Below are 57,671 nucleotides of genomic sequence, written 5' to 3' on the forward strand. Positions count from 1 at the left end.
ATTCACTCGCATGTAAATGGCATGCCAATAGCCAAAATGCTCTGGAAGCCCCCGCCACTTGCAGCCATGCTCGGCCATATACAACACGGCGTTAATCACCTGTATGTTCGGTATTTTTACATTTCCCCTCTGTATTGGCAGGAGATGTTCAATAATTTTGAATTGTGCTTTCGTGATTTCCATAGGCGCACATTCTATCAAAATTAGTGTGAACAGGCCCTAAGTAGGGCCTATATGGCGTAATACCTCTTCTCAACGCCGGATGAGTAACGCCTGCAACCTAGAAGTAAGTAACCTGTCAGGAAAGTAAACTCTGCATGGAAAGCGATGCAACCGCAAAATAGCCCATCGAACAGCTAAGCTCGTCAGCCACAAAGATGTCGAAGAGCGTTGTGCTCAGGATCAAACGCCTGCGGCCTGGCACTGTGGAGAAACATCGAACCTTCGTGGGAGGACTGGCGGAAACCCTCGCCGAGGTCGACGTCGACCAAGCCAGGTCTACTCTCAAGAGTATGTTCGGGCCGGTACAGGCCAGGCAGGCAGGGGAAAAGGTGCTTCTGGAAATCAAACACGGCGGCCTGGAGGCCGCCGTGCTGTGCGCCGCAGGTGCTCCTACGGACGGTAATGTGGTAGCGGGGGCAGGATTTGAACCTACGACCTTCGGGTTATGAGCCCGACGAGCTACCAGGCTGCTCCACCCCGCATCCGTAACTCGGTGAGATGTGTCACCTCAACCAAGGCCGTGCATTATAGGGGGCGACAGGCCCGGGGTCAACCCCTGCCAAACGATTAATTATTCTAGGTTTTTCAACGGCTTGGCTTAGATTCTTGATGGCAGGGTAAGATCAATCCGACACGCAATATCCCGGCATTTCAGACAGGAAGCCAGGCAGTCGATCGGGAGAAGGACATCAGCACCAGACAAAATAAGGCTAACCCGCTTGACGGGAGTGGGCGCGATACTCCAAAATCGTCGGGAGAAAAAAAAGAGAGTGCGTTTTATAGTTGATCTCCGCACTCTTAATAAGTGACGATGATGAGAGATAATGCAAGCCGGCTTGCGCCGCCTTACACACGTTAATATTGCAGCTACCGTGCCAACCTTAAGTTGGCACGATTACTTTTTAAAAAAACTAAGTTTTTCAACAGCTTGCAAGAAAAGACCTTAATTCCCGGGCAGTTTCTCGACCCGGCATGGGCAAAAGGTTATGCGCCAAAGAAAGTCAAAGTGGCGCTGACCGCACCAAATTGCAGCTCTGACTACCCTGCTCCACCCAGTCTATACACCCGTCTCAGTCCCGGGATCTGTAACGGTATTGTTGCTGTTGCTGTTGCTGTTGCTGTTGCTGTTGCTGTTGCTGTTGCTGTTGCTGTTGCTGTTGCTGTTGCTGTTGCTGTTGCTGTTGCTGTTGCACAGTATTTTTGCCGCTTTGGCTCCGGATACCCAGCAGTTCCTCCTCCAACACCGCCAGGCGACGCCTGGCCTTATCGGTAGATTCACGACCATCCAGTTCGACCAGCACTTTGCGCGCGGCCTCGAGTTGGGATTCCGCCAGGGCGTAGGTCTTCAAACCGATAAGACAACGCGCACGTTTCATATAAATCTCTGCCACTTCTACGCTATTGGCACCAAACAGAGATACCGCCAGCTTCGAGGCGTCTGCATAATGGGCCATGGCGTACTTGAAATTCTTCTTTGCAAAAGCGGCATCACCGCGCTTCAACACTGTATAGAAGGTTTTCAGCTCTTCGGACTCGCCGGTAATACCCGACAGCGTGAGGCGAAACGGCGGCTGACCAGTAACCTGCAAACTAAAATCCACTTCATAAGGCGTTCTGGTTCCCGTAACAGATTCTGCCGCGAGCCTGAATTCGGTGCTGCCCGTCGGTATCAATTCGATAGCCTGGTACCCGCGAGCTCCATGCTGGTACACCACAGTCTGATCAGCCCCGGTCAGCCTGAAGCGTTTGACCGCCGGAGAAAGAGTAATCGACCTGATCGAAAAATCGGTGACCAGCGACTGGTTGTCTATCGTCAAACAACATTCCGTCAGTGAAAAAGTAAAAGGTCCCACCGTCTGCCGTTGGCCCGCCTGCAGTTCTACATGCGCGCCGGCTGGAATGGCGGGTGTCTTCGTGCCGAACTCAATCAGGCTGTCAAAGCCGAGACGCGCACCGGCCAGCGCCAGACTCAAGCGCTGTGCATTATCGGCTCTCTCGGCAACACTCAATAGAGCCTTCTCAACCTCCTCTGTGTCCGCTCCCATATCCGCCAGGGCCTGCGAGGCCGCGCGGCTGACCGACTCGTCGGTGTCGCGTAAGAGACGCAGCAATACCGCCACGGCTTCGCTGTCGTGCCGATAGCCAATGCGCCCCAACGCCCAGGCAACGGCACTGCGAATAGCGGCATCTTCGCTGGACGCCTGGCTCAGCAGGTACCCCAAGGCCGGTGCGGCGCTTGACTCGCCGACTTCAGGGTAATTCACCAACCGCCCCATCCGGCCGATGGCATAAATGCTGTTAAAGTTGGACTGCTCAACGGCCGCTGCAACAATCGCGTCGCCGCCGAACGCGGCTTGAGCAGTCGCCAGTGACCCCAGGAATTTCGGCAGCTCGCCCCGGGCACTGTATTCGTCAAACGAGCCCGAGACGTCTTCCCGCAGCGTTGCAAAAACGGTCTCAAAAGCGTCTTCCGCCAACCCTTCGTCAACCAATGCAATACTTTTTAAGACATCGTTTTCCGTATAAGTAATAGTGCGTCCATCCGCAGAAAAAGCGGCATCGCCATAAACAAACCTACCGTCGACTCCCAGCAGGCACCGTTCTCCGAACAAGCGGCCACTGCTGCGCCAAAGACAGATTTCACGGGTGCTGACCGATGCCAGCAACTGACCGCCCAGCGCAAATACGACTTTCGAAAGCGCAGCCGAATGCCGCAGCGGCATCTCCGTCAAAGCGCCCATTTCGATATCCCACAAACGCACCTTTTGATCAGCGCCACCGGAGGCGAGCATGCGACCGTCGGGCGCAAAGGCGACACTGGTTACCGCAGCGCCGTGGTTGCCCAAAACAAGGCTTTCCAGGGTATCCACCGACAGTATTTCTATCGATCCATCCTCGCCACCCAAGCCAACCCATTGACCGTCGGGGGAGATATCAGCACTGACCGGGTATGGCACCGCCTGCCCGAGCCGCACCGGCTCTCGCTGCAGTCCGGGGATGATGTCAACCGTGCCGGCGGTGTCCAGAAACCACAGCAACGCGGCCCGATCCGCGCCGACACTCACCAACAACCCGCCGTCCTGGGAATACGCCAAGTGGGTTACAGGGCCCTGGTGATATGTGTGCGACTGCACGGCGGCAGCTCCCAACGCCCATAGGTGCAGGGAATTATCCTCCCCCCCTAACGCCAAGGCGCGACTGTCGGGAGAAAAAGACAGCGCCCGCGCTTGCCGTACCGGTGCAGTGATGGCAACCCGGTCTCCGGCGGGGGTGAGTAGGCGCAGCGGTTCGTCGCTCGCAAAACTTTCAGTTACAGGACTGTATTCGGATGTAGACAGGCGCTGGGGATCATCGATCTGGCGTGCAGCGGCGACAGCCAGCAGTCGTCCATCGGGTGCCAGTGCAAATGTCGCCACCTCGCGGTCGAGTTCCCGTCGGAGGTCCAAAAATTGTCTGTAATCCTGCAGCGTAAGCGCACCCCAACCGACCCCGAACGCCAGGGTGCCAAGCGCCAACGGCTTGAGCGGGAACTTTCGGTTTATCGGTGCACCCAGCCAGGATTTGATGCGCCGGTCGACACCCAGGCCCGTGCTGGTAAGCTTGCGGCCGGCCATAAAACCGACAAAAATTTTATCCAGATCTCCACCGCCGCCGGAGCGTGACGCGAAGTAGTCGTCAAACATTCGCCGCCACTGCCGGTCGGACAATCCCGTGGCAATATCCAACTCAAAGCCGGCCTCTGGATCGAGCAGTGCCGTTTGCAGCAGGCGCTGCAATGCCTGCCGGCAAGCGACCTGCTGGGCAGGATCGAGTTGCGCCAGAAAAACCAGCCGCAAATACTGCGGCAGCCGGCCGCGTCGAAACCAGGGCAGGCGCAACAGGGTCGCCGCCTGTATCACATCGGGCGGTTCCGACAGCCCCTGGGCCCGGGCGAGTTCGGCACCGAGAAATAGTGTCAGGTGCCAGTTGAGTTCCGGGTAAATACTGCAGGCAGCCCACCACTGGAAAGTGAATTCATCGAGATACTGCCGGAGATCGGTAACCAGTTGATCGGGATCGATCTTGGATTCTTCATCGAACCATAGGTCCTCATCATCCCCCAGCCCGGCGGGCAGACTGGGCAGCGAGGTCAGCCAACCCGGCAGGCCCGGCCGCCAGTCGCCGTCCTGCGGGTCGAGTGCAAGACTTTCGGAAAAAAACCTGATCCCGGTATCGGTGGCCGGCACCACCAACCAGCCGAGTCGCCACAGGGCCCGCTCGCGCGCGCCCCACTCGCCAAACGCGCGGGGCGTCAGCAATACCCGCTGTGGCCAAAGTTGCAATGGCTGCAACCAGGGCTGCAATTGAAAACTGAGCGGATCGACAAACTGGCTCGCATCGCCCATCACCACCAGCCGGTGGTTGGGGTGAGCCCCGAGTAGTTGTTTCAATTGCCAGTGCTGCTCCGCCGCATCGGGGCCGCGCCCGTAACAGTCGCGGGGATCGCGGTAAAAATGGTAGATATCCAGGTGCACACCCTGGTCCTGCAATTGATGGGTAAAGCTGTCGCTGAGCGACGCCCACTGGTCATCGACACTGTGGCGATCGATCAAAAACAGGTACTCCGGCACCCGGCCCCGGGTGCCGTAAACCGGTGTCCACAAACCCATTTTCGCAATCGTGGCCTGCAGTGTGGCATCGATGTCGAGGTCCCGCGAGGGCAATTGTACCTGCCGTCGCAGTTTCTGGGCCGCACGCGCGAAGCGGGCACCCCGAAACAGGTAATCGCGGTCGAGAGCCACCTTCAACCGCGACAGCGTCGGATGCTTGTCAGCCCTGAAACGATCCAGCCAGAACCTCCGCCTGCCGTGCCGGATATACAGCCAGCGCCCAAATAAAATCAAGGGCATAAACACAGTGATGAGCTTTAACCACGACGCCTTGTATTCCCGATCCGCCAGGGTGCGCTCAATCAGGTCAGCCTGCTGGCGGCCAACCTTCTCCTGCCAGGTCAGGCGGTCGCGTCGCAATCTCTCATCGATTTGGACCGCCACCCGCCTGATATCGGGCGATTCCACGGTTTCCGACAACCCGGCCACAGGTGGCGGTGGCACCGGTTCAGCCTGCCCCGCTGCAGGGTCAACCGGTTCTTTGGCCATAGGGGCAGAGGCAAACAGACTGCCCAGCAAGGGTCTGACCACATCCTCAAACATCGCCACTCCCAACACAAAACACAGACCGGCAACCAGCAAAATACCGGGTAATCTGCGCACTTTAGCAGCCACGTTAGCACGGGTACGTAACACCTCGCCCTTTGTCGCAGGCGCCTTGCTACCGGTTTTATCGGCGCCGGCTTTCGGTGCGCCCGCCCCGTGCCACTGCGCAAACAACCGGTAGAACTCTGCCTGCTCGGCGGGGTCGCTGGTAAAAATCGGCGCCAGCAGAAACTTCAGGCGGGCCGGGTCCTGGGGATAACTGCCCTGCTCAAGCAGGTGTAAACGCAAGCGCTCGGCATCCAGCAAATTTTCCGGGCCGATATTGAAACCACTGTCACGCAAGGTGAAAAACAGTCGGTTTAAATCCAGGTGGGCGGCCATCGTCAGCCGTCGAAGCTAAGCTGCGGCAAGAGTTTGCGGGCCTTGGACTGGTCATTTTGCAGCTTGAACAGCGCCGTGACACAGGGATCTATCCAATCGGTCTTGCGCCGCAAGTGATCGTCGACCCGGTAGCCCCTGTCCATCAGAACCAGCAGCCAGTTGAGCAGCTCCGAAGTGCCGGGCTTGCGCTCAAATCCGTTGCGCGGCAACTGGATCTGTTCCATCACCTTCAACGCATCGGTCAGCAGGGGACTGGTGGAATCGAACGCTTCAAGGCGCAGGCTGACAATCTCGCGCAGCTCCTGTTCAGAGGGGGCGGGCATATGAAAATAAGTGCAGCGACGCAGGAAAGGCGCCGGCAGGGACTTTTCCGAGTTACTGGTAATCACCACTACCGGCGCATAGGCCGGTTCGGCCTGCAACTCCAGATTGCCCAGTTCCGGCACTTTAAAGTACATGCCCTCGATTTCATTGAGAATGTCATTGGGCACATCCCGCGGCGCCTTGTCGATCTCGTCGATCAACACCAGTGAACGCCGCTGGCCCGGATGCTGAAAATCACCGGGCGTGGCAGCTTGGTAATGCCCCGGGGCGTTGGCGAACAGGATCGCCTTGCCGAGCGCCTGATACTCTATGTAATCCACGGCGCCGCGACGCTGCCCGAGTGCGGCACCCTGTGTCGCCCCACCCATTTGCGCGGCCTGAAAGCGCCCGACCGTGTCGTACTGATAGAAAAGATCCCGCGCCACGGTGGTGGACTTGGTTTCGAACTTCAGCGGCGCCCCCAGGTTGAGTTCGTAGGCGAGATAATAAGCCAACTGGGTTTTGCCGGTGCCCGGTTCCCCGGTGACCAGCAATGGCTGGCCCAGGGTCAGCGCGACGTTGACCGCATCCACCAGTTCAGGACGCACGCGATATTTTTCCGGCGCGGTCAGCGCACCGCGCCGGGAGACCGGAAGCCCCACGCCCAGGTCCGTGCGTTTTTTCTCGGGGTTTCCCGTAAAGTACGGATAAGAGACATGGTCCATGGTCTGCTCCACTGTCCGATTACTGTTCTACTCACTGCAAAAGCGACACACCTGCAGTCGTCAGGTGTAATAAGCGCGATTCAGCGCCGCCTTCAAAGCCTCGCAAATGGCGCCGAGGCGTTTACCGCCCGGCTGTTCGTCGAATATTGTCTGAATATTGCGACGCAGGTCTTCCGTATCCATATTGGGTACTTTGTCCTGGACGTGGTTGTATATCCACGCGTCCGCATCGTCCCAGAAGATTTCTGACAAATCGTCCAGCACGACCAGGGTATCCCGGTATGCATTATCGCGGCGCAGTTGATCGACAAAAGACCGCATGGCTTTGGTGGTCGGGTGAGAGGCGTCGTCCGGATAGACCAGGCAGATAATGGCACTGAGAAAATAGTCGCTTTCAATCGCCGGCGCCCGGTGCCAGTAATCAATCCAGTCGCTCAATATCTGCCGGCTGGTGCCGCTCCAGCAGCTCTCGGTGACACGATAGCGAAAGCTGTAAGGCGTACCCAGCTTATAAAACTGGTTGATAATGTCATAGGTCGCGGGCGCCGCGGCGTTGCCGCGGTTCTTTCCCACCGGGAACAGGCGCTTGAACCAGCCCGTATCCGCCGGTGTGCCCACCTTGGCAATGGGCAGGCTGCAAATGGCTTTGTGGGCATGATAGATCAGGTCATCGAGTTGGTAAAAGTCCGGCTGCCAGGCCAGCTTTTCAAACCGGTGGGAGCTGGTGCGGACAATTTTTTCCTGATTGAGTGCCACTGTCATCTCGTCGGGCACCAGGGCATCGTGATAACGACGTAAAAAATACTCGTGACGGTCGATATCGAAACCGGGGATAACACAGACCAGCGGCCGTTGATTAGCGCGACCCAGCCGCTGTTGCACGGCTTTGCACAACGCACTGCTAGGGTGAGTGCGGTCGATCAGACTGCGCAACGCCCTGACCGTCTCCCCGTCCAGCTCCGGCCGCGGGCCGCCGGCGTAGTTGACGGTGACATGATCGCCCACAATCATATCGCGTCCGACAGAACCGATTGTTTCAATATTTGTCACGATACTTTATTTGTCACGATACTTTATTTGTCACGATACTTTATTTGTCACGATACTTTATTTGTCACGATACTCTATTTGCCACGATACTCTATTTGTCACTATCCTTTCCGCGCTTGTTCAGTCGCCGCTCTAAATGACCAGGGCCGCCACCCAGGCGCCGATCGCCGCCACCGACTTGGCAAAGCCGAGCCCGTTACTGGCCAGCGTCTCGAGGGACTCAAATGCGCTCGAGGCCTTTTCGATACTGTCGTTTAGGCCGGCAGCATCGTTGTTATCCGCTGCCTCGGCGGCTTGCGACATAAAGCGTTGAATAAGCTGGTGTTGTTCGGCGAGCGCCTGTTGAAACTGCACCAGTTGCTGTTCCAACTCGGCGATCTTTTTCTGGGCGGTCTGCTTATCGTCGGCCGTTTGGATCTGGCACTCGCGATAGTGATAGCTGGTGGTGGCGGCATCCCCGTGGACAACGCTCACCTCATTTCCCACGACCACATCGCCGCCCACACTGCCTATCGACCCGATACTGGGTCCGTTCTTATCTGTTGGCATGCCCGCTCTCCGTGTTTTAGGCAATTTTATTATGAGGCTATCGAGCCCGTGAATGCCGGATAGTTTACCTCATCAACAATTAAACGCCATATCACCGTTCGATGGAGTGCCATAGTTGGTTTCTTTGCGGTGAAATAATCACCCTCAAGAGATGATTCTGGCGACACTCCCGCCATCGGGCACTGCGCGGTAATTGCGCAATCCCGGACACGTTTATCACTCCAGGCCTGCCTATACTGGCTCCGAGGACATCGGCTCAAAAGAGGCGGTGCCAACTTATCGACCCACTTCTCCGATAAACACATCCAGGCACTCGAGGCACGAGATGGCATTTTCCGGCGCGTTGCGCCTGTCAGAAATACTGCGCAAGTTCCGTTGGTCTATCAGCATTACCTGGCTGCTTGTGCTGTTGGAAAACATGCTGCTGGCATTGGTACCGCTGCTGATTGGCTTGGCCATCGACGGGCTGCTGGCCGACCGACTGGAGGAGCTTTGGCTGGTGGCGGGGGCACTGGCGGTATTGACCCTGGTGGGTGTTATGCGGCGCGTTTACGACACGCGGATCTACAGCGCTATCCGTATCGCCGTCTGTGCCACCCTGGACCGACGCCATCGACGGCAGCCGGTCTCGACCAGAAATGCGCGCCTGGCTATGGTGCGCGAGTTGGTGGACTTTCTGGAAGAAGAACTGCCCGAAATATTGACCGCCGTCGTGCAAATACTGGTTGCACTGGTAGTATTAAGTCTGTTTTCGATTCACCTGGGTGCTGCCGCCATGGCATTTACTGTTGGCATTGTTGCCACCTACGGTTTTTTCCAGCGGCGTTTTTTCCGCTTGAACGCCGCCCTCAACGGACAGGTGGAACGCCAGGTCGATATTTTGTCCCGCCCCGGCGCCACGGGCCTGCGCCAGCACCTGCGCGCATTAAAAAGTTGCGAAGTGCGGCTATCAGATGCCGAAGCTTTCGTATACGGCCTGATATTTTTACTGGCAATTGGTTTTATCGTCTACAACCTCTGGTTTAGTGCCCAGCTCCCCACCATCACTACCGGCAAGATCTTCGCCATTATCAGCTACTCCTGGGAATATATTGAAGCGGCAATTGTATTACCGATTGCGTTGCAGCAATGGGCCCGCCTGCACGAAATCACCGAGCGAATAAATCGCCGGGAACCGGCGGCAGGCGGAGCAGTATCCCAGTGAAGCGCATCGACCTTAAAACCGCAGTCAAACAACACAAGTGGTTTATCGCCGCCATTGTGGTATTCAGCGGCACGGTGACGTGGCTATCTTTCTATGAGGCCGAGGCACCGCTGCCGGCCGGCGACAACGCTGCACTATTACCGGTGACTGTCGTTGCCCTGGAACCGGAAGCCAAAACCTTATCGATCACTACCACCGGCATCACCGAAGCCCGCTGGCCGACCAGTGTCGTCGCGGCGGTGGGCGGTCGGGTGGAGATGCTGGCCACAGAGGCGGAACCCGGCAACCTCGTATCCCGCGACCAAACGCTGCTGCAACTGCGCTCGACCGACTACCGTGCCGCAGTGGATGCCGCCGCCAGCCGCCTCGCCGATGCCAGGCTGACGCTGGCCCGCGAACAGCACGAGCAAACCGTTACCCTGAAAACCGGCGGCCGCCTGACCACGCCTTTTGCCCGTCGCGAACTCCAGGTGGCGGCGGCTAAAGCGGAAGTCAACGCTGCCGAAAGCGCCCTGGCCGATGCCCGCCAGCGATTGTCGGACACCCATGTAAAAGCGCCGTTTACCGCCATTGTCCTCGAGCGTCACGTGACCCCGGGGCAATGGGTGCAAACCGGCGAGCCGTTGTTGCGGATTGCCGCCAGCGAATCCCTCGATGTGCGGGTGGAATTACCCGCTCGGCTCTGGCAACGCTTGGGTAATGTGAGTTCGCGCACACAAGCGGAAGTCATCACGCCCACCGGTGGGCGCTGGCCGGCCGGCGTGCGTTACTTGAGCCCGACACGGGAGCGCGAAACGCGCCAGCGCAGCCTGATCTTAAAAGTCGCCACGCCCTATCAAGGGGAACATCCCCTGCTGCCGGACCAGCAGGTTGATGTCGTGTTTAGCGGACCGGCTCAAGCGGATGTCTTCGCAGCGCCCGCCTCAGTCCTGACAACAGACGGACAAGTTTGGACCGTGGACGCCAATGGCCAATTGGTATTAGAAGATATCGAAATTTTACACGAGGGTATAAACCGGGTTCTGATCCGCTTTGAATCGCGCCGGCAGCAGCCGCGTCGCCTGGTGCGCTACCCCCTCGGATCAATGCTGGAGGGACAGCAGGTGGCGCCCGAACCGGAACCGCTGCGGAGCCACCCGTCATGACATGGCTGACCCGTTGGTTTCTGGACAATCCCGTCGCCGCTAATCTATTGATGGTGCTGATCCTTGTCGGCGGCACCTTGTCGCTCGGCACATTGCGGGTGGAAAGCTTCCCCCAGACACCGCCCACGCAACTGGTGATTTCGGTGGTCTACCCCGGCGGCACTGCCCGCCAAGTGGACGACAGCATCACCCAACGCATCGAGGACGCCATCAGCTCTGTGGCCGGCGTCCACCGCATCACCAGCGAGTCCCGCCCCGGACTGGCCACCATCCGGGTCAAAAAAACCACCGGCACCGACCTGGATCGCCTGATGGAAGACGTGCGCAACCGGGTCGACAGTATCGTGGGGTTTCCCGCCCAGGCGGAACGGCCACAGATTTACCGCGACGAGTTTACCAATCTCGCAGCGTTCGTACTGGTGGCCGGTGATATGGATGCGGATGTGCTCCAGCGCGCGGCGACCCGGGTTGAGCGGGCCTTGAAAAGCAATCCGGCAATTTCCCAGGTCACCAACCTGGGTAAACGCCAGCCGCAACTGTTGATAGAACCGCATCCTGAAACCTTGAAGCGCTATGGTCTGGGCTTGGAAAACCTGGCCGATCAAGTCGGCGCCTGGTCGCTGGAATACCGCAGCGGCGAATTGAAAACCGCCCACGGCAAGCTGGTGTTGAAAGGCGACGGCTACGCCGACAACCTGCTGCAGTTGCAACGCCTGCCGGTGGTCACTACCGGCGCCGGCACTGTCACCCTCGGCGATGTTGCCCACATCCGTCGCACCTATGAGGAAGACGATGCCCGGGTTCGCTACCAGGGTCAGGCCGCCATCGCCCTGTTGGTGTCCACCAGTACCCGGGACAACCTCTTTCATGTCAGCGCCGCGGTGCAGGAAGAACTGGCTGCTATCAAAACCGCGTTGCCGGTCGGCGTCAGCCTGGATGTCATGGCCGATATGTCGCCCTATATCAAAGAACAGCTCGATCTGCTGAGCACCAATGCCTGGCAAGGTTTGTTGATTGTGTTGGTATTGCTGGGGCTGTTTCTCGACGTCAGGCTCGCATTCTGGGTGGCACTGGGCATCCCCGTTTCCATCGCCGGCGCCCTGTGGTTGATGGATATGCCCGGCATCGCCCAGAGCATCAACGATATCACCCTGTTCGGTATGATCCTGGTGCTGGGCATCCTGGTAGACGATGCCGTGGTAGTCGGGGAAAGTATTCACGCCGCCCGCCAGCGCCTCGCCGACCCCAGGGCGGCGGCACAGGCCGGCGTGGAGTCGGTGGCGGTTGCCACGGTGTTTGGCGTGCTCACCACCATCGCCGCCTTTTCACCCATGCTGTGGATCGACAACGAACTGGCGCGGGTGCTGGCAGGCTTTTCGATGGTCGTGATTCTGGCCTTGATATTTTCCCTTATCGAAAGCAAATTTATTTTACCCTCCCATCTGTGCTTATCCGCGCCGGAGGCCGGCAAAAGGCACCGCCTGACCAAGGCGACCGCCTACCTGCAAGCGAAGTGCAGTGCTGCGCTGGAAACATTCTCCCGGGGCGCTTACCTGCCGCTGCTGAAATTTTCCCTCGGTCACCGCGGTGCCATATTATTGCTGTTCACCACAGTGTTAATCCTCGCTTATGGCTTGTTGCTCAACGGGCAGATCCGCAGCACTTTTTTCCCGGAGATTCCGGGCCGCTACGTCACTGCCACCGTGACCATGAATCAGGACGCGCCGCTGACGCTGACGCTGCGCAACGCCGGTCAACTGGAGGCGGCCCTTAGTGACATCAATCGCGGGTTACAACGCCGGTATAAAATGGAGGCGCCGCCGGTGGCACGCCAGTTGGTGTTCGTGGACGGTGCCGCCGAGATCGAGTTGACCGCAGAGCTGAGTGCGGAAGCCCTGCGCAAATTGCCCGGAAAAACTTTTCTACAGGCATGGCAAGCAGCGACTGGCGCGCTGGAGGGGAGTTACGCCAGCCGTTACTCCGCCGCTGACGATGTTGCCGGCGGCACCTTGCTGGCGGTGTCAGCCCCGGAACGCGAACTGGCCAGGCGAGCAACAGCGGCCCTAAAAAAAGCGTTATCGGCGTTGCCCGGTGTCAATGATGTCTACGACGATGGCCAGGGCGGCCAGCGACAACTGGAACTCGCCATCAACGCCCGCGGGCGGCAACTGGGCCTGGACAAGTACCAACTCGCCACCCTGGTCGGCGGCGCCTACGGCGGTCTCGAGGTCAACCGGCTGCTGGCCCGGGGCGAGGATACCAAGGTGTTGGTGCGGTTTGCCGAGCGGCAGCGCCGCACCCTGGAGCAGTTGATGTCGACACCGGTATCGCTGGGCAACGGCAACTTCGTGCCTCTCGGCGAAGTCGTGGACAGTCGCTTCTCGCGGCAACCGGAGACCGTATACCGGCGCAATCGCAGCGAGGTGGTAAACGTCTACTGGCGGCAGGACCGCGGGCTGATGTCGCCGGAAGCAATCTGGGCAACGCTGCAACAGGAGGCGGTGCCGGCCCTGGAGCGGCGATATCCCGGCGTCAGTATCAGCGCCCTGGGTGAATTTGAGGAAATCACCGAGGTGCAGGCAGGGTTCAAAAAGGCCATGTTACTGACATTGTTGCTTATCTATGCGTTGTTGGCCATTCCGCTGAAGTCCTACTGGCAGCCGTTGATTATCATGTCGGTGATTCCCTTTGGTTTTGCCGGCGCGATCTTTGGACACGGACTTATGGGGCTGCCGGTCAGTATTCTCTCGCTGTTTGGGATGATGGCCATGACCGGCGTGGTAATCAATGACTCGCTGGTGCTGATAACGCGTTTCAATCAATTGTTTCGCGACGGCATGCCGTTGCGGGAGGCACTGATCGAAGCGGGCCGCAGTCGGCTGCGGGCTATCTTCCTGACCACCGCCACCACCGCGTTCGGTTTGTTGCCCCTGCTCAGTGAAACCTCTGAACAGGCACAGTATCTGAAACCGGCGGCGGTGTCGCTGGTGTTCGGCGAACTGTTTGCAACACCCATCACCTTGTTGCTGATCCCGGTGCTGCTGCACTTTGGCCACCTTCGCCGCGATAGTGTACAGCCGGTCAGTGAACTAAAATTAACGGTGTAGCTGCTGCGCCCTAAACCGCTATTACTATGACCATTGAGACAGACACCCCCGTCAGCCTGGTGCCCGAAGACCACCTGTTATCGATGCTGCCACCGTTTTGGAAACAGCGGTTTGAACGGGCCCTGACTTTTTTAATGGACACACTGGAGCGAACACCGCCGCCGTCCTGGCATGAAGTCGCTAAGCACTGTGCGGTATCGCCCTACCATTTCCACCGCATGTTCCGCATTGTCTTTGGGGAGACCCCGGCCCAATACTGCCGGCGCATCCGCCTGCGACTGGCCGTCACTTTGCTGTTTAACGAGCCCGACTTGTCGATCACCGACATTGCCCATGCCTGTGGCTTTTCCGCCTCCCAGGCACTCGCCAAGGCCCTGCGCCGGCAGTTAGGTTTATCCGCCAAGGCCATTCGTGCCATGCGCAGCAGCGGCGACACCAGCGACATCGAGGAATTATTGCTGCGGCTCGGGCACCCCGCCCCCCATCGCAAAGGCAGTGTGGAACGGGACTTAGCCGATAAACTCAGCTTTCATGTGCAAGGCTTCCCGCAACGGGAGCTGCAGGTCACATCGGTGTCACCGCCAAGCGACGGCAATATCATCGCCGCTACACGAGGCAAAGCCGGCGGCCGCTCGCAGGACCTGGTTCTGGTGATGGCGCTTGAAGACTACGACAAGCCTTTTGCCCAACAGACCGTGCGCGCCGGCTATTATGCGCCAGACGCCGCCGGCGCCAACTACCGTCTGCCGGCCGGCCCCTATCTTTGCTGCCGGGTGGCTCTGAGCAGTGAATCGGGTTATATCGCAGCCTGGGATGCGCTGTACGCGCATATGATAAAACACGATCTGGAGCCGGACGATGACGGCCACACACTTGAGATCGTTCACAACCCGGCCAGCTTGTCGGTGGAATCAGATGAAATGGCGGAAATGAGTTTGAGCGTGCGGCTGAAACCTCAACCCGCCAACTGCAAACTTGATCCTACAATCAAAAGCGGGGGCCAGTAACAGCACCAACCGGGCCCTTAATTCAGCGGCTGGAACTCTGAAAAAACCGTCTTGGCCATGGGTATATCCGCTAAAGGTACATAGTCACAGGCCTCGTCGTATTCCCGCCACAAATCGGCAACCACCGGATTGTCATGGGCTTTTTGCATGGCTTCGGCAGATTTCCACTCAAAAACCTCGATAATCGTGCCATCGCCGGCTTGCATGACGACGGGTCGCCTGTCAGTCACAAAACCCTCCGCACGCAGGACTGTTACGTGTTTTTCCGTCAGTGCCGCGAGCACGGCTTCTTTCCCCGGCTTGGGCCGGTACCCCACGATTACGATCTTCCCCATGGCCAGTTTCCTCCGCCAGCTATAGATTGCTTGCCGTTTTTTAAACGCATAACAACTATAAATGGCAACTATAAAAGGTCAGCTCTTTATACTGAATTCACTTCTCCAACCACACGTTTACCACAAAGATCATCATAACGGCTTTATGCGCACTGTAAAATACTCTTCTGTTGTCGCCCAGCAAGCCACAATACCACCCGGACAAGGCGGGGCGAGACGGTCAGAAACACAGCCGGAAAAAGAAGCGCCGACTGCCGCCGGCGCTTGATAATGGACGGACTATCTAACGAAAACCAGCCATCGTATTGCGGCGCAGAACATGCACGCGCTCGTTGTCGGAAAAGCTGGAGTTACCCAGGGCTCCGCCGTTAAACGTTTGATCATCGGTGGAGAAAAACCCGATGCGGGGCTGGGGATTGCTGCTCACCGCCATCACCGTGCGGAAATTGCGGCCCGAATTGACGAAGCCGTGCCCAAACGCAAACGGTGTGGTGGTGGGGTCGTTGTCGTGCCTGGCACCAAAAAGATGGCCGATTTCATGGACAAACGTAAAATTGGTACAGATATAACGGGTTACAAAAAACCCGTTGCTCTGCCCACCGCCAATGGCATTTACCCGGCCACACAAGCCATCACCGCTGTTGTCGGTGATATGTCCTACCAGATCGGCGCCGGTGGAGTTGCGCAGGGAGCCTGCAAACTGATCGAGATAACCGTCATTAGGGGCCCTGATGGCAATGGTGTTGGCGGTAACACTGGATAACTCGGTTCTACCGGAGCTGTATTTTCCCGCATCCTGCAAGACGATCGGCACCCCGTTGTTGGCGTAGACATCATTGGCCTGGGCCAGGAAGAAGTTCATACGTGCCACCATATTGCTGGTGCCAAATCGACTGAGCGCATTGCTGGAGGTCACCTGCAATAGCCGGATAACCGTGGGCGCGACCATATTTACCTCACCGACCGATATCTTGGCCGTATCCATTAGAGTGGGTAGTTCCAGAGCAGGCGTATCGTCCTGCACACCCAACTGACTGAAATCGCGCTCCACCAGAAGGTGCTTGCCCGCCTCTGTCGTCATAATCTCAAAGGTGCGCCCGTCAATATTGATTTGACCGAACACATTGTTTTCACTTCTGACAAACACCGCTCTGTTGACCTGTTTGTTACGCCCTTTGGATAGGGCTCCGACGTCTACTTTGCCGGTCCATGCCTGGTATTCGGGATTGATCCAGTAACTCCTGGACTGCTCGATCGAGTAAGTCCGCCCGGGCCCGAAAGCAACCAGGAGGGCTGACGTGGCACCGTCCAATAGCGCCGCATTCAACGCGATGGCATCGGTGGACACCACACTCGCATCCTGTGCCAGCGAAGCCACCAGGGTATCGGCGGCCAGAGCCTGTTTGGCAGTACTCCCCTGCAGGCTGAATAACTGCGCAGCAACTGTCGCCACAGGTTTACCCCGATCCAGGGATTGAGGTTGTGCCAGTGCTGATTGGGAAATAACTGATTGAGAGAGGAGTAGTCCCGCTAGCACGGAAACTATTCCCAAAGTGGGCGTTTTCATGTTGAACATCCTTTAAGGCAAATGCCAGAATTGAATAAGATGGATTTTTGTTGTGGCCGCAATGCGATGTTTTAGTAATACGCGGCTTTTAGATTTATAGGAGCTGCCTTTGGCTAACGCAAATCTACCTGGAATCTTGGATGACTATATAGTTAATATAGGCATGGTCTTTTTTATCAAAGCTGACACGACAACCCGCAAAGAGGAGACAAATGAAAAAACTCCTGACACATTAGATAGATGTTGCGGAACAAAAACTCTAAATGAAGTCAGCACTAGCCTTTCACCGATCTTAACCAGCCCTGACTTTGCCCCGCTTTTGCATTTGGCGCGATAGTAAGCGCCGCCAACCTGCAGCGATACAATCCGGCCGACCTGCGTTGACATCAAATAACAGACTTGCTCGCAAAAACCCTAAGCATATTGCTACTACGCGCCCTCTTTGGCAGGACAACGCGATACAGGGGCGCAGTCAATTCAAGCTTTACAATAATGTGACTTTTACTTAGATACTCCGACTTGTGAAAAATAACACATACATTGAGTGAGTATTCACACTGATACTTCTGGCCTGGTATGTCTACTATCTAGGTGCAATGGATTAGCTACAATGGTGCAGTCATGTATTACCTATCAGACAATGATGTTGATCCCCCCAGCGCCCCGGGGCTGTTCGAGGGCCCGGTATTTATCCGCTATCTGGCATGTTTAATCCTGTTGTTTTTGACCTTGCCTGCTTATGCAAAGAGTGATCTGCATGCCCTAGAAAACCACTTTGCAAACAGCTACGGTCTAGATAGAGCAAAAACTGCCGCGAAAATTGCCCTGACGCTTCGACAAGCAGATGCGGACCGGGCTTTACACTATGCGCAAGTCGCGCTTGAGCAGCTGAAAACCACGTCGCACGTCGCCACGGAGGCCAATGTAATTAATACTATCGCGGTGGCTCACCTTCAAAAACGGGAATACGACGCCACCATTAACTACGCTAAACAGGCTTTACAGTTGGCCGAACAGTTCAATCTTCCGCTGGAAGAGGCCAGGACCCTAAACACGCTCGGTGCGCTGAACTGGTACCGCGGCGACCTCGATAGAGCCAAAGATTTGTTCGAAGCGTCACTGGCCCTACGCAAGCAACACAAGGTTTATGCAGAACTATCTCCCGCCCTTAACAACCTCGGCGTAATAGAAGAAATACAAGGACGCTATAACAAAGCCATTGAGTTTTACTTGCAGGCCATAGACTACGCGGAACAAATCGGTAGCGATGAGCAGTTAGCCCGCCCGATCACAAATCTCGGTGTACTCAACCAAATGTTAAGGAACTTCGATAAGGCCTTACTGTTCTATCAGCGCAGTTTAGTTTTAAAGCTAAAGGCAGGAAATTTGGTTGGAGCCGCGATCGCACATAACAATATTAGCGAAATTCAAATAGAAAAAGGGGAATATCAAGAGGCTATCAACTCCCTACAATCCGGATTAAATCTGCTTGATAAAATCGAAGCACCACAGGAAGAAGCGCTGCTGCTAGTCAACAGCGGCAGTGCTTATCTACGCCTTAACGACCCGGACAAAGCGTTTGAATTCTTTGCTCAAACCCGAGACCTGGCCAGTCGATTCAGTGCCAGTGAAATTGATATCTACCTGGCCCAAGGTTATGCTCGGGCCTACCTGCAAAAAGGCCAGCTGGACCAGGCCCTGGAAAATGCGCAAAACTTCCTGACCCTCGCGCAAGAAAAACAAGATCGCAAAAGCATCAAGAAGGCACAACACTTGCATTACCGAATATATAAGGAAAAGCAACTCTATGCCCGGGCGCTATCAGCACATGAAGAATTCCATCGCCTGCATGACGAACTGGCAAATAAAGAGAGCACTAACTATGTCGCAAGACTGCAGGCAGAATTCGAGACGGAAAAGAAGGAAAAAGAACTGGCGGTCTTACAGAGACAAAATGCCCTGCAGGAAATCAACATAAAGCGTCAGGAATTTATCCGCAACCTTGTTGCAGTTTTGAGCGTCTGTAGTTTACTTGTTGGTTTCTTTGTCTACCGTATGCGCACGATACGGGTAAAGGCCGCCGTGTTAGAGAGAAAGGTCGCAGAACGCACCCGGGACATTCAGCAAAAGAACTCTGCTATCGCTGAGCTATTAATACAAAAGGAACAACTCCTGGATAAAAAGAATCTATTGTTCTCCACCGTTTCGCATGAACTCAGAACACCTCTGACCCTGATTACAGGGCCCCTAAAACAGCTAATAAAAAGCACACACAGCAAGCAAACCAAATCGGTTCTCAACAGCATTCATCGAAACGCAGCACGCCTGTGCCGTATGGTAGACCAACTACTGGACCTGGCTCGACTAGATATACAAGCAGAATCTATCGGAGAGCCAGTTGATGTTGGCGCAGCTATAGAATTTTTAGTAGCCAGTATGGAGGCACTCTTTCAAGGACATCAAATCACCCGAAGCATAAAGACTGAAAAAGACATCTGGATAGAAATGGCACCGGAAGCCCTGGAAAAAGTGATTGTTAATTTGGTATCCAATGCTATTAAATACACCTCTAGCGGAGGCAAAATAAGCGTTACCGCAGAAGCAAGAAATGACACCATCGTTATCTCTATTAGCGATACGGGTATCGGCATTGCACAAGACCAGCATCAAAGAATTTTTGAACGTTTCACCCGGTTGGAGAACCCGCTGAGCAAACCCGTGCCCGGTGCCGGCATTGGGCTTGCTTTAGTTAAGGAATTGACAGAACGCTATCACGGAAAGATAGAGTTGACCAGCGAAGTCAACCAGGGCAGCACATTTACACTTATTTTTCCCGCAACTACACCAACCGCAGCCACCAGGCAGAAATATCTACGCTCCACCGCTTGCGAAAATGAACTCGCTGTACAATTACCAGTGACACATGCACCTTTGGAGGTGCCTGATTTCACAGCCGACACCTCTGCAAGGCCGACACCTCCACCGGCAAGAGCCAGCACGGTCCTGATAGTGGAAGACAATGACGAAGTGCGTACTTTTATCGGCAATCATCTCAATAGTTACTACCACTGTCTTTACGCTGAAGATGGAAAACAGGGAGTGAGCCTGGCGATCAAAGAGGTTCCGGATCTGATCATCAGTGATTTGATGATGCCTCATGTTAGTGGCTTAGAACTTGCTGCAACCTTAAAAGAGGAACAGTTAACGTCTCATATACCTGTCATTATATTGACGGCAAAGGGTGACTCTGAGACAAGATATACTGCATGGCGAAAAAATGTTGATGAATACATCGAAAAACCCTTTGATGCCGATGAGTTGATACTGCGCTGTGAGAATATTCTAAGTATACGCCGACTCCTTACACAGCGGTTCCGCCCGGAAGAGTTGGTTATAGAAGATCCAGAAAATAGAAGCAAAGAGAAGATGGACATTGCACCCGTCTGCTTTAGTCCGCGGGATAGGGAGTTTTTGGACAAGCTTTACTGCTACCTGGAGAAAAACCATTTCGAAAGCGGACTGAATGCAAGTCTTATCAGCAAGGCTCTCAACATAACAGAAAAGCAATTACAGAGAAAAATAAAGGCTCTTACCAATGAAACAATTCCAGCCTGTGTGCGAAACTTTCGTCTTAAAAAGGGTGCGGAGAAGTTAACGGCGGGGGCGAGCATAACCAGCGTTGCCTATGATGTCGGATTTTCATCTCCAAGCTACTTTAGCACAGCGTTTGCGGCGCGTTACGGGTGCTCTCCCAGCGACTATCAACTTGAGAAACGGAAGTTAACTAAAGAAACTGTCAAAAAGGCGAAAGCCGGCGCAAGCGCCGGCTGATCATTTCGCAATTTTATCTATTTTTCTTTCTCGGGCTGCAGATCGCTATTTATAAGTTCAATAGTCAGACCACCGAGCACTTCCGCACCTTTTTTACCCTCGATAAGTTGCACAACACCTATATCGCCAACCGCCTCTTTCGATTGCGAATACACATGCAAGGTAACCAGCCTTTCAGCCCCGGCTTCCATGCGGAATGGTTTTTGCCAGTCAAACCCTTCAGCTTGCAATCCCACCAATTCCTGCAAGCGTGGGTCCACAATCAACTCTAACCAGGTCTCGATAACACGCCGGGTGGGGTTGCGTACAAAGAAGCGGAAGCTGCCGCCCTCTGCTACAGAAGTGTCCAGATTATGATAATTTCTGTGCGTAACATTGTTGTCGTTGGGTGTTAAGGTGTCAGCCAGGAAAATACCTGTCGAAAGTGAGTCGACAGGGTCATTGTCGGCATTTGTCACCGCCAGCAAGCAATAGTGGTTCGCCAGCGCCGGATCATAGCTTGGTGCGTCAAAGTCAAAGCGCGCAATTCCCGCAGCATCCGCGGCTGTACCTGCAACACTTGCACCCGAGTAAGGTATCTGGTCGATCTCACAGTAGTCCAACCCGGTTCCATTACAGGTCATTGAAGTCCAGGGATTCGCCGCCAGAGCAGAGTCATTGGGATATTGCGTCCAGAAATCTGCATTAAGTGCGGGCAAAGCTGTACCGAATTGCGTCCACATTAATTTGACGCTGATATTCTCCGCCGTCGTGTAGCCCCGATTGCGCACTCTCACGTAAGCGCGGTTGACATCGCCCGGCGCCAGACTCGGCTTTTCATCGATAAAGGCATCGAATGTCGCCGCAGTGGGTGGCACTTGATAGGGCGGCGCATCCACTTTGATATCTTCACTTCGCCAATGACCGATAAAGCTGCGCGGTGAATCGAACTTCACATTGCTTTTTTGCTGGCCCAGATAACCTGTCGTATTTCCCCAATCCAGCCGGTTATCGCGTACAAATATATCGACGCCACTGCGCCCGTCGCCGCTGGAACTGACAACGCGAACGGCTTCATAAGCATTGGTTCGCCCATAGGCATGAGTGGTGCTGAAGCCAGTGTCGGTATCGTAGGTCGCGGTATCGGGTACAATTTTGTCGGCAGTATCCTGGATAAGGTTTTCAACCTGGGTTGGATTTAAAGCGTTATCCGCAGACAGGATCAAACCGGCAATCCCCGCTGTGAACGGACTTGCCGAAGAGGTGCCGCCGAAACAATGCGTGTAGTCCCTGTCAGCGGGGTCCGCCTGCGCGCAGGGCATTGGGGGGGGATTGTTAAGATTGTAGCCGGCATTGCCGGTGCGGTCCGTTGTCGTGATATTCTTTGTCCCCATAAACGGCGCCGAATACCCACGATGGCTCGGTGTCAGAATATCCACACAATTGCCCCATGCGGACTCGGTCACTTTCTGGTCTAAATTGGTTGAGCTGGAAACGGCGACCACGCTGTTCAATGAGGGATAGGATGAAACACACCAGCCGCTCGAGTTACCGTTACCAGCGGCAAAAAAGATCGTTACACCACTGGCATTAGCGTTATTAATAGCGGCTGCAACACCCGCAGAGACAGAGCCGAACGGCGAACCATGCCCCCAACTGTTATTCATAATATCGACATCCATCATGGCGACATAGTCAAACGCCGCAATGCGAGCCGAATCGGGGAAGCCGCCATAGGTGCGACGCAGTGGCATCCACCGGCATTGCGGACAGGCACCGGCAACGCCTCTGGAGTTGTTGGCGCGCGCAATGGCAACACCACTCACCGCGGTACCATGGCTTTCTGTACCCTGCGCACTCGGGTTATTATCGCCGCTGCCAAAATCCCAGCCGTTAACATCATCGATAAAGCCGTTACCGTCATCATCGACACCATTGCCTGCAATTTCACCCGGGTTGACATAAAGGTTCGCTTGCAGATCCTCATGATTTATATCGGAGCCATCATCAAAAACGGCGATAACAATACTGCTCGAACCCAGACCAAAGTCCCAGGCCCAGGAGGTATCTGCGTCCGCATCAACCAAACCGCCGAGCTGGCCGGTATTGCGATGGTGCCATTGCTCGCCGAAAAAGGGGTCAATAGGTGTGGTCTCGAAAGGGATCTCGACCTTCCAATAATTTGGGTGCGCATACTCCACCACTCCTGTCTTCATATATTGCTCTATCAATGCCATAACCCCTTCCCTGCCCGCCGGAATTGAGACGATATATTGGTTGGGCATTATTTTAAGCGGGGCACGTTCGATCTTTACGTCAAGTTCCTGGTTGAGCTTTCTGATCTCTTCTGCAGACATTTCCTTGTTGAACGCTACAATGACCTGCATGGGAATAAGAACAGGGTTGCTCCTTACGCCGTCATATCCAAGTAAGCCCACTTCGCGCACAACTTTTTGCCGCTGAAACTGATTCTTTATCTCTTCGGCTATCTGTTCCAGCTCCTCCCGCTCGCGATTACCTCTGCTATACAAGCTATACATGTTTTCGTTTTTTGATTCCACAGAAAATCCGTATTGCTGCGCTATCTCATCCATTGCGCCACGATCGCCCTCCTCACCGGTGACTACAGCCAGAGCATTAGGCGTCACGCGACTCCCTTCATTTGCATAACTTATATGAACAGTGAAAAGTAGAAATGAAAGACATAGCAATATATATTTATTCATAATATTTTGCTCCATAGCTTCGCTAATTTAATTCCAATACACTCGCCGGGAAAGATATCGTTTACCTAACGGCTGACCTAAAGCACCTGTTTTCTTGCACCAGCCACTACTGCTTTACAACCTGACCAATTTCTTTTTCAAGGAAATACATTTGCTTGGCAAATCCTTCCAGATCAAACTGCGAGTTCAGCGTTTCCAAAGCCTCGTTGTATTGCTGAATCCGGTACTCGTCCACAAGACTTTTTACTTTCTCAAAATTTCGGGGATAGATAAGCTCGATAAGATCTTCCCGCAAGTAAGGGCAGGATTCGCAGCCTGGGTCCGGCAGGGGAATCTTGACTTCAGGAACAGCGAAGACACGTGGATCGATATAAAGTGAAATGCACGGTATTTCACTGACGACCGAATAAGTAGGCGGGCTATACAACGATTTCACGAGGCCTCTCTGGCTCTCGCAATCTGAATAAGTTGGCCCGGAAAAAGTTACGTCGAAGTCATTGACTCCGTTGGTGAAGGTTACGGAACCGTGCCAACCGAACATTTGCGCGTAAGCAGAGTGCGCACCAATAAATAGAAACGCAACAATAGCTAAGAATTTTATTTTCACAATTATTTCCTCATTAAATACAATCTTATTCCGCGGATTTATGCACGTTTTGTCAGCGCTAAATCTGGTGATAGCGAAAACAGGTACATTCACGACGAATTGTATTTTTTAGGAGGAAGGCCGCATCCAATATTAGGACAACTTCATTTACTATTCGGACAAATTGGTCGCGTGGATCCCTAAATAGCGATATCTCGACCAGGCTCCGTGTCTCCTTCAAGCTGTTGCACACGCATTTCCCATGCCTCTTGATAGGAAGAGGAATTGTTGTATGCAGATGGTGCACCAAAGGCTGAGTTATCAATAAGGTGCAATATATTGTCTTGCACGTGTTGCTTTCCTTGCCATTTAATGGCGAAGGAGACCCCGGCAATACCGTCATCTATCTTATGTGGCTTCTGGAGCAGCAATAGCATAGTGACTGTTGCATCATAATCCGTAGGCTTGTCGCGGTTTTCGTCATTCGGAGCAGACTCGGAGAAATTGCCATCCAGATCACCGTCCAGGAAGCCACTCAAACGAAAACCGCCATAGGGACCCAGTTCGGGATCAAAAATAGCACCGTAGTTAGAGAATGTACTGATGAATTTAAAACGATAACTACTATTTTTTGATTCAAAGTAAAAGTGTGAAAAGCGCGGCGGAAAGTGAGGCATCATCTCAACCGCTGGTTCGGCCTCCCACTGGCTATCCAGCTCTTGGTTGCCATCCCGCGGCCAGAAATCGATAGCCGGTATTTTTCTGTTTTCTTCTTTAGGAATAAACACCGCGAAGCCTGCACCAGCATGGCCATCCAAACTAATATGAAAAGCATGAGTTGGCGGCACACCGAAATTCGGCGTAACACTGTCAAACGGCGGTGCTTCGGTTTTTGTAGAGAATTTTTTGTTGTCGTATTCAGGTAACGGGTCATTAATATCATAAAACTCAGCTTTTACATGAATAAGTGGAATGCCGCTACGCCACATCTGATCCACACCAATACGGTCAATCGCGTGAATATCATCCGCTTCGATGGAGATAGGCTTGCCTTTGCCGGCGGATGTCATAAGGTTACCGCTCATATCCTCCCAATGACTCGCACTGCAATAGGTTAGCGGCCAGCCACAGTGAATTGGATCAAAGTAGGCCAAACCGGAACCAAACGGGGCATAATTGAGTTTTTCATCATAAAACATGGCGTAACCGGGAAGGGTCTGACGCTTGTCGAAAGTAAGGGAGGGGGCCATGATTCCGCCGGCAAATCGGAAAACATCAAGTAACATAGGGTTTAAACGCACACCGGGATTCATCCATTGCACATCGACAATACTGGTAAACCCCAGCGCATGCCCGATTTCATGCATGGCGATACCGACAAAATCGTATTTGTCGCTTTCAACACGGTTTTGATCGTAAAAAAAGCGACCTGCATGCCTTAAATTAAAGCTGATATGGGCATCGGCGTGATTTGCCAGGGCTGCACCGAAATGCGGATCGTTAGCAGGTGTGATACCCAGGGCTTTGGCGTTTGCCAGGCTCAAACTGATGTCGTTCATAGGTGCACCTGTGTGGAGCACAGGTATCGCCATCGGCAGGGAGGACAGTAAACTGCGTTCTGTTGCATCAGCTTCCGCCAGTAAACTGTCCCGCACCATCACTGCCGGCGCAGTGGTTCGGCCGACCTGCACCGAAGCGAGTATGGAATCGGAAACAAAGAATTCCTCTTTTTGCCAGTCGACATTGATTTTTATTGTAATCGGGTCGCTAAAGTAGCTGCTCCACATAATACCCGCTTGTTCTATTGCATCCATTTCTACATTAGAAAGAGGAATAACACCCTTGTTAATGAACTCGAACTCAAGCGCATGAGGGAGATCGGCATAGAATAGGAAGCAGAGAACGGCTAATTGACAAGAAGCCTGTTTAAAAAATGACTGGATTGATAACCGGGCTGGCACGAAAATACACATTATTCCTTTCCTCACTCACTCCATTTAAAGCTGATGCAAACCAGTATTGTAGGGTCAGGCGGGGATTAAGCATTTAAATTTTGGACAAAGCTGTTTAATTTTTGGAACCGGCCTGGAAAAATGCGCAAGGAGGCACCGTATGGCAATACGGAAACAGAATTTCCAGTCGGTCGTGTTCGATAGATCAGGAAAAAGAGTCAGGGCCGACAGGCCGCATTGTCCCAGAAGCGAACGTTGTTAGAGGCAACTCTTCCGGTGGTGGGGTCGGGGGTAGTGGATAACCCTGCTTCACCGGGCTCTATAAGTCAGTTCTTGTTCTGGCAGACAGCCAGTCGGTAATTTTTCTTAATACAATCGGATCGATTGTCGTATTAATCCAAACATACTCTTCGACTTTCCCGGACTCCGAGGGCTGAAACAAGTGATTCAGGTTTTGAAATACAATCACCTCCGATTCAGGATTGGAAAGGGCGCTCTCCACAACGGGCGCATTTTCGACGGCTGAAACCTGCAGGTCTCTATCACCGAAGAGCGCCAGAACAGGCTTTTTGAATTGTCTGAGAGCCGGAAGCGGGTTGTAGTTCGCATAATACCGGGCCCAGTCAGAACCCCATACCTCCATATTTGCCTTTATTTCCGTTCGTGTGGCACCGTGCGATTTCAGTCGTGCTTCAATATGGCTTCTCGCATCTGATGTCGAGACGCTTGTCTTTAATATTTTTGTAATATCTTTAAACAAATCCTGTCCATGCTCTATGTCTTTTTGGGGCTTTCCCTGAGCACGAGTTACATCTGCTATTTGGGTCAATATGACATCTGGCAGCAACGGCAGGGCTGCACCCGCAAGAAGCACCATAAATGCTGCCGGAACGAGCTCTGCTGCAGCTGGGGCTATATAGCCGCCCTCTGAATGGGCAACAAAACCAATTTTTTCCTGATTGACTTCGGGGAGACCTTGAAGAAAGTGGTAAGCTGCTGCGGCATCCTTTGCGAAATCCTCCATTGTCGGTTTCCACATACCATCACTTACGAACTCTCCGGTACTATCGCCCACGCCTCTGTCATCATAGCGAAGTACGGCAAATCCACTACGGGTGAGATGATCTGACAGAACCAAGAAAGGTTTATGACCGACAGCCGTCTCATCACGATCCTGAGGGCCTGAACCTGTGATCATTATGGTCGCGGGGAATGGCCCTTCCCCATGAGGTACAGTTAACTCCCCTGCCAGAATCACATCGGTCCCCCCTCCCTTAAACTGAACGGGTTTGATGCGATACGGCCTCTTTTTTGGATTCTGCGGCCTTGGCAATAAGCCAAGCGAACTGGCACATAGAGCCACTAGCATGACTATGCCTGTAAAAAAAGAAAACTTTTTCAATACTTTCCTCTACTTTTATACTAAGCTACCTGCCAACTGCAATGACTCAGTCCGACTGCGAAACAAGGTCGCTAAAGAAGTTCTTCACCAGAACTTCTGACTCCCTCACATCCATATTGTTTTGTTTCGCCACTTTTTTTGCAATTTTGGCGATGGAAGTCTTGCCATCGACCTCGCCGGTCAATTGGGCATAGACCCGATGGGTAATGGTGAAATTACGAAAATACTGGTTTTTTGGAACAGCCTGCTGGATATCGAGAATCCAGCCGGGCATCGTCTGTGGGTTGTGCAGGGGTTTTACTGCGGCGACTTTCTGTGCCCGCCAGGTCCACACGTGCTCCATTCGATAGCCCGCATTATAGGGGGATTTTAAATAGGGTATCTCATGGGTTTTCAGTTCCAGAATGTTAAAACCCTGCGCCTCGGCAAGCTGTTTTACCTCTTCAATGCCGTAGCAGTGCAAATCACGTTTTTGATTAAACACCAGACTGCCAAAGTTAATCCACTGCCCCCCCAACGGCAAATACTGGTTCAGCTGCTGTACAAAGCGCCCGAATGCCAGCGGTTGAATATCAACAAGCCACGGCGTGATCACCGTATTAAAAGCTTCCGGTTTAAATGCCGGTTTGGTTGCATCACTGAACAGCAGGTGCAATCCCTGCGGCCATTGCAGGCCTTCGATCAGGTGCTCTACCGCGACAAACTCGCTGGCCCGCGGCTGTAAAGGGAATTCGTCGATACGGAGCTGTTTGCCGTCTAACAAATGCTTGAAACACATCATCAACAGTGGATTGATATCGGTGGCAACGGTAATATCCGGCTTTAATTCGCAGTGTAAATCCAATGCCAAACGACCCGCACCGGCCCCCAGCACCAGCATGTTTCCGAGGCTCTGCTGCAGGAGATGGGCCAGTACAAGGTCTTGGGTCAAGGCGTTTTCCTGCTCTCCCCACACCCAGTCGCGATACAGATTGGCCTCGTAGCTAAGCAGATTTTGGGTGCTTGGCGCCCGGTCTCTCAGCGCATCGTATACGGGTTTGCGGGTGACGCGGGCACTAACCACCGGCCGCAATAATTCACTGACACATCGCACAAAGCGTTTTTTCGCGGCCAAAAGGCGCTCCAGCCGGTCCAGTGTTGCGCCTTGGGCTTTTTTACACTCCGCCTCCAGGGCCTTGACTTCGCTTAACAACACCTGATTAAAGTGATTGAGCTTGGCTCCCCAATCCAGCAGAGAATGCTCGGCATTGGGCAAAACCCAGGGAATGTCATTGATCACAGGATAGCGCTGCGTAGCATCGTCCACCTGAAGCTGCCCGTCTACCAATTGCAGTGGTCTGCCACTAAGTGGACAAGCTAAAAGCTCACACAGTGATGCGGTCAAATTCATATACTTTTCCACCCCACTTAAAATGATAGATTTACCCTAAGCAGCACTCTTTCTTCTGTCACAGTATTTACAACACATGCAGAAGCGGAAAAGGTGTTGAAACAACTGTTCAGAACTTGGCTTTACTAGCCGTAGTATGTGGCGCTCCCCGGACCGACAGGCAGACCGAGAAGAAACACCCAAACATAAAATAATATCGTCCAGCCAAAAAGAAAGACAATGCTGTAAGGCAACATAGTGGCTATCAAGGTGCCGATACCAAGGTCTTTTTTGTAGCGCGATGCAATGGCCAAAATCAAGCCGAAATAACTCATCATCGGTGTAATGAGATTGGTTACTGAATCGCCGATACGATAGGCCGCTTGAATCACTTCGGGTGCAAAGCCAATAAGCATCAGCATGGGTACAAAAATGGGGGCTGTTACTGCCCATTGGGCCGATGCGCTGCCCAGCGACAAGTTGACGACACCGCACATGATAATAAAGAAAACAAAGACTTCGGGGCCATCCAGGCCCAGGGTTTGCAGCAGGCTCGCGCCTTTTACGGCCAGGACGGTACCCAGGTTGGTCCATTTGAAAAAGGCAACAAACTGAGCGGCAAAAAAGACCAGCGTAATGTACAACCCCATAGTGCCCATGCTTTTTGACATGGCATTGATTACGTCTCTGTCATTCCTCATAGTGCCGGCGGCGCGGCCGTAGACAAAACCGGTTATGCCAAAGGTGACAAAAATAAAGGCAACTATGCCTTTTAAGAAAGGAGACCCCGCCACGGCGCCCGTTTCGGGATGGCGCAAAATGCCGTTTTCGGGCACGACAGTGGCGGCCAGCAGCAGGCAAACGGTCGCAAAGGCAATACCAGCTATTTTGAGCGCTTTTATTTCCCGCGCAGAGGGCGGCACCATTTCACGCGTATCCAGCTCTACCGAGGCTTCGCTGGGGTCATAGGTGCCGAGCCTGGGCTCCACGATTTTCTCAGTCACAAAAGCGCCCATTGCTGCGACGACAAAGGTGCTGACAACCATGAAGTACCAATTGACCTCCGGCCCCACCACATAATCGGGGTCAATCATATGGGCGGCGGGTTCAGTAATGCCCGCCAGCAGCGGGTCGACGGTGCCGAGCAACAAGTTGGCGCTGTAGCCGCCCGATACACCGGCAAAGGCCGCCGCCAGACCCGCCAGCGGATGCCTGCCGAGCGAGTGAAAAATCATTGCCGCCAGGGGAATCAGCACCACATAGCCCAGCTCTGCGGCCGTATTCGAGACGATGCCGGCAAATACAATGGTGACTGTTACCATCCGCTTTGAGGCGTTCAACACCATGGCGCGCATGGCGGTGGCCAACAGCCCTGAATGCTCTGCCACGGCTACGCCCAGCAGCGCTACCAGCACCGTACCCAGTGGCGCAAAGCCGGTGAAATTAGTAACCAGGCCGGTGACAATGCGCTGCAGGCCCTCGGCGTTGAGCAGTGAAATCACTTCGATCATGCCATCGGGGTCCCTGCCCTTCGCGTCGAGCGGTCGCGGATCGGCCACGGCGATATCGAAGTAACCCAAAATTCCGCTGAGCAGGACAATAAAGGCGGCTAAACCGGCAAATAGCGTAATCGGATGGGGGAGTAAGTTGCCCAGCCACTCGACTGTGGCCAGAAAGCGGTTGAACCAGCCGGTATTCTGGCCGTCCTTGGATTCTTTATTCGTGTCTTCTATTAACAAGTCTGCCTCCCCTATGGCACATGGATTATCTATTTTCGAGCCATGGTAACGAATTTGCCAGCTGAGCGTTAGCCTTCTCCACAAATCCGCATAAACCTTATTCATTGTTCGAAATTTTCGAGGTCTCGGGGATGAATTCCCGGAGGACAGTCCACAGTGACCCTCAGTCAAGGGGATTTCCACAATCCATTAATCTGCCGGAGAGGTTTTCCACAAGTGATCCGGCTTCCCACTGAATATGGCTTAGCACGTTAACCCAATCCAATATCCAACTCTTCTGCCGAGATTTGTAATACACTAATGCTGATCTAGGATCACGGTGACCAGCCGTCCCTCCAAAAATCATTTAGGTAACGGAGATTGTAAGAGCGCTATTTGCATGCGGTACGGTAATTTTCCCACAGCGGATCTAGAGCCTTTCTATCTCAAGAAGCAAACAGAGAACCAATGAAAGTCCAATTGTTGAGTGATCTGCACATAGAATTCGAAAGCTATATATATCCAGATCATGATAGCGATGTTGTTGTTCTGGCTGGCGATATTCACGCCAAAGACCGAGGAGTTAAATGGGCTGTTCAGAATATACCCCATAAACCCGTAATATATGTCTTAGGTAACCATGAGTACTACGGTAAAGCCTACCCAAAACTGGCTTTGCAGCTAAAAGAGCTTGCGGCAGGCACGAACATTCATGTTTTAGAAATGGATGTCGTTACTATAGATGGTGGTAATTTTCTGGGCTGTGCACTATGGACCAACTTTGAACTTTTTGGCGATCCAAGATTCGCAGGCTATCAATGCCAGCAAAGAATGAACGACTACAAAAAAATAAAAATACTGCCCGGCTATTCCAAAATTCGTTCCGTTGACACTGCAGTGGCTCATCGGCAATCTTTACAGTGGCTAGAAAAGGAATTTCAATCACGGGCGGGACAAACGAATGTGGTCATTACACACCACGATCCGTCCATAGTGTCCGTACCTGTAGGCTTGCGAGAAGACATAACAAGCGCGGCTTATGTGTCAAACATTGACAGTTTTATTGAACAATATCAACCTGATTATTGGTTACATGGACATCTTCATAACAGCTCAGACTATATGATAGGCAGATGCAGGGTTATGTGTAACCCAAAGGGATACCCTGGAGAGGAAAATATACAGTATGACCCGCTGCTCAGTTTCACTGTGTAGTGCACCTTTACAAATAGGTTTTGGCGCTACTCACTAAAAGCTCCGTCCGTGGGCAGACCTACCCTTGGTATTTTTAGTCAAGTTCGGTAAAGCTTCTATGTAAAAATACAGATACATAAAAGGTCCGGACTACGAGCCTTTGGAGACGTTTTAAATCAATCTGGAATTCTTCGAAATCAAAAGTGGTGGCCAAGACCGGAATTGAAAGCGGCTCATAAGGGATCTGTTAGTTCGCTAACTCTCGGTCTAAAAGACAAAAAGTGATACAGCAACCAAATTTTGAACGAATAGGATATGGAATTCATTGTTGCGCGATGATCTTGTCCACCACCAGCTGTTCGATGATTTTCATGTCACTCGCTGCCTGAGCCTTGACCGCCGCCTGCAAGCTGGCCACCAGGTAGTACTTATTCACACCGGCCTCTTTGATACAAAACGCCTGAATATCAAGTGCCGGAATGTCGTGACCTTGCATAACCGCCAGCGCCTGTACCAACGATTGATTGTCGTTCCAGTGAAAGAAGGCCGAAAGGCGATCCTTAACAATGTCACGGGCATGCACAATCGGTATGTTGCCAAACTCGTGTGCAATCACGGTGGTTTCAGTAATTAGTTCATCGCCGGTGGTCAGCGGAGCGCTCGGGAATTCCACGGTAATGGGGGTGGTCGTATTCTCAAAAACCCGCCCCTTTTTGTGAAAGCCGAGTTTGGCCATCGCCGCGTGCAGAGTCTTGGGTTTGGCGTAGGAGACATCAACCATGTCAATGTCTTTTGTCAGGTAGCAGTTTTGCGAATAGATCTCCACGGCCAGCCCGCCTACCACAACCACCTCGATGCCGTGATCGGCCAGATGGCTGACTATCTCTGCGGCCAGAGCAACAATCTCAACACCCGCGTAATTGCTCACGACTTAGTTTCCCGCACCAGGTTCACGGCTTTGCCGGCCTTGCGCGGGCGTCGCCTGTCCATTGCCAACTCGCGGGCGAGATCGGTTGGGTAGCTTGCCAGCGCCTGTTTCAGCAGCTCTTTCAAGGGTGCAATGAACGGGTACCGCGGGTTGAGTCGAAACTGGCGCATCCCGCCCAGCGGCTGACTGGCGACGACGCCGTCGTCCTCCAAGCGCTGCAGTTGCTTTTGCACCGGAGTGAGCGCAATGCCGTAAAAATCGGCAATGCCCTTGCCGTAACCGCGCTCGCGCACGAGTAAGTAGAGTAAAATCTTCTCCTGGCTTTCGGCCCGAAGAATGCCTTTGAGGACAAACATGGTAACTACCTTGTGGGAAAGGTTAACTATATATTAGTTTTAATTACCTATAATATAGTTTACGCTCTGGAGTGACAAGAGCTGAGTTGAGCCATGCCCATACACCCACACATAGACACGCTTCCATATTTACTGGCAAATTGCCATATCTATCAACGCGAGATAAAAATATAAGCGTTATTGTTCACAAGTGTCTTTGTATCACGCTTTGTCTGCTTAACTTAGTGTCGGTCAGTGCATGGGACTAAAGAACCTTCAGGGGCTGGCTAATCGCACCGGATGACAAAAGCTTAAAATAGAAGAAAAAAACACTATAAGAAAATACAGAAACAAGAAAGGCCCGAACTACGAGCCTTTTAAGACGTTTTAAATCAACCTGGAATTCTTCGAAATCAAATATGGTGCCCAAGGCCGGACTTGAACCGGCACGGCTTGCGCCACTACCCCCTCAAGATAGCGTGTCTACCAATTCCACCACTTGGGCTAAAGCTGTCATCAACACTACTGCGGCAACTCGCTCGGTTCAGGTTCTTCGTCAACTACCGGCAGATCACCGGTGGTGTCTTCCTGCGTCTGATCGGGGTCAACCAGCGGTAGATCGGAGTCCGGAACCGCGGGGGCCTCCTCGCGCGACTCCTGCAACACCGGAATACCGGCGCCGGCCGCCACGTCCGCATTCTGTTTGGCCACGACGGCCAGGCCGAAACTGGTAGCGAAAAACAACGTTGCCAATACCGCCGTGCTGCGGGTAAAAAAGTTGCCGCTGCCCTGGCTGCCAAATACGGTCTGCGAAGCGCCGGCGCCAAAGGAGGCGCCCATTTCAGCACCCTTGCCCTGTTGCAACAAGATCAGGCCGATAATGGCCACCGCGGTCAATACGTGTACGACTAATATAAACTGTTCCATAAACGCCAGTCTGTTCTATAGCTGGTTTGCCTGCCACACCCGACAGTTACTCGGCCGCCCGGCAGATCTCGATAAATTCTTCGGCTTTCAACGACGCGCCGCCAACCAGTGCACCGTCAATATCCGTCTCGGCAAACAGGTCCGCCGCATTCGCCCCCTTGACGCTGCCGCCGTAGAGGATTCGCACCCCCAGGCCCTGCTCGCCCAACTGGTCGCGAATAAACGCGTGTACCTCCTGCGCCTGTTTAGGCGTGGCCGTGCGACCGGTACCTATGGCCCAGACAGGTTCATAGGCGATGACCGCCTGGCTGAAAGCGTCGCGGCCACAGGCCTCGATCACCACTTTCAGCTGCTCTCCGATCACCACCAGGGCGTCGCCGGCATCGCGCTGCGCCAGGGTCTCGCCGACGCAGAGAATCGGCACAATATCCGCTTTTTGCGCAGCGGCAAACTTCTGCGCCACCAAGGCGTCGGTCTCACCGTGATACTCGCGCCGCTCGGAGTGGCCGACAATCACATAGTGACAGTCCATCTCCGCCAGCATGGCAGCGGACACTTCCCCGGTGTAGGCTCCGCTGTCGTGAGGGCTGACATCCTGGGCGCCCACCCAGATGTTGGAGCCGGTCAGGCAGTCGGCAAGCTGTTGCAGATAGACAGAGGGACTACACACCCCCACTTCCGCTTGGTGAACCCCCTGCCAGCGACTCAGCAGCGCGCCCAGCAGCTCGGCATTGCGGCTGCGGGAGCCGTTCATTTTCCAGTTGCCAACAATCAGCGGACGACGCATGGTTTAAGCCTATTCACCGTTAATCTGCTCACCGTGAACCTGTTCACGGTAAAACCATTCACAGGCGATACAACCAGCCAGTCCCAAAGTTACATTGCCGACATTACTGGCCGGAGCTAATGGACCGCCGCCAAAGCGGGCGCCAATGGTAGCGGAGATGCCGGCGTTAAGCAACCGCCTTTTCCACCGCCGCAGCCAGCTCGCCGGCCAGCGTTTTGACCAGCGGCAGGTCTTCTCCCTCGACCATTACACGCACCACAGGCTCGGTGCCCGAAGGCCGCAACAGCACCCTGCCGCTGCCATCCAGACGCTGCTCCGCCTGCCCCACCGCCGCCTGGATAGCCTCGTTTTGGTCAAGGTTGATCCGCTGCGCCATTTTCACATTGATCATGACCTGGGGCAGTTTGGTCATCCCCTGTTTGGCCTCAAACAGGTTTACTCCCTGGGTCACGAGAGCCAACATGACCTGGAGAGCTGCCACAATACCGTCGCCGGTGGTGGTCACATCGCTGCAGACGATATGGCCGGAGGATTCGCCGCCCAACCGCCAGCCCTGCTGGCGCATGGTTTCCAGCACATAGCGGTCGCCCACCTTGGCGCGCGCAAAGGGAATCTCAAGTTCCTTGAGCGCCAGCTCAAAGCCGAAGTTGGTCATCAGGGTACCAACCACGCCGTCACAACCCTTGCTGTATTGTTTTTGATGAGAGGCAATAATAAACAGCAGTTCATCGCCGTCCACCAACTCACCTTTGTGATCGACAAATGCCACCCGGTCACCATCACCGTCAAAGGCAATGCCGAGATCGGCGCCGGACTCCACCACCTTGGCCTGCAGGGCCTCGGGTTTGGTGGAACCGCAGTCGCGATTGATATTCAAACCGTCCGGTTCGACGCCGATGGGGATTACCCGCGCACCGAGTTCGCGGAAAATATTCGGCGCCAGATGATAGGTGGCGCCATTGGCGCAATCGAGCACAATTTTCAGCCCCTGCAGGTTGAACCCCCAGGGCAGTGTGCCCTTGCAGAACTCGATATAGCGACCGCGGGCATCCTCGATGCGCTTGGCCTTGCCCAAGCGGTCGGCCATCACCATGGGCTGTTCCAGTTGCGCCTCAATAGCCAGTTCCACATCGTCCGCCAGTTTGCTGCCGTTGGAGTTAAAAAATTTGATGCCGTTGTCGTGATAGGCATTGTGGGAGGCACTGATCACGATCCCGGCCTGGGCCTGGAAAGTGCGGGACAAGTAAGCAATGGCAGGGGTGGAGATAGGACCGAGCAGACCGACGTCGACACCGGCATTGATCAGGCCCGCCTGCAGCGACGATTCGAACATATAGCCGGAAATACGCGTATCCTTGCCGATCAAAATCATATTCGGACCATCGAAGCGTTCGGCCAGAACCCTGCCCGCAGCCCAGCCCAGGTGCAACATGAAATCCGGTGTAATCGGCGCTTCACCCACGCGCCCGCGTATACCATCGGTGCCAAAATATTTACGTGCCATTAGTCAGTCCCATTGTTTGCCTCAAGTTATTCCCGTCGCCGGCGGCCTGCCGGCAGGAGTATATTTGTGTCAATCGCGACGAAATCACCGGCCATAATTGACTAGGCGGTGGCGACGGCGCGATACAGTTTTAACACATCTGCCGTGGCGGCGACATCGTGAACCCGCACAATATGTGCACCCTTTTGCACGGCCATCAGCATCAGCGCCAGACTCCCCGGCAGCCGATCTGCCAGGTCTCGCCCCAAGACTTTGCCGATCAAGGATTTGCGCGACAGGCCCACCAGCAATGGCTGCGCCATGGCAGCCAGTTTATCGAGCCCCTTGAGCAGGGCGAGGTTGTGCGCCACGGTTTTGCCGAAACCAAAGCCCGGGTCCAGCAGTATTCGTTGCCGGGGCAATCCCTGGCGCTCGCAGTCGGCCAGACGCCGGGCCAGAAATCCCGCGACATCGGTCACCACATCATCGTAGCGAGGTTCGTCCTGCATCGAACCCGGCTCGCCCTGCATATGCATCAGACACACCGGCAGGCCGGTTTTGACCGCTGCCGCGAGGGCACCCTCGCGGCGCAGCGCGCGCACATCGTTGATCAGGCCGGCACCGGCCGCCGCCGCCGCCGTCATCACCGCCGGCGAACTGGTGTCCACCGACACAATCACATCCATCTCGCGCCTGATGGCCTCCACCACCGGCACCACTCGCTGCAGTTCCTCTTCCTGCGAGACGGCGGCGGCACCGGGGCGGGTTGACTCGCCGCCCACATCGATTATCGCCGCCCCCTCCAGCACCATTTGCTGCGCTTTTTGCAGCGCCAATGACAGAGACAGACGGTCGCGCTCAAACAGGCTGCCGCCATCAGAAAACGAGTCCGGTGTGGTATTCAAGACGCCCATGATAGTGGGCTGGGACAAATCGAGGGTTTGGTCGGCGCAGCTCAGATACATCATTATAATTATGGCAGACAAAAATAAACGGGACCGGTATCAGAACCGGCCCCGTCCGTGTGCGGTGAATCAGTGCTCTTTGGCCGGCCCGCCGATGGGCCCGGCGCGTTTATCATCGTTCGCATCTTTGTTTTTGAGATGACGGTTAAAGTCGTCGTCCTGCCAGTCGTGGGGCGGGCGCACTTTACGGCGGTTCATCAGGTCGTCCACCTGCTCGGAATCAATGGTTTCGTACTCCATCAGCGCATCTTTCATCGATTCGAGAATATCGCGGTTCTCGTTGAGGATCTTGTCGGCGGTCTGGTAGCACTCATCGGTAATGCGCCTGACCTCCTCGTCGATCATCTTGGCAGTGGCACTGGAATAATTTTTGGTGGCCATACCCGGATAAGCACCTTCGTCCTCGCCGTAGTTGAGCGGGCCCAGCTTGTCGGACAATCCCCATTTGGTCACCATGTTGCGGGCCAGTGAAGTGGCTGCCTCAATATCACCCTGGGCGCCGGTGGACACGGCGTCGCTGCCACCCACCAAATCCTCTGCGATGCGACCGCCATAAGCCGAGGCGATACGCCCGAGCAGATAACGGCGGCTGGAGCTGTACTTGTCGTCCTCAGGCAGGTACTGGGTCACACCCAGGGCCCGCCCGCGGGGGATAATGGTTACCTTGTGTACGGGATCATGCTCGGGCATCAGGTAGCCGACAATCGCGTGCCCGGCTTCGTGATAGGCTGTCATCTCTTTGTCTTTTTCCGACATCACCATGGATTTGCGCTCGGCACCCATCATGATCTTGTCGCGGGCCTTCTCAAACTCCTCCATGGTGACGGTGCGCTTGTTGGCGCGCGCCGCAAACAACGCCGCCTCGTTGACGATATTGGCCAGATCGGCGCCGGAAAAGCCCGGCGTACCGCGGGCGATCACCGATGCCTTGACGCTTTCGTCCAGCGGCACCTTGCGCATATGCACCTTCAGGATCTGTTCGCGACCGCGAATATCCGGCAGTCCCACATACACCTGGCGATCGAAACGACCGGGGCGCATCAGGGCGCGGTCCAGCACGTCCGGGCGGTTAGTGGCAGCGATAACAATCACCCCCTCGTTGCCCTCGAAACCGTCCATCTCCACCAGCAACTGGTTCAGGGTCTGCTCGCGCTCGTCATGCCCGCCGCCATGGCCGCCGCCGCGGTGGCGACCCACGGCGTCGATTTCATCGATAAAGATAATACAGGGGGCCTGCTTCTTGGCCTGATCGAACATGTCGCGCACCCGTGAAGCACCGACACCGACAAACATTTCCACGAAATCGGAACCGGAAATGGAGAAAAACGGCACCTTGGCCTCGCCGGCAATCGCCTTGGCGAGCAGGGTCTTACCGGTACCGGGCTGCCCTGCCATCAGCACCCCGCGGGGAATCTGGCCACCGAGGCGCTGGAACTTGGAGGGATCACGCAGGTATTCCACCAGTTCCTGCACTTCTTCCTTGGCTTCGTCCACCCCGGCCACATCGGCAAAGGTGGTTTTGATCTGGTCCTCGCCGAGCAGGCGCGCCTTGCTCTTACCGAAGCTCATGGGGCCGCCGCGGCCGCCGGCGCCGCCCTGCATCTGGCGCATAAAGAACATAAATACGGCGATAATCAGCAGAATCGGGAAGCTGGCCACCAACAGTTGCTGCCAGATACTGGGCTGCTCGGGCTTGCGGCCTTTGACTTCCACCTCGTGGGCCAGCAAATCGTCCATTAACTTGTCATCGGCCAGCAGCGGTCGCACTACCTCAAACCGCGAGTTGTCGTCGTGGCGCTCACCCTCGATGATGACCCCGTCGATGGTGACGGATTTGACCCGGTCCGAACGCACTTCCTCGATGAAGTCGGAGTAGCTGAGCGTCTCCCGCGCGGCCTGGGGACTGAAGTTCTGGAATACGGTGAGTAGGACTGCGGCGATAATCAGCCACAACACCAAATTTTTCGCCATATCATTCAAAGGGTTACCCTCATAATCACAACTTAAACGGCAGCCTTGGGGCGCCGCCGCGCACACCTTCGCTACCTTTATACGTTCAGTGGGGCAAAACCGGTCAATTTAAACCCCAAAAACGTCGGCGGATCTGTAAAGTAAAGTATAGACACCGCCCGCCAAATACTGGTTGCCTGTGGTCACACTAGACCATTTGTGGTACCGATTTGCAAGCGACCAGGAACGAGTTTTCGCCGGCGGAAAACACCTGCAACAGTCCCCGGGCGGCCCTCAACCGCGGAACCCGCTGGCCACCACGTAAACTTCACGGGAGCGGGGCCGGGAGGCGCCGGGTTTGCGGGTGACTACCCGGGTGAAACTGCCGCGCAGATCGCGAAACAACGCGTCAAAACCCTCGCCCTGGAACACTTTCGCCACCCACTTGCCATCGGACTTCAATACCTGGCGCGCCAGGTCCAGGGCCAGTTCCACCAGGTACATGGACTTGGGCTGATCGATATCCGCCACACCACTCAAGTTGGGGGCCATATCGGAAATTACAAGGTCCGCGCGGCCGCCCTCCATCAGTGACAGTAAGCGCTCCAGTACAGCCGGCTCGGTAAAATCACCCTGCACAAATTCCACCCCCGCCAGGGCGTCCATGGGCAGGATATCAGAGGCCAGTACCCGGCCTTTCTCACCCACCAGTGCGGCCGCCACCTGCGACCAGCCGCCCGGCGCCGCTCCCAGGTCAACCACGGTCATACCGGGCTTGAACAGGGGGTCTTTGGCATGCAGTTCGAGCAGCTTGTAGCTGGCGCGGGAGCGATAACCATCCTTCTGTGACTGTTTGACATAGGGGTCATTGAAATGTTCGCGCAGCCAGCGGTGACTGCTTTTCGATTTGGCCATAATAAATTCGCCACTGCTCTGGCTAAACTGCCGGATAGGAGTAAAATGGCGCTCCTTCTGCAAACCCAGCCAACCGTTACAGTGAGCCTCGCCATGCCCTTAAGCGCCGATCAACGCAAACAGTACCGCGCCCTGGGCCACAACCTCAAGCCCGTGGTCACTATCGCCGGCAAGGGTTTGAGCGACAGCGTGCGCGACGAACTCAACCGCGCCCTCGACGACCACGAGCTGATCAAGGTAAAGCTGGCCATTACTGACCGAGACCTGCGCAAAACCGTCATTCAGGACCTGCTCGCCGCCAGCGGCGCGGAGCTGGTGCAGGAAATCGGTAAGATTGCGCTGATCTTTCGCGCCGCCAGACAGCCGAAAAGGAAGCTGTCGAATATTTCCCATTAGTGCCGGATGTAGCGCGGGAAAGCAGTCCTCGAAGAGGCCCCCTTTGAAATTCGAGACCGAAAACCAGCGCCTTAGATGTGCTTCACGGCGTCAATTTCGTATTCCACCTCGCCGCCGGGCGTTTTCACCACCACGGCATCACCCACCATCTTACCAATCAGGGCGCGGGCAATCGGGGAGTTGACGGATATTTTATTGGACTTCACATCAGCCTCGTCGTCACCGACGATCTGGTAGGTCACGGTTGCGTCCGTCTCGACATTGACGATATCGACGGTGGCCCCAAATATGACCTTCTCGCTGGCGGGGATTCGGGAGATGTCGATAATCTGGGCGTGAGACAGTTTGCCCTCAATATCCTGAATCCGGCCTTCACAAAAACCCTGCTGCTCGCGCGCGGCATGGTACTCGGCATTTTCTTTCAAGTCGCCGTGTTCGCGCGCCTCGGCGATCGCCTGCACGATGCGGGGGCGTTCGACTTTCTTCAGGTGTTCCAGTTCCTCGCGCAGCTTTTCCGCGCCCGCCACTGTCATTGGAAATTTATTCACGTGTTCGCTCTCCCTTGTAGGTCCCGCAGCCGGCCGTGCAGCTCCTGTAAGCGGCGCACCCGCTTGTGCTGCCCGAACCGCACAGCCACACAGATTGCGCGGGCGGCGGCCAGGGTGGTGGTGTAGTAGACACGGTGGCTTTCGGCACTGCGACGAATGGACGCGGAGTCCCGTATGGCCTGTTTACCCTCCGTGGTATTGATAATCAAATCGATCTCGTCGTTTTTGATCATATCGACGATATGGGGCCGGCCTTCCTGCACTTTGTTGACCGCCCGCACCTCCAGGCCGGCGCCGGTGAGTACCGCCGCAGTCCCCTGAGTTGCCACTATTTTAAAGCCCAGGTCGGCCAGTTCTTTGCCTACCGTCACAATCCCGTCCTTGTCGAAGTCACGCACGCTGATAAAAGCGGTGCCGCTGGCGGGAATTTCGTCGTTGGCGCCCAGTTGCGACTTGGCATAGGCCTCGGCAAAGGTATCGCCCACCCCCATAACTTCGCCGGTCGACTTCATCTCGGGGCCCAGGATGGGGTCTACGGCCGGGAATTTGTTAAACGGAAACACCGCCTCTTTGACGCTGTAGTAATCCGGCACGACTTCGGCCGTAAAACCCTGCTCGGCCAGGCTGCGCCCGGCCTGACAGCGAGCCGCCACTTTGGCCAGCGAGGTACCGATACACTTGGAGACGAAAGGCACGGTGCGCGAGGCGCGGGGGTTGACCTCGATGACGTAAATCTCTCCGTCCTGATAGGCCAGCTGGGTATTCATCAAACCGACCACACCCAGTTCCCGCGCCATTTTTTTCACCTGCAGGCGCATCTCGTCCTGCACCGACTCCGGCAGCGAATAGGGCGGCAGGGAACAGGCGGAGTCACCGGAGTGCACGCCGCACTGTTCGATATGCTGCATGATGGCGCCGATCACGACCCTGTCACCGTCAGACACCGCATCGATGTCAACCTCGATGGCATTATTGAGAAAGTGGTCCAGCAGCACCGGGGCGTCGTCAGAGACCTGCACCGCCTCGCGCATATAAGTGCGCAGCTCTTCCTCTTTGTAGACAATTTCCATGGCCCGGCCGCCGAGCACGTAAGAGGGTCGCACCACCAGCGGGTAACCCACTTCATCGGCGCGCAGTACCGCCTCTTCGGTGGAGCGCACCACGGCATTGGCAGGCTGCTTGAGTTCGAGGCGGTTGAGCATCTGCTGAAAACGCTCGCGATCCTCGGCGCGGTCGATCGCCTCGGGGGTAGTACCGATAATCGGTACGCCCTCGGCCTCCAGGGCACGGGCCAGTTTTAGCGGCGTCTGGCCGCCAAACTGCACGATCACCCCTTTGGGTTGCTCCTTGTGAACGATTTCGAGGACGTCTTCCAGGGTCACCGGCTCGAAAAACAGCCGATCGGAGGTGTCGTAGTCGGTGGATACCGTTTCCGGGTTGCAGTTGACCATAATGGTTTCGAAGCCGTCTTCGCGCATGGCCAGCGCGGCGTGCACACAGCAGTAATCGAATTCGATGCCCTGCCCGATACGGTTCGGGCCGCCGCCGAGTACCATAATCTTGTCGCGCCCGGTGGGGTTGGCCTCGCACTCCTCTTCATAGCACGAATACATATAGGCCGTGGCGGTGGCAAACTCCGCCGCACAGGTATCCACCCGTTTGTAAACCGGCCGCACCTCGAGTTTCTGGCGGTGATGGCGCACGGTTTTTTCGCTCACCCCCAGCAGGTCACCGAGCCGGCGATCGGAAAAGCCCTTGCGTTTCAGCCGCCGCATCAACACCGCGTCGATAGACGACAGCGGCATACTCGCCAGGCCCGCTTCGATATCGACCAGCTCTTTTATCTGTACCAGAAACCAGCGATCGATGGCCGAGGCTTCAAAAACGTCATCGACACTCATACCGGCGCGAAAGGCATCGGCCACAAACCAGATGCGCTCGGCGCCCGGGGTCGACAGGTCGCGGCGGATACTGATCATGGCGTCGTCCGCCGCCAGGTTCACCCGCGGCTCGAAGCCCGCCGATCCCACTTCCAAACCGCGCAGGGCTTTCTGGATCGATTCCTGGAAAGTGCGACCGATCGCCATGACCTCGCCAACGGACTTCATCTGGGTGGTCAGACGCGCATCGGCGTCGCCGAATTTCTCAAACGTAAAGCGGGGCACCTTGGTCACGACATAGTCGATGGCGGGCTCGAACGACGCCGGCGTGGCGCCGCCGGTAATCTCATTTTGCAGTTCGTCCAGGGTGTAGCCCACCGCGAGTTTGGCGGCGACCTTGGCGATCGGAAAACCCGTGGCCTTGGAGGCCAGAGCCGAGGAGCGCGACACCCGCGGGTTCATTTCGATCACCACTAACCGCCCGGTGTCGGGTTCCACCGCAAACTGGACATTGGAACCGCCGGTCTCCACGCCGATCTCGCGCAGCACCGCCACCGAGGCGTTGCGCATGATCTGGTACTCCTTGTCGGTGAGGGTCTGGGCCGGCGCCACGGTAATGGAATCGCCGGTGTGCACCCCCATGGGATCGAAGTTCTCGATTGCGCAGACGATGATGCAGTTGTCGTTTTTGTCCCGCACCACTTCCATTTCGTATTCTTTCCAACCGAGCAGAGACTCGTCGATCAGCAGTTCTTTGGTGGGCGACAGATCGAGGCCGCGCAGGCAAATCTCCTCGAACTCCTCCCAGTTGTAGGCGATACCGCCACCGGAACCGCCCATGGTAAACGACGGCCGGATAATCACCGGGAAGCCGAATTTTTTTGGGACTTCCAGCGCCTCGTCCAGCGAGTGAACGATTTCCGCGCGGGCACACTCGAGGCCGATTTTTTTCATCGCCCGGTCAAAGGCGTCGCGATCCTCCGCTTTGTGGATAGCCTCCTGGTTGGCGCCGATCAGTTCGACGCCGTGCTGTGCCAACACCCCGTGCTCGTGCAGCGCCAGCGCACAGTTGAGCGCGGTCTGTCCACCCATGGTGGGCAGAATCGCATCGGGCTGTTCCTTTTCAATAATTTTTTCCACCGTCTGCCATTCGATCGGCTCGATATAGGTGGCATCGGCCATGGCCGGGTCGGTCATAATAGTGGCCGGGTTGGAGTTCACCAGAATGACGCGGTAGCCCTCCTCGCGCAGCGCCTTGCACGCCTGGGCGCCTGAGTAGTCAAATTCGCAGGCCTGGCCAATCACGATGGGACCGGCGCCCAGAATCAGAATGCTTTGAATATCGGTTCGTTTCGGCATGTCGGGTTTACTGCGACCTTTGTTGTAAGTGGCTTTCCATCAATGCGATAAATTGGTGAAACAGGGGCGCCATATCGTGGGGCCCGGGGCTCGCCTCGGGGTGCCCCTGGAAGCTGAAGGCGGGCCTGTCGGTGCGCCTGATACCCTGCAGCGAGCCGTCGAACAGCGACTTGTGGGTGGCCTCCAGGCAGGCCGGCAGACTGTCCTCATCGACGGCAAAACCGTGGTTCTGGCTGGTGATCATGACGGTGCCGGCGGCGATATCCTGCACCGGGTGATTGGCGCCGTGATGACCGAATTTCATTTTCACCGTGCGCGCGCCACTGGCCAGCGCCAGCAACTGGTGCCCGAGGCAGATGCCGAACAGGGGCACGCCGGTTTCGAGCAGTTCGCCGATGGCTGTGATCGCGTAGTCGCAGGGTTCCGGATCACCGGGGCCATTGGATAGAAAGACACCGTCGGGGTTGAGCGCCGTCACGTCTGCGGCCGGGGTCGTTGCCGGTACCACGGTCAGGTCACAGCCGCGCTCGGCCAGCATCCGCAGAATATTGCGTTTGATGCCAAAGTCGTAGGCCACGACCTTAAAGCGCCCGCGACCGGCGGCCCTGTGACCGCGGCCCAACTGCCACACACCCTGCTCCCAGGTATAGGATTCGGCGGTGCTGACCACCTTGGCCAGGTCCATGCCCTGCAGTCCGGCAAAGTCCCTGGCGGCGGCCAGGGCCGCAGCCTCGTCCAGGTCGCCGGCCATGATGCAACCGCTCTGGGCGCCGCGGTCGCGCAGAATACGCGTCAGGCGGCGGGTATCGATATCGGCGATACTGAGAATCCGGCGCTGGCGCAGGTAATCGTCCAGCGCCTGCTCGCTGCGGAAGTTGCTCGCCAACAGCGGCAGGTCGCGGATCACCAGACCGGCGGCCCAGATGGCGTCACACTCCTCGTCCTCGGTATTGACGCCGGTGTTGCCGATATGGGGGTAAGTCAGGGTGACGATCTGGCGGGCATAGGACGGATCGGTGAGGATTTCCTGGTAGCCGGTCATGGCCGTATTGAATACCACCTCGCCGGTGGTGATACCGTCCGCCCCGATGGCGGTACCCTGAAAGACGCTGCCGTCGGCAAGCACCAGGAGGGCAGGTCGATGGGTTGGAAAAACGGTGGCGGATACCCCAGTAGTCAAATCGGACTCCTCGTCGCGTTGCGTGACTTATACAGCCTGGACAGCCTGGCGGCACTGCTGCAGGCAAGCGCTGTGACAGGCGCTGTGATCGAGCCCCGGGCGTCGTTGACAGGCCCGGTAGCAGCCAGATTCAGCAGTCCGAGAGCGACCGCCGCGCGGGTGGGCGCGGTATCCAAACCGGTGTTTAGGAAGTGTCCTGACCGCCGCTTGTCCCCGGACTACCTGCAAGTCACACCCTGGATTACACCCTGGCACGCCAGGGCAACACCTGCAAAGTAACCGCTTATTTGAAGAACGCCCGATAAAGTAGTGACCTGCAAAAAAGCGAGATGAAACATGCCCGCCTCATCTCGCTCTTCATATTATTCACGACTTCTTTATGTAAGACTTCTTTATCTACGACGTCTTTTTACCAGCCATCCTGCATAGCGCTGATTTCCCGGTAGCGCCAAATCCAACAGCTTCAAACGGCATTAGCTAAGCGGTTGCAGCGGTTCTGGCCAAACTCAATCTAACGCGGCATTTTAGTGGAAAAGCCCTCCAGGTGCCAGCCCCGGGGCGGTAAAAATGCGCGCCTCCCGCGCCAGCCGGCGACCGCTCGCTCAGGTCCGCGGCCGGCATGCCGGCTGGTGCCAAACCCGCCGGCCTGCAGCAACCCCAATTGAGGTTTAGCGAACGTTAAGGTTCGAGGACGAACAGCGGCCTGGGATATGATCGAGCGGTTAACACTGGTGCTTTGACCAGAAAATACTTTCACGTCGGTGGCACCCAGGTCTCGATCCGGGCTGATTGCGAGCACCAAAACCGGTTTTGTGTGAAGAAATTTACTGGTCAGAACACTAGCCGCGCAAAGACAAAACGTCCTGCATATCGAAGAGGCCGGCATCGCGAGCGGCGATCCAGCGGGCCGCGCGCACGGCACCGCGGGCGAAGGACATGCGACTGGACGCTTTGTGGGTGATTTCGAGGCGCTCGCCGTCGGCCATAAACATAACGGTGTGATCCCCCACTACATCGCCGCCACGTACGGTGGCAAAGCCGATAGTGTCGCGGTCGCGAGCGCCGGTCTGCCCTTCGCGACCGTAGAGCGCCACCGCGTCGAGATCGCGCCCCACCGCGGCGGCCACCGCCTCGCCCATGGCCAGCGCGGTGCCGGAGGGTGCATCCACTTTGTGGCGATGGTGGGCTTCATAGATTTCAATATCCACATCGTCACCCATGGCACGAGCCGCCAGCTCCAGCAATTTGAGACTGACGTTGACCCCGGTGCTGAAATTGGCCGCCAGGCAGATGGCGGTTTGCGATTGATACGCCAGCAGTTCGGCCTTTTGTGTCGCATCGAAGCCGGTGGTGCCGATCACCATACCCCGCGCCGCCGCCGCGCAGGCAGCCGCATTGGCCAGGGTTGCGGCCGGTGCCGTAAAGTCGATCAGCACGTCAAAGCGATCGATCACCGCGTTGAGGTCCGCCGCAACTTCAACCCCGATGCGACCCAGGCCCGCCAACTCGCCGGCGTCGGCGCCGATCAGGGAACTCTGTGGCCGCTCGAGCGCGGCCGTCAGCTCTACGCCATCGGCCAGGCCCACGGCTTCGATCAGGGTTTTGCCCATGCGCCCGGCAGCACCGGTAACAGCAATTTTTACGGTCATTTATCCCCCAAAGAATGGTGCGCAGGATCACCCTGTCCGGGCTAGATTTTCATATCCCCAAAAAAGTTCTTCATCCCCTCGAACCAACTGCTCTGGCGCGGCGAATTTTTATCGCCCTTCATCGAGGCCTGGAATTCGCGCAGCAACTCTTTTTGTTTGCCGGTCAGGTTGACCGGGGTCTCCAACACCACCCGGCACAACAGATCGCCGGCACTGCCGCCGCGTACCGGCGCCACGCCCTTGCCGCGCAGGCGGAACAATTTGCCGGTCTGGGTCTCAGAGGGCACTTTCAACTTTACCCGGCCGTCGAGGGTGGGTACTTCCAACTCCCCGCCCAGTGCCGCATCGACAATGCTGATCGGCACTTCGCAGTAGAGATTCCTGCCGTCGCGCTGGAATATTTCGTGGTCCCGCACCGAAACCTGCACGTAGAGATCGCCGGCCGGACCCCCGTCGGCGCCCGCCTCGCCCTCGCCGGACAGGCGGATACGATCGCCGGTATCCACCCCGGGCGGCACTTTTACCGACAGGGTTTTGGTTTCCTCAATACGGCCCTGGCCGTGACAATCGCGACAGGGATCACTGACCATGGAGCCCTTGCCGCGGCAGTTGGGACAGGTTTGCTGCACCGAGAAAAAGCCCTGTTGCATCCGCACCTGGCCGACACCGCCACAGGTGGTGCACTGGGTGGGCTGGGTACCGGGCTTGGCGCCGGAGCCCTTACAGGTGCCGCAACTCACCAGCGTCGGCACGCGAATCTTGACCGAGGTGCCGCGCACCGCCTCTTCCAGACTCAGGTCGAGGGTGTAACGCAGGTCGGCGCCGCGACTGGGACCACCGCGCCCGCCGCGACCACCGCCGCCGAAGATATCGCCGAATACATCGCCGAAAATATCGCTGAAACTGCCAAACCCACCGGCGCCCATACCGCCTTGACCGGGGTCGACGCCGGCGTGGCCGTACTGGTCGTAAGCGGCGCGCTTCTGGCTGTCGGAAAGAACCTCATATGCCTCGCTGGCTTCTTTGAATTTTTCTTCCGAAGCTTTGTCGTCGGGATTGCGGTCCGGGTGGTGCTTCATCGCCACCCGGCGATAGGCCTTTTTCAGGTCTTTTTCCGAGACGTCTTGGCTAACGCCCAGCACTTCATAATAATCACGTTTTGACATGGGGTTTGACTTCTAGAAAACAAAGATTCTTTACAGACGACAAACGCGGGACTCAGCCCGCGCCTCCAAATCACTGCGTTTACCGGTCGAGGTCAGCCGCTTTATGGCCGCCCCTTGACCGGTAACTAACCGGCAATTCAACGCCGGTTATTTATCTTCTTTTACTTCTTCAAACTCGGCATCCACCACACCTTCATCAGCGGGACCGGCCTGGGTCTGTTCGCCCCCGGCATCCTGAGCGCCGGCGGCACCTTGCTGGGCCTGCTGGGCCTGTTCGGCATAGAGCTTCTGGGCCAGGGCGCTGGAGGCCTCGGTCAGTTTGGTGGTCGCCGCTTCTATCTTGCCCTGGTCGTCGCCGCCAACCACCTCTTCGGCTTCCTTGATGGCCGTCTCGATAGCCGTCTTCTCCTCATCGGAGGCCTTGTCGCCGGCCTCCTCGAGGGTCTTGCGAGTGGCGTGAATCAGGCCTTCAAGGGTGTTGCGGGCACCGACCAGCGCTTCGAACTTGCGGTCCGCTTCGGCATTGGCCTCGGCGTCCTGCACCATCTTTTCGATCTCTTCATCGTTGAGACCGGAGGACGCCTTGATGACGATGGATTGCTCCTTGCCGGTGGCCTTGTCTTTAGCGCCCACATTCAAAATACCGTTGGCATCGATATCGAAGGTGACCTCGATCTGCGGCAAGCCCCGCTGGGCCGGCGGAATATCGGCCAGGTCAAAACGCCCGAGGGACTTGTTCTGACCCGCCTGCTTGCGCTCGCCCTGCACCACGTGAATGGTGACCGCCGTTTGATTGTCCTCGGCGGTGGAGAAAATCTGGGACTTCTTGGTCGGGATCGTGGTGTTCTTCTCGATCAGCGGTGTGGCCACGCCACCCATAGTCTCGATACCGAGGGTCAGCGGGGTCACATCCAGCAACAGCACGTCCTTGACGTCGCCGGCCAGTACGGCGGCCTGGATGGCGGCACCCATGGCCACGGCTTCGTCCGGGTTGACGTCTTTGCGCGGCTCTTTGCCGAAGAACTCCGCCACTTTTTCCTGCACCATCGGCATCCGGGTCTGGCCGCCGACCAGAATGACATCGTCGATATCACCCACTGACAGGCTCGCATCGGTAATGGCCGTCTTGACCGGGCCCAGCGAGTTGACCACCAGGTCCTCCACCAGCGACTCCAGCTTGGCGCGGGTCATTTTCACTACCAGGTGCTTGGGGCCGGTCTGGTCGGCGGTGATATAGGGCAGATTTACCTCGGTCTGCTGGCTCGAAGACAGCTCGATCTTGGCCTTTTCCGCCGCCTCTTTGAGGCGCTGCAAGGCCAGCGGATCATTGTGCAGGTCGATACCGTTTTCCTTCTTGAATTCGTCGGCCAGGTACTCGATCAGTCGCAGGTCGAAGTCCTCACCACCGAGAAAGGTATCGCCGTTGGTGGACAGCACCTCGAACTGGTGCTCGCCGTCTACATCGGCAATTTCGATGATTGAGATATCGAAAGTACCACCACCGAGGTCGTAGACCGCAATGGTGTGATCGCCTTTGGCCTTGTCCATACCATAGGCGAGGGCTGCGGCGGTCGGCTCGTTGATGATGCGTTTGACATCGAGACCGGCGATCTTGCCGGCGTCTTTGGTCGCCTGACGCTGGGAATCGTTAAAATAGGCCGGCACGGTGATCACCGCCTCGGTGATGGTTTCACCCAGATAATCCTCAGCGGTCTTTTTCATCTTTTTAAGCACTTCGGCAGAAATCTGCGGCGGCGCTTTTTTCTCGCCCTTGGCTTCCACCCAGGCATCGCCGTTATCGGCGGCGACTATCTTGTAGGGCACCATCGATATGTCTTTCTGCACCACGTCGTCCTGAAACTTGCGGCCGATCAGACGTTTGACGGCAAACAGCGTATTGTGGGGGTTGGTCACGGCCTGGCGCTTGGCGCTCTGGCCGACCAGAACTTCGCCGTCATCGGTAAATGCGACAATAGACGGGGTGGTGCGATCACCTTCCGCATTTTCCACCACTTTGGGCTTGCCGCCCTCCAATACCGAGACACAGGAGTTGGTGGTCCCCAGGTCGATACCGATAATTTTACCCATCTTGGTTATCTCCGATAAACGTAATCTTAGTACAGTTCAATAGCTCAGCCCGGTCCTGTTGTCAGGTCTGGGGGCAGTCTGTCACAGCCCGCCTGCCGCGGGCCGCCGGCGGTCTCGACCGCTATCGGCGCCGAACATTGTGCTTGCAGAGTCTCGCGGCGCCGGTAAATACACATTTGCGTTGTACCGCTGTCGTTCTACCAGCTATATTGGCGCTATCAACGCGATTTCAACCCCGCCGCCGCAATCTCACCGGCAAAAATATGGTCTTTATGCCGGCGCCTTGGACACCACTACCATGGCGGGCCTGACCAGTCGCTGGTTGAGGGTGTAACCCTTCTGGAACACGTCGATAATGGTGTTGGGCTCCACGTCCGGGTTCTCTACCATCGTCATCGCCTGGTGTAACTGCGGGTCGAAGGGTTCGCCCTCGGGATCGACCACTTCTACACTGTGGCGCTTGAGTGCATCCACCAGGGATTTCAGCGTGAGTTCCACCCCTTCGCCGACGGCTTTGAAGTCGTCGTTGGTGGCATCGATGGCGGCGATGGCCCGCTCCAGGTTATCCACCACCGGCAGCAGATCGCCGACAAACTTCTCGAGGGCGTACTTGTGCGCCCGTTCGACGTCCTGTTCGGCGCGACGGCGAGCGTTTTGCGCCTCGGCCTGGGCCCGCAGCACCTGCTCGCCGGCCGCGGTGGCCTGGTCCTGCAACGACTCGATCTGTGCCAGGGCCTGCGCCAGGTCTATCTCAGTGTCGGCGCTGTCCGCAGCCGCATCAGTTGCCGCTTCGACGTCAGTGTCGGCTACCGGTTGCTCCTCTACCACCACCTGGCCGGTGTCTTCCGGCTGCTGGTTCTGTTCGTTCCCCACACCTGTCTCCCGTCTCAATCTGGTTACCTGTTCTGGTTTACGCACAGCGCCGGCAGCGGCGCTGTGGCGTTAATATGGGGGCGGTCCGGGGACATTCAAGGGCTGGCTGAACCCGTAAAAATACTGTATAAACAACCATAGGTTTTGGCTGACAAGCTGACAAGCTGACAAGCTGACAAGCTGACAAGCTGACAAGCTGACAAGCCTATGATCACTGCGAGCGGCCGCAGGCTGTCAACGGCCAGCCGCTAACTTCTCGCGAAAGGAGCCCCGGGCCGTGCTAACCCACCTGAGCGTCAACAACTTCACCCTCGTCGACACCCTCGATAGGGAAATTGCCGCCGGCATGACCGTACTGACCGGTGAAACCGGTGCCGGCAAGTCGATTATGCTGGACGCCCTGGGGCTGGCCCTGGGTGATCGCGCCGCCCCAGATCAGGTGCGGACCGGCGCGGAACGAGCCGATATTCATGCCAATTTCGACGTCAGCCGAGTGCGCCGGGCGCAGCAGTGGTTGGCGCAACACGATCTGGACAACGGCGACGACTGTCTGCTGCGCCGGGTCATCACCGCCGAAGGCCGCTCGCGCGCCTATATCAACGGACAACCCGCCACCGCCCAACAGTTGCGCGTTCTGGGCGAAATGCTGATCGATATCCACAGCCAGCACGAACACCAGTCGCTGCTGAAAAAAGACACCCATCGGCGCCTGCTGGATGAGTTTGGCAACCACACCGACCTGGCCCGGGAAGTCCGCCAGGCACACCGGGAGTGGCAGGACACCTGGCAACGCTATACCGGCCTGCGCGATAACGCCGAAGAAGTGAGCGCACGCTATCAACTGCTGCGATACCAGGTCGAGGAGTTGACGCTGCTGGAGCTGGAAGACGGCGACCTGGAGGCATTGGAAACCGAACAGAAAACTCTGGCCAACGCTGAGGTTATCTTACAGACCAGCCAACAGGTGGCACACCTGTGCAGCCACGAGGACCAGTGCCTGCAGGACGGCCTCAACCGCGCCCTGCACCAGTTGCAGCAATTGCCGGAACGCACTGCGGCGCTGGCCAATGCCGAGCAGTTGATCGGCAGCGCCCTGATCCAGGTCGAGGAGGCACACCGGGAGATCGAACATCATATCGGCAGCTTTAACGCCGATCCGGCACGGCTGGCGGAAGTGGAGACACGACTTAGCGCCGTCTACGATATTGCCCGCAAGCACCGGGTGCGCCCGGAGCAGTTGGGCGAGCTGCTGCGGCAACTGCAGGGCGAGTTACAGACGCTCTCGGGCGAGGATGCCGAGCTGGATGCGCTGGAGGCAAAAAGCCGGGCCTGCGAACAGACCTACCGCCACCAGGCCGAAAAGCTCTCGTCGCTGCGACAGAAAACCGCCCGGCGCCTGGGCCGGACCATCAACGCCCAGCTCAAGGATTTGGCCATGGCCACCGCCAGCCTGGAGATCGATCTGCAACCGCTGGCCGACAAGGCCGGGCCGCACGGGCTGGAGGCGATTGAGTTCCTGATCAGCACCAACCCGGGCCAGCCGCCGCGGCCGCTGGCCAAGGTGGCTTCAGGCGGTGAGCTGTCGCGCATCAGCCTGGCAATTCAGGTGGTGACCGCCAAGACCTCCACCACCCCCACGCTGGTATTCGACGAGGTGGATGTGGGGATAGGCGGCGCCACCGCTGATGTGGTGGGACGTCTGTTGCGCACCCTGGGGGAACAGGGGCAGGTAATCTGTGTCACCCATTTGGCCCAGGTGGCAAGCAAAGCCCACCAGCACCTGTTGGTCAGTAAACAGTCCACACGCAAAAAAGCCCAATCGACGCTGGTGCAACTGTCCGGCGAAGACAAGGTTGCGGAAATTGCCCGGATGCTGGGAGGCGCGGCGATTACGGAGCAGTCCCGCGCCCATGCGCGCGAGATGATGTCGGCGGATTAGCTCTCGGCCACCGCATCCTTATTCTTATCCCGCAGTTGCTCGTACTGATCCGGGTCGATAAACATCAGGTTGATGGCGATGGCGTTATGCCCCTCCGGCTGTACGACCATTACCAGCACATTGTAGTTGTCGTCTATCTTAATAACCCCGGGCACATGAATCAGCGCCGCGCCGTGTGGGTCAGTAAGTAGGTTTAGGTCTTTTTTCGCCCGCAGGTGTTCGGTCAGGCGCAGCAGCAGCGCCTGCACCGCGGCCTGAAAACTGGGAAAGTTCACCGGCCCGCGAAACTCCCTGCGATCCAGCTTCAGGCTGACGGCGACATCGATTTGTCCAACGACCTCTTCGGTGTCCTTTTTTTTGCGCTGCAAATTCAGGGTACCGAGTTTAATCGACTTACCGTTTTTAAGGTTTTTGAACGCCAGCTTGGCTTTGTCTTTCGGCTGCTTGAGAAACATCTGGTTTAACACGCCACAACCGAGGTCGGCCACTTGCACCAGATTGATATTGTATTTGGGCTCCGCCCCGGCCGCCGGTTCTTGCGGCGCAGTCCCCGCCTGGTTATCGCTCATAGGAAGTTATATCTCTTATAGGTCTACTTTTTATCCGGCAATCTACTTTTTTGGTCGCACGTACAATACGAGACTGTGACCGGTGATCTCAAAACCATGCTCCTCGGCAATGGTGTCCTGCAGCCTCTCTATTTCTTCGTTGTGGAACTCGATCACTTTGCCGGTTTCCACACAAACCATGTGGTCGTGATGATCACCCCGTTCAATTTCAAATACCGAGTGACCGCCGTCGAAATTGTGACGCACCACCAGGCCGGCGGTTTCAAACTGCGTCAGCACCCGGTAGACGGTAGCCAGCCCGACGTCTTCACCGGCTTCCATAAGCGCCTTGTAAACGTCTTCGGCGCTGAGGTGATGCTGCTCGGAGTTCTCCAGAATCTGCAAGATTTTTACCCTGGGCAAGGTGACCTTCAACCCGGCTTTACGCAACTCCTGATTCTCTATGGCCATTGTTCCTCCGAGGTTCGCTATGGGAAGCTGTTTTGTTGAGCGTTCGATTCCAAACGCCTGGCTGACTGGCGGGCCCTGGCCGTATTCGGGATTCAGGTGCCCGTGTGCTATTCTAACGGGTCTTCTCAGCGCGGTTTAAAGTCGGGTATTATCCCCGTTCAAATAACGTAGTGGAACCCCTGTTATGCAAAAAGCCTTTCGCCTGCTGGCTGGTCTGTTTCTGGTTACCCCGGTTTTACTGGGCACCGCGGGCTGCTCCTACTTCCAGTTTCCGGGGGTTTACAAGATTGATGTCCAACAGGGCAACATCATCACCCAGGAGATGATCGACCAGTTGAAACCCGGCATGACCAAGCGCCAGGTACGCTTTATCATGGGCACCCCGCTGGTGGCCGACACCTTCCACCGGGATCGCTGGGATTACTATTTCAGCTTCCAGGACCCCGACGGCAATGTCACCCGGGAAATGGTGACCATGCATTTCAAGGACGACAAGCTCACGCATTTTAGCGGCGACTATCGTCCCAGCCCCGCCACCCGCGACCAGACCGCCGGCAATCGACAAGCGCCCTAGGTTTCATCGCGCTGCCTGGCCTTGGCTTTCTCGGCGCGGCGGCGTCGCACTTCTTTCGGATCGGCGCTGAGCGGGCGGTAGATTTCCACCCGGTCGCCCTCCTGCAACGCGTGCTCGCGGGCCGGTTTCAGGCCCTTGGTTCCCAGCGCCTGACCGAAGATGCCCATCTTGGCCGACTCCAGGTCGAGATCGGGAAACTCCTTGACGATACCGGAGCGCTGCGCCGCCTGATAGGCCGTAGTACCCGGCTCCACCAGCAGGGCAATGATCTTCTGTTTGTCCGGCAGGGCGTAGGCCACCTCAACCGCTATCATCTCGATATCAGACATCGCTTTCTCCCAATGGTTTTCCTGTCACTCATCACGCCTGCCAATCAGTCCCGATACACGACGTCGGCACGACGGCACAGGGCGTCCACCATTTGGTTGGCTACCTGCTCGAACCAGCGATTGGCAGCCAGCGCCACCAGCTTGTTGCGAAATTCAAACTCTAAATCCAGGCTGACCTTGCAGGCATTGTCACGCAGCGGTGTAAAAGTCCAGTCGCCCTGAAAACGCTTGAAAGGCCCCTCTACCAGTTGCATGGAAACCCGCTGCGGCGCCTGCAACTGATTGCGGGTAACAAAGCTCTGCTGCAGCCCGCCCCGACTCAGGTCTAAGCGCGCCTCGACAAAACCCTCCCCGTGTTGCAACACCTCGGCGCCCACGCAGCCGTCCATAAACTGCGGATAGCTTGGGATATCGTTGACCAAATCGAACATGCGCCGGGCGGAATGGCTGACAAGGGCACTGCGGCTGATACGGGTCACAAGCGGGTCGTTACCTTTTTGTACTGAAAACAGTTCTACTGAAATAGTTGTACTGGAAATCGCTATAGCAGAAAGAGTGTAGCGGAAATACCGGGCCGCCCCGGCGCCGCGAGGCGCAGATTGTAGAGACTTTGGACCCAGAAACCAACTTGAACGACAGCAACACCGGTAAACCCTCGATAGAAACCCTGGCAGTCAAACGGGTATAGCGGCAACAGAATCGAGAGCCTGCCACCCGCGCACCCCGGCATTTCGGCCATTTATCTGGCCGTGGGGACCATCGGGTACGGCGGACAGCCAACCCAGGGGTTAACAGACAGGCTTTGGGAAACTTGGTAGTATCACGACAAAAATCGGCAAGGACATCGATCCCTATTCACTATACCCTTGATTTGCCTGATATTTTGGGTTCGGTGGCAAGGATACAGAGACCCTGACTGCAAGGCGGATTGCCCCTGAACAAAGGCCGCAGCCGGCGTTCTTGCGGGACTTATTCGTCACAGACTGCAACCTTGCGGGTTTTTGCCCGGTACCAATGCGATTAGTTAGGGAGCCGAGGGCGGGGGGCGCAAACGGCGATGAAAGCAACAACAACTGAGAAAAGCATGGAAAATAACAGAGAACAATTTGGTTCACGGCTTGGATTTATTCTCGCCGCGGCGGGCTCCGCGGTCGGTATCGGCAACCTGGTCGGGTTTCCGGTAAACGCCGCCAAGAACGGCGGCGCGGCCTTCCTGATCCTCTATGCGGTCTTCGTCTTTATGGTATGCCTGCCGGTAATGATGGCGGAAATTGCCGCCGGCCGGCAGAGCCGCAAAAATCCCCTCGGCGCCTACCGGCACTTTGTGCCGCAGCAAAAGCTCTGGCATATCGGCGGCTGGCTGGCGCTGATTACGCCCTATATGATCGCCGTATTCTACGCCGTGATCACCATCTGGATACTCGGCTATCTGGGGGGGATAGTCAGCGGCGATCTGGATAAACTCGCAGACAGCGATCACTTCGGCGAATTTATCAACGGCAACAATGTGTTTCTGTACCTGGCGGCGGTTACCGGCCTGGTGGGCCTGATTCTGGTCAGCGGCGTGCGGGAGGGGATCGAGCGCGGTGCCAAAGTGATGATGCCGGCGTTGTTTCTGATGCTGCTGGGCCTGGTGGTCTTTATCCTGTTTCAGGACAACGCCCTGGCGGGGGTCAGGTATTACCTGGTACCGGACATCAGTAAAATCACCCCCGAAGTGGTCAACAGCGCCATGGGACAGGCGTTTTTCTCGCTGTCGCTGGGGATGGGTATCCTGATCACCTACGGCTCCTATATGGACAAAGCCAATGCCATTCCCAGCTCTGCCAGAATGGTGGCCATCACCGACACCAGCGTGGCCTTTGCCGCCGGCCTGCTGATTCTGCCGGCCATTTTCTCGTTCAATCCGGATGTCGACACCGAAGAGCTGTCGAGCTCCTCGATCTCGTTGATCTTTACGTTCCTGCCGAAGATCTTTCTCGCCATGCAGGTGACTGTAGGTTACTTTGGCGCCAGCTTAGTGGCCGGGATATTCTTTTTGCTGGTATTTTTCGCCGCCCTCACCTCACTGGTGTCGATTATCGAAGTGCCGGTGTCCGGCACCATGGACGAACTGGGCTACTCGCGCAAGAAGTCGCTGCTGGTGCTCGGCGTTACCATGCTGTTGTTTGCCCTGGCCTGCGCGCTGTCGTTCGGGCGGGTGGACTTTCTCACCAGTTTTATCAGCTACGGCGGCAGCACCAAGTCGTTTTTCGAACTGGTGATCGATATTTTCTACGAAACCATTTTGCCGTTGAACGGTTTTATTATCTGTATGCTGGTGGCCTTCCGCTGGCAGCGTATCAAGTTCGATCGCGAGCTGGAGGCCGGCGACAGCAGCTTTAAAGGCACCTGGTTCGAGCGCTATGTGAACTTCTCGCTGCGCACCTTCGTGCCTTTGCTGCTGTTGCTGGTCTTTATCAACACGGTGATGGCCAAGTACTTCGGCACCAGTTTGCTGGCTTTATTTGCTTAGAGTTCTATAATCCGCCGCCATGGCCAAGAAATCGAAAAAGTCCGCGCCAGACAATACCATTGCGCAAAACAAGAAGGCCCGCTTCGACTACCAGTTACTGGAGAAGCTTGAGGCCGGTGTCTCCCTGCAGGGCTGGGAGGTGAAGAGCCTGCGCGCCGGCAAAGGGCAGTTGACCGACAGCTATGTGCTGTTCAAAGACGACGAAGCCTGGCTGCTCGGCGCACAGATTCAGCCGCTGTCGTCGGCCTCTACGCATTTTGTTACCGATCCGACGCGCACGCGCAAGCTGTTGTTGAAGCGCAAGGAAATCGCCAAACTG

The 57,671-nt window shown here is 56.1% G+C and carries 45 protein-coding genes and 2 tRNA genes (1 of these 47 running past the window's edge); 13 read left to right on the forward strand and 34 right to left on the reverse strand.

What is annotated here, in order from left to right:
• From FKG94_RS15835 to FKG94_RS15860, 6 genes are all read right to left on the reverse strand, one after another.
• Positions 1-183 (reverse strand): transposase (locus tag FKG94_RS15835; protein WP_142905308.1); only part of this gene is annotated, 183 nt, incomplete at its 3' end.
• Between the two features lie 444 nt (positions 184-627).
• A tRNA-Met gene (locus tag FKG94_RS15840) sits at positions 628-704 on the reverse strand.
• Positions 705-1,292: 588 nt separating this feature from the next.
• Positions 1,293-5,798 carry a HEAT repeat domain-containing protein gene (locus FKG94_RS15845; RefSeq protein ID WP_142905309.1) on the reverse strand — a complete coding sequence of 1,502 codons (4,506 nt, stop codon included), beginning with the start codon at positions 5,796-5,798 and terminating at the stop codon, positions 1,293-1,295.
• 2 nt (positions 5,799-5,800) lie between these two features.
• The gene (locus FKG94_RS15850) at positions 5,801-6,826 is read right to left on the reverse strand and encodes an AAA family ATPase (protein ID WP_142905310.1); all 1,026 of its coding nucleotides are present in this window, start codon (positions 6,824-6,826) and stop codon (positions 5,801-5,803) included.
• Between the two features lie 60 nt (positions 6,827-6,886).
• Positions 6,887-7,837, reverse strand: a complete 951-nt coding sequence (locus FKG94_RS15855; protein ID WP_142905311.1) for a hypothetical protein — start codon at positions 7,835-7,837, stop codon at positions 6,887-6,889.
• A gap of 171 nt (positions 7,838-8,008) precedes the next feature.
• The gene (locus tag FKG94_RS15860) at positions 8,009-8,425 is read right to left on the reverse strand and encodes a hypothetical protein (protein ID WP_142905312.1); all 417 of its coding nucleotides are present in this window, start codon (positions 8,423-8,425) and stop codon (positions 8,009-8,011) included.
• A gap of 325 nt (positions 8,426-8,750) precedes the next feature.
• Between FKG94_RS15860 and FKG94_RS15865 the strand changes: the two genes are divergently transcribed.
• The 4 genes from FKG94_RS15865 to FKG94_RS15880 are packed head-to-tail and all read left to right on the forward strand — an operon-like array spanning position 8,751 to position 14,888.
• Positions 8,751-9,629, forward strand: coding sequence for an ABC transporter six-transmembrane domain-containing protein (locus FKG94_RS15865; RefSeq protein ID WP_142905313.1), 879 nt, complete (start codon positions 8,751-8,753; stop codon positions 9,627-9,629).
• On the forward strand, positions 9,626-10,774 hold the full coding sequence (locus FKG94_RS15870; protein WP_179957675.1) for an efflux RND transporter periplasmic adaptor subunit: 1,149 nt from the start codon (positions 9,626-9,628) through the stop codon (positions 10,772-10,774). Before FKG94_RS15865 ends, FKG94_RS15870 begins: the two co-directional genes overlap by 4 nt.
• The gene (locus FKG94_RS15875) at positions 10,771-13,881 is read left to right on the forward strand and encodes an efflux RND transporter permease subunit (RefSeq protein ID WP_142905315.1); all 3,111 of its coding nucleotides are present in this window, start codon (positions 10,771-10,773) and stop codon (positions 13,879-13,881) included. Before FKG94_RS15870 ends, FKG94_RS15875 begins: the two co-directional genes overlap by 4 nt.
• Positions 13,882-13,907: 26 nt before the next feature.
• Positions 13,908-14,888 carry a helix-turn-helix transcriptional regulator gene (locus tag FKG94_RS15880; protein ID WP_142905316.1) on the forward strand — a complete coding sequence of 327 codons (981 nt, stop codon included), beginning with the start codon at positions 13,908-13,910 and terminating at the stop codon, positions 14,886-14,888.
• A gap of 17 nt (positions 14,889-14,905) precedes the next feature.
• Here FKG94_RS15880 and FKG94_RS15885 read toward each other — a convergent pair whose 3' ends face one another.
• Positions 14,906-15,223, reverse strand: coding sequence for an antibiotic biosynthesis monooxygenase family protein (locus tag FKG94_RS15885; RefSeq protein WP_142905317.1), 318 nt, complete (start codon positions 15,221-15,223; stop codon positions 14,906-14,908).
• A gap of 283 nt (positions 15,224-15,506) precedes the next feature.
• Complete coding sequence (locus FKG94_RS15890) at positions 15,507-16,676, reverse strand: M12 family metallo-peptidase (RefSeq protein ID WP_179957676.1); 1,170 nt, start codon at positions 16,674-16,676, stop codon at positions 15,507-15,509.
• 223 nt (positions 16,677-16,899) lie between these two features.
• Here FKG94_RS15890 and FKG94_RS15895 point away from each other — a divergent pair, with 223 nt between their 5' ends.
• Both FKG94_RS15895 and FKG94_RS15900 read left to right on the forward strand, forming a co-directional pair.
• Complete coding sequence (locus tag FKG94_RS15895) at positions 16,900-17,127, forward strand: hypothetical protein (protein WP_142905319.1); 228 nt, start codon at positions 16,900-16,902, stop codon at positions 17,125-17,127.
• Between the two features lie 284 nt (positions 17,128-17,411).
• The gene (locus FKG94_RS15900; RefSeq protein ID WP_142905320.1) at positions 17,412-20,621 is read left to right on the forward strand and encodes a tetratricopeptide repeat protein; all 3,210 of its coding nucleotides are present in this window, start codon (positions 17,412-17,414) and stop codon (positions 20,619-20,621) included.
• Positions 20,622-20,638: 17 nt separating this feature from the next.
• Here the strand turns inward: FKG94_RS15900 and FKG94_RS15905 are convergent, their stop codons facing one another.
• From FKG94_RS15905 to FKG94_RS15930, 6 genes are all read right to left on the reverse strand, one after another.
• Entirely contained in the window at positions 20,639-23,341 is a 2,703-nt protein-coding gene (locus tag FKG94_RS15905; protein ID WP_142905321.1) for a S8 family serine peptidase, read from the reverse strand.
• A 91-nt stretch (positions 23,342-23,432) separates the two neighbouring features.
• Complete coding sequence (locus FKG94_RS15910) at positions 23,433-23,933, reverse strand: hypothetical protein (RefSeq protein ID WP_142905322.1); 501 nt, start codon at positions 23,931-23,933, stop codon at positions 23,433-23,435.
• A gap of 179 nt (positions 23,934-24,112) precedes the next feature.
• A complete protein-coding gene (locus FKG94_RS15915) occupies positions 24,113-25,885 on the reverse strand; it encodes an NF038122 family metalloprotease (RefSeq protein ID WP_142905323.1) in 1,773 nt (590 codons plus the stop codon).
• 298 nt (positions 25,886-26,183) lie between these two features.
• The gene (locus FKG94_RS15920; protein ID WP_142905324.1) at positions 26,184-27,266 is read right to left on the reverse strand and encodes an alpha/beta hydrolase family protein; all 1,083 of its coding nucleotides are present in this window, start codon (positions 27,264-27,266) and stop codon (positions 26,184-26,186) included.
• Positions 27,267-27,312: 46 nt separating this feature from the next.
• Positions 27,313-28,656 (reverse strand): Trm112 family protein, encoded by a 1,344-nt coding sequence (locus tag FKG94_RS15925; RefSeq protein WP_142905325.1) that lies wholly within the window; start codon positions 28,654-28,656, stop codon positions 27,313-27,315.
• Positions 28,657-28,781: 125 nt separating this feature from the next.
• Positions 28,782-30,374, reverse strand: coding sequence for an AbgT family transporter (locus FKG94_RS15930; RefSeq protein WP_281284250.1), 1,593 nt, complete (start codon positions 30,372-30,374; stop codon positions 28,782-28,784).
• Between the two features lie 447 nt (positions 30,375-30,821).
• Between FKG94_RS15930 and FKG94_RS15935 the strand changes: the two genes are divergently transcribed.
• The gene (locus FKG94_RS15935) at positions 30,822-31,568 is read left to right on the forward strand and encodes a metallophosphoesterase (protein ID WP_142905327.1); all 747 of its coding nucleotides are present in this window, start codon (positions 30,822-30,824) and stop codon (positions 31,566-31,568) included.
• 301 nt (positions 31,569-31,869) lie between these two features.
• Here FKG94_RS15935 and FKG94_RS15940 read toward each other — a convergent pair whose 3' ends face one another.
• The 9 genes from FKG94_RS15940 to rlmE form a co-directional block, all read right to left on the reverse strand.
• A complete protein-coding gene (locus FKG94_RS15940; protein WP_142905328.1) occupies positions 31,870-32,475 on the reverse strand; it encodes a nucleotidyltransferase in 606 nt (201 codons plus the stop codon).
• On the reverse strand, positions 32,472-32,831 hold the full coding sequence (locus FKG94_RS15945) for a winged helix-turn-helix domain-containing protein (protein ID WP_142905329.1): 360 nt from the start codon (positions 32,829-32,831) through the stop codon (positions 32,472-32,474). The genes FKG94_RS15940 and FKG94_RS15945 overlap by 4 nt, the downstream gene beginning before the upstream one ends.
• Positions 32,832-33,230: 399 nt before the next feature.
• Positions 33,231-33,315 (reverse strand) — tRNA-Leu (locus FKG94_RS15950).
• Positions 33,316-33,332: 17 nt separating this feature from the next.
• Positions 33,333-33,737, reverse strand: coding sequence for a preprotein translocase subunit SecG (gene secG, locus FKG94_RS15955; RefSeq protein WP_142905330.1), 405 nt, complete (start codon positions 33,735-33,737; stop codon positions 33,333-33,335).
• A gap of 46 nt (positions 33,738-33,783) precedes the next feature.
• Positions 33,784-34,524, reverse strand: a complete 741-nt coding sequence (gene tpiA / locus FKG94_RS15960; RefSeq protein WP_142905331.1) for a triose-phosphate isomerase — start codon at positions 34,522-34,524, stop codon at positions 33,784-33,786.
• Between the two features lie 166 nt (positions 34,525-34,690).
• On the reverse strand, positions 34,691-36,028 hold the full coding sequence (glmM, locus tag FKG94_RS15965) for a phosphoglucosamine mutase (RefSeq protein WP_142905332.1): 1,338 nt from the start codon (positions 36,026-36,028) through the stop codon (positions 34,691-34,693).
• Positions 36,029-36,129: 101 nt separating this feature from the next.
• Positions 36,130-36,993, reverse strand: a complete 864-nt coding sequence (gene folP, locus FKG94_RS15970; protein ID WP_425460051.1) for a dihydropteroate synthase — start codon at positions 36,991-36,993, stop codon at positions 36,130-36,132.
• Between the two features lie 48 nt (positions 36,994-37,041).
• Positions 37,042-38,943, reverse strand: a complete 1,902-nt coding sequence (gene ftsH / locus FKG94_RS15975; protein WP_142905333.1) for an ATP-dependent zinc metalloprotease FtsH — start codon at positions 38,941-38,943, stop codon at positions 37,042-37,044.
• Between the two features lie 273 nt (positions 38,944-39,216).
• Positions 39,217-39,837, reverse strand: a complete 621-nt coding sequence (rlmE, locus tag FKG94_RS15980) for a 23S rRNA (uridine(2552)-2'-O)-methyltransferase RlmE (protein WP_142905334.1) — start codon at positions 39,835-39,837, stop codon at positions 39,217-39,219.
• A gap of 93 nt (positions 39,838-39,930) precedes the next feature.
• Between rlmE and FKG94_RS15985 the strand changes: the two genes are divergently transcribed.
• Positions 39,931-40,233, forward strand: a complete 303-nt coding sequence (locus tag FKG94_RS15985) for a YhbY family RNA-binding protein (protein WP_142905504.1) — start codon at positions 39,931-39,933, stop codon at positions 40,231-40,233.
• Between the two features lie 71 nt (positions 40,234-40,304).
• On the opposite strand, the gene greA is transcribed toward FKG94_RS15985, so the two are convergent.
• The 3 genes from greA to carA are packed head-to-tail and all read right to left on the reverse strand — an operon-like array spanning position 40,305 to position 45,200.
• Positions 40,305-40,781: a transcription elongation factor GreA gene (gene greA / locus FKG94_RS15990; protein WP_142905335.1), complete on the reverse strand. Its 477-nt coding sequence runs from the start codon at positions 40,779-40,781 to the stop codon at positions 40,305-40,307.
• Positions 40,778-44,020: a carbamoyl-phosphate synthase large subunit gene (carB, locus tag FKG94_RS15995; protein WP_142905336.1), complete on the reverse strand. Its 3,243-nt coding sequence runs from the start codon at positions 44,018-44,020 to the stop codon at positions 40,778-40,780. The genes greA and carB overlap by 4 nt, the downstream gene beginning before the upstream one ends.
• Before the next feature lie 7 nt (positions 44,021-44,027).
• On the reverse strand, positions 44,028-45,200 hold the full coding sequence (gene carA, locus FKG94_RS16000; RefSeq protein WP_142905337.1) for a glutamine-hydrolyzing carbamoyl-phosphate synthase small subunit: 1,173 nt from the start codon (positions 45,198-45,200) through the stop codon (positions 44,028-44,030).
• Positions 45,201-45,218: 18 nt separating this feature from the next.
• Here carA and FKG94_RS16005 point away from each other — a divergent pair, with 18 nt between their 5' ends.
• A complete protein-coding gene (locus tag FKG94_RS16005; protein WP_142905338.1) occupies positions 45,219-45,479 on the forward strand; it encodes a hypothetical protein in 261 nt (86 codons plus the stop codon).
• Positions 45,480-46,039: 560 nt separating this feature from the next.
• On the opposite strand, the gene dapB is transcribed toward FKG94_RS16005, so the two are convergent.
• The 4 genes from dapB to grpE form a co-directional block, all read right to left on the reverse strand.
• Complete coding sequence (gene dapB / locus FKG94_RS16010) at positions 46,040-46,849, reverse strand: 4-hydroxy-tetrahydrodipicolinate reductase (RefSeq protein WP_142905339.1); 810 nt, start codon at positions 46,847-46,849, stop codon at positions 46,040-46,042.
• 41 nt (positions 46,850-46,890) lie between these two features.
• Complete coding sequence (dnaJ, locus tag FKG94_RS16015) at positions 46,891-48,015, reverse strand: molecular chaperone DnaJ (protein ID WP_142905340.1); 1,125 nt, start codon at positions 48,013-48,015, stop codon at positions 46,891-46,893.
• Between the two features lie 147 nt (positions 48,016-48,162).
• Positions 48,163-50,103, reverse strand: coding sequence for a molecular chaperone DnaK (gene dnaK / locus FKG94_RS16020; RefSeq protein ID WP_142905341.1), 1,941 nt, complete (start codon positions 50,101-50,103; stop codon positions 48,163-48,165).
• Between the two features lie 270 nt (positions 50,104-50,373).
• On the reverse strand, positions 50,374-50,976 hold the full coding sequence (grpE, locus tag FKG94_RS16025; RefSeq protein WP_142905342.1) for a nucleotide exchange factor GrpE: 603 nt from the start codon (positions 50,974-50,976) through the stop codon (positions 50,374-50,376).
• A gap of 277 nt (positions 50,977-51,253) precedes the next feature.
• Between grpE and recN the strand changes: the two genes are divergently transcribed.
• A complete protein-coding gene (recN, locus tag FKG94_RS16030; RefSeq protein ID WP_142905343.1) occupies positions 51,254-52,915 on the forward strand; it encodes a DNA repair protein RecN in 1,662 nt (553 codons plus the stop codon).
• Here the strand turns inward: recN and FKG94_RS16035 are convergent.
• Together FKG94_RS16035 and fur are read right to left on the reverse strand one after the other, a co-directional pair.
• Positions 52,912-53,484: a hypothetical protein gene (locus tag FKG94_RS16035; RefSeq protein ID WP_142905344.1), complete on the reverse strand. Its 573-nt coding sequence runs from the start codon at positions 53,482-53,484 to the stop codon at positions 52,912-52,914. The two genes, recN and FKG94_RS16035, sit on opposite strands and share 4 nt — an antisense overlap.
• A gap of 42 nt (positions 53,485-53,526) precedes the next feature.
• Complete coding sequence (gene fur, locus FKG94_RS16040; protein WP_142905345.1) at positions 53,527-53,934, reverse strand: ferric iron uptake transcriptional regulator; 408 nt, start codon at positions 53,932-53,934, stop codon at positions 53,527-53,529.
• A gap of 184 nt (positions 53,935-54,118) precedes the next feature.
• On the opposite strand from fur, the gene FKG94_RS16045 reads away from it, so the two are divergent.
• Positions 54,119-54,508: an outer membrane protein assembly factor BamE gene (locus FKG94_RS16045; protein WP_142905346.1), complete on the forward strand. Its 390-nt coding sequence runs from the start codon at positions 54,119-54,121 to the stop codon at positions 54,506-54,508.
• Here FKG94_RS16045 and FKG94_RS16050 read toward each other — a convergent pair.
• Positions 54,505-54,837: an RnfH family protein gene (locus FKG94_RS16050; protein ID WP_142905347.1), complete on the reverse strand. Its 333-nt coding sequence runs from the start codon at positions 54,835-54,837 to the stop codon at positions 54,505-54,507. The genes FKG94_RS16045 and FKG94_RS16050 overlap by 4 nt on opposite strands.
• 44 nt (positions 54,838-54,881) lie before the next feature.
• A complete protein-coding gene (locus FKG94_RS16055) occupies positions 54,882-55,316 on the reverse strand; it encodes a type II toxin-antitoxin system RatA family toxin (protein ID WP_246125203.1) in 435 nt (144 codons plus the stop codon).
• 605 nt (positions 55,317-55,921) lie between these two features.
• On the opposite strand from FKG94_RS16055, the gene FKG94_RS16060 reads away from it, so the two are divergent.
• Complete coding sequence (locus FKG94_RS16060; RefSeq protein WP_142905348.1) at positions 55,922-57,352, forward strand: sodium-dependent transporter; 1,431 nt, start codon at positions 55,922-55,924, stop codon at positions 57,350-57,352.
• A gap of 19 nt (positions 57,353-57,371) precedes the next feature.
• On the forward strand, positions 57,372-57,671 hold the 5' portion of the coding sequence (gene smpB / locus FKG94_RS16065) for an SsrA-binding protein SmpB (protein WP_142905349.1). It continues 183 nt past the right edge of the window; only the first 300 of its 483 coding nucleotides appear in the window; its start codon is at positions 57,372-57,374; its stop codon lies off the right edge, out of view.

The sequence above is a fragment of the Exilibacterium tricleocarpae genome, assembly GCF_007004655.1.
In the GTDB taxonomy this organism is placed as follows: domain Bacteria; phylum Pseudomonadota; class Gammaproteobacteria; order Pseudomonadales; family Cellvibrionaceae; genus Exilibacterium; species Exilibacterium tricleocarpae.

Excerpts from the sequence above, each read along its gene's own strand:
- FKG94_RS15845 (WP_142905309.1), bottom strand. The coding sequence starts at position 5,798 with ATGGCCGCCCACCTGGATTTAAACCGACTGTTTTTCACCTTGCGTGAC.
- FKG94_RS15850 (WP_142905310.1), bottom strand. The coding sequence starts at position 6,826 with ATGGACCATGTCTCTTATCCGTACTTTACGGGAAACCCCGAGAAAAAA.
- FKG94_RS15855 (WP_142905311.1), bottom strand. The coding sequence starts at position 7,837 with ATGATTGTGGGCGATCATGTCACCGTCAACTACGCCGGCGGCCCGCGG.
- FKG94_RS15860 (WP_142905312.1), bottom strand. The coding sequence starts at position 8,425 with ATGCCAACAGATAAGAACGGACCCAGTATCGGGTCGATAGGCAGTGTG.
- FKG94_RS15865 (WP_142905313.1), top strand. The coding sequence starts at position 8,751 with ATGGCATTTTCCGGCGCGTTGCGCCTGTCAGAAATACTGCGCAAGTTC.
- FKG94_RS15875 (WP_142905315.1), top strand. The coding sequence starts at position 10,771 with ATGACATGGCTGACCCGTTGGTTTCTGGACAATCCCGTCGCCGCTAAT.
- FKG94_RS15880 (WP_142905316.1), top strand. The coding sequence starts at position 13,908 with ATGACCATTGAGACAGACACCCCCGTCAGCCTGGTGCCCGAAGACCAC.
- FKG94_RS15885 (WP_142905317.1), bottom strand. The coding sequence starts at position 15,223 with ATGGGGAAGATCGTAATCGTGGGGTACCGGCCCAAGCCGGGGAAAGAA.
- FKG94_RS15900 (WP_142905320.1), top strand. The coding sequence starts at position 17,412 with ATGTATTACCTATCAGACAATGATGTTGATCCCCCCAGCGCCCCGGGG.
- FKG94_RS15905 (WP_142905321.1), bottom strand. The coding sequence starts at position 23,341 with ATGGAGCAAAATATTATGAATAAATATATATTGCTATGTCTTTCATTT.
- FKG94_RS15915 (WP_142905323.1), bottom strand. The coding sequence starts at position 25,885 with ATGTGTATTTTCGTGCCAGCCCGGTTATCAATCCAGTCATTTTTTAAA.
- FKG94_RS15925 (WP_142905325.1), bottom strand. The coding sequence starts at position 28,656 with ATGAATTTGACCGCATCACTGTGTGAGCTTTTAGCTTGTCCACTTAGT.
- FKG94_RS15935 (WP_142905327.1), top strand. The coding sequence starts at position 30,822 with ATGAAAGTCCAATTGTTGAGTGATCTGCACATAGAATTCGAAAGCTAT.
- FKG94_RS15945 (WP_142905329.1), bottom strand. The coding sequence starts at position 32,831 with ATGTTTGTCCTCAAAGGCATTCTTCGGGCCGAAAGCCAGGAGAAGATT.
- secG (WP_142905330.1), bottom strand. The coding sequence starts at position 33,737 with ATGGAACAGTTTATATTAGTCGTACACGTATTGACCGCGGTGGCCATT.
- tpiA (WP_142905331.1), bottom strand. The coding sequence starts at position 34,524 with ATGCGTCGTCCGCTGATTGTTGGCAACTGGAAAATGAACGGCTCCCGC.
- glmM (WP_142905332.1), bottom strand. The coding sequence starts at position 36,028 with ATGGCACGTAAATATTTTGGCACCGATGGTATACGCGGGCGCGTGGGT.
- ftsH (WP_142905333.1), bottom strand. The coding sequence starts at position 38,943 with ATGGCGAAAAATTTGGTGTTGTGGCTGATTATCGCCGCAGTCCTACTC.
- rlmE (WP_142905334.1), bottom strand. The coding sequence starts at position 39,837 with ATGGCCAAATCGAAAAGCAGTCACCGCTGGCTGCGCGAACATTTCAAT.
- FKG94_RS15985 (WP_142905504.1), top strand. The coding sequence starts at position 39,931 with ATGCCCTTAAGCGCCGATCAACGCAAACAGTACCGCGCCCTGGGCCAC.
- carB (WP_142905336.1), bottom strand. The coding sequence starts at position 44,020 with ATGCCGAAACGAACCGATATTCAAAGCATTCTGATTCTGGGCGCCGGT.
- dapB (WP_142905339.1), bottom strand. The coding sequence starts at position 46,849 with ATGACCGTAAAAATTGCTGTTACCGGTGCTGCCGGGCGCATGGGCAAA.
- dnaJ (WP_142905340.1), bottom strand. The coding sequence starts at position 48,015 with ATGTCAAAACGTGATTATTATGAAGTGCTGGGCGTTAGCCAAGACGTC.
- dnaK (WP_142905341.1), bottom strand. The coding sequence starts at position 50,103 with ATGGGTAAAATTATCGGTATCGACCTGGGGACCACCAACTCCTGTGTC.
- FKG94_RS16035 (WP_142905344.1), bottom strand. The coding sequence starts at position 53,484 with ATGAGCGATAACCAGGCGGGGACTGCGCCGCAAGAACCGGCGGCCGGG.
- fur (WP_142905345.1), bottom strand. The coding sequence starts at position 53,934 with ATGGCCATAGAGAATCAGGAGTTGCGTAAAGCCGGGTTGAAGGTCACC.
- FKG94_RS16045 (WP_142905346.1), top strand. The coding sequence starts at position 54,119 with ATGCAAAAAGCCTTTCGCCTGCTGGCTGGTCTGTTTCTGGTTACCCCG.
- FKG94_RS16050 (WP_142905347.1), bottom strand. The coding sequence starts at position 54,837 with ATGTCTGATATCGAGATGATAGCGGTTGAGGTGGCCTACGCCCTGCCG.
- FKG94_RS16060 (WP_142905348.1), top strand. The coding sequence starts at position 55,922 with ATGGAAAATAACAGAGAACAATTTGGTTCACGGCTTGGATTTATTCTC.